We start from the raw sequence: 57,671 nt of genomic DNA on the forward strand, positions 1-57,671 counted from the left end.
TCCCGGAGCAAACGATTATGTCTTAATCCCTGATTTATAGGCATGAAAAGCCTCCCGTTTCTTGGACTTTAGTTTTGTTGTCCAAGAAACGGGAGGCAGTTCAACCGGGGTGAGGGGCTTTAGCTATATCAAAGATATATTCAGCGAAGAATTACTGGTTGTGAACCTCAGCCAGCATGTTCTTCAGGTGACCCAGAATGGTCAGCGAGTCAGAACCGAAACCGTCGTGGTGGTGGGTCTTCGAAGTCCACACGTGGGTGTTGCCGACCCAGCGGGCGGTCTCCATGGAGTGCTCGAAGTCCACGTACACGTCCGGGTTGTAGGCGGCGGCCACAACGGGAACCTCGTTCTTGTGCAGCTGTGCGTGGTCGTACAGGCGACCCCAGTCCTTCTTCTCAGCCAGCAGGTGAGCAACCTCAGCCAGCGGACGCAGCGAGGGGTCCTCCTCGTAGTACCAGGGGAAGATGTGCTCGCCGGTGAAGAGCAGACGGTCCGCATCCGGTGCGAACTCGGGGCGGGAAGCCGCCACGCGAGCAGCAGACCAGTTGGTCGGTGCGGGGGAGGGGGACAGCTCGTAGCCGGGGATGCCGGGCAGAACGCCGTCGGAGGGGCCGTCAGCGTAAATGGTCTCGTGCATCAGGGCGTACAGCGGGTTTGCCTGGAAGGTCACCTCGGCACCCATAGCGGTCAGGAACTGATCGGACAGGTGGTCGTTACCCTCAGCGAATGCGTTCTCCAGGAAGTAGTGCAGACCGCGCTCGCGCCAGCGGCCACCCAGGAAGTGGCCAGCCATCTGGAAGCGGTGATCGGTCAGACGCTCACCGGTGGGCAGGTACTCCTTGTGGGTGCGCAGGTGCTCAGCGATGCGGGTAGCGAGCTCGGCGTCCTCGGGGAACCAGCTGTAGTACTCCTCAACACGTTCCTTCATGCGGTCGAAGGTGTGCTGGTAGACGTTGTCCACGGAGGTACGAATCGGAGCCAGGCCCGCGGTGATGCGGCAGTCACGCAACGACTGAGGCGCGAACGACAGGTAGGACAGAGTCAGGAAGCCACCGAAGGACTGACCAATGGTGGACCAACGCTTGTCGGCACGGTCAGCCAGCAGCACCTCGCGGATAGCCTCCGCGTCAGCGATGATGGAGTCCGCACGGAACAGCTCAGTGTACTCAGCCTGAACCTGCGCGTCACCCACAGCGGTGATGTTGCGGGCAGACAGCGGGGAAGACATGCCGGTACCGCGCTGATCCAGAAGAACCACGCGGTGAGTCTTCGCCAGCTCAGCAATCCAGCCGCCAATGGAGCCGGTCTTCGGCGAACCGAAACCGGGGCCGCCCTGCAGGTACACAATGTAAGGACGCTTATCAGCCGAAACGGTCAGAGTCTCGTTGGTGTTCACAACCTCGCGGGCGAACACGGTGATGGTCTGGTCCGCAAAACGGGAGGAGAGAGCGGCATCCTTGCCCTTGGAGAAAATCAGACCGTGGGTCAGGGGAACCTGGAACCAGTGGTCGGTAATCTCGTAGCCGTCGTGCTTGACGACCGAACCCTTGCGGTACTCAACCTTGGGAAGCGAAGAAACGGTCAACGGTGAACCTTCTTTCATTCAAATAGATAGATACTCTGTATTCTAGCCCACTATGGGCAACATCGTGGCAGAGCCCGAGCGGAGTCTTAGGCGGAGTCTCAATCGGAGTCTTAGAACTCGCCCACGCTCAGAATCTTCAGCACCGGGTAACCCGCCTCATCGGATGCCGCCAGATCAACCTCGGCACGAATACCGAAGTCAAAGTTATCTTCAGGGTCGGCGAAGCTCTGCTGAACCTTCCACACGCCCGGATGCGCGGCGGTGTCCTCGTCCATGCTGACCAGGCGAGGCGAGCGCGCATCGGCGTCCGTGTAGATGTCGTCGTAGGTGTCGAAGTAGTCGTCCATGGCGTCCGCCCAGCGGTCGGCGTCCCAGCCGCACCACTCGTCCAGGGCGCCCAGGGCGCGGTCGCGTTCGTCGGCGAAGAGCTCCACGCGGCGGAAGAGGGCGTTGCGCACCATCACGCGGAAGGCACGCAGGTTCTGCGTCACGGCGGGAGGCTCTTCCTCCTCGATGGAGGCGTGCTCGGCCGCAATGGTCGCGGTGTCTTCGCCGGCAGCCAGCTTCTCCCATTCGTCCACCAGGGAGGAGTCGGTCTGGCGTACCAGCTCGCCGAGCCACTCGATGATGTCGTCGAGCTCGTCGGTCACGGCAGAATCGGGGATGGTGTGGCGCAGCGCCTTGTATGCGTCAGAGAGGTAACGCAGGAGCACGCCCTCGGCACGTTCGAGCGAGTAGTACTGCACGAAGTCGTTGAAGCCCATCGCGCGTTCGTACATGTCACGCACGATTGACTTGGGGCGCGGCTCAAAACGTGCCACCCACGGCGCGGACTGCTTGTAGGTCGTGTACGCCTGATCGATGAGCTCCGCCAGGGGCTGCGGGTAGGTGACCTTGTCCAGCTCGTTCATGCGTTCGGTGTAGTCCACACCGTCCGCCTTCAGCTGTGCCGACAGTTCGTTCTTCGCCTTGCGTTCCTGTGCGTACAGCACCTGGTTCGGCGAATCCAGGGTCGCCTCAATGAGGGAGAGCGCGTCCAGCGCGTAGCTGGGGGACTCGGGGTCGAGCAGTTCCAGCGCGGCGACCGCAAAAGCGGACAGCGGCTGGTTCAGGGCAAAGTTATCCTGCAAATCCTCGGTCAGGCGCAGGTAGGAGCCGTGCTCGTCCGGGGTGTTGGTTCGCTCAATCACGCCGCCGGTCAGTAGCTCCTTGTAGATGCCGATTGCCTTGCGCAGCAGCTCGCGGCGGCGTGCCGGGCTCTCGTGGTTCTCCTGAATGATGCGGTACGCGGCAATGACCGGGTTCTCCGGGCGGTGCATCAGGTTCAGCAACATCGAATGGGTGATGTCGAAGGAGGAGGTCAGCGGCTCCGGGGCTGCCTCTACCAGCTGGTCGAAGGTCTTCTCGGACCAGCCAACGAAGCCTTCCGGGGCCTTCTTGCGCTTGGAGGACAGCGACTGGTTAATGCGCTTGGTGTCGTCACCGAACTTCGCCTGAGCTTTAGCCAGCAGGCGAGCATTCTCAATATCGTGCTCGGGTGCCTGAACCACCACGGTGCCGGCGGTATCAAAACCGGCACGGCCCGCGCGTCCAGCGATCTGGTGGAACTCGCGGGCACGCAGACGGCGGCTACGGGCACCATCGAACTTCGACAGCGCCGTAATCAGCACGGTACGGATGGGCACGTTAATACCCACGCCCAGGGTGTCGGTACCGCAAATCACCTTGAGCAGACCCTCCTGGGCCAGCTGCTCCACGAGGCGGCGGTACTTGGGCAGCATACCCGCGTGGTGAATACCGATGCCGGCGCGCACCAGCTTATTCAGCGCCTTACCGAAGCCCGGACCGAAACGGAACTTAGCAATCAGCTCGGCAATGCGTTCCTTCTCTTCCTTCGAGGCAATCGCCACCGAGAGCAGGGCGTTTGCCTGCTCCAGCGCCGCCTTCTGCGAGAAGTGCACAATGTAGACCGGGGTCTGCTTGGTCTGCACGAGCTCCTGCACCGTCTCCTGAACCGGGGTGGTGGAGTAGTAGAAGTGCAGCGGAATGGGGCGCTCAGAATGAGCCACCAGGTCACTCTCGCGACCGGTCAGCGCCGTCATCTCCTCCTGGAAGCGAGTCGTATCGCCCAGGGTCGCGCTCATCAGCAGGAACTGCGCCTGCGGAAGCTCCAGCAAGGGAAGCTGCCATGCCCAGCCGCGCTGCGGATCGGAGTAGAAGTGGAACTCGTCCATGATGACCTGGCAGAGGTCCGCATCCTTACCCTCGCGCAGGGCAATGTTGGCGAGAATTTCCGCGGTGCAGCAGATAATCGGCGCCTCCGTGTTGATGGCGGAGTCGCCCGTAATCATGCCCACGTTCTCGGCACCAAAAATATTGATCAGGTCAAAGAACTTCTCAGACACCAGCGCCTTAATGGGGGCGGTGTAGTAGGAACGCTGACCGGTCGCCAGGCCCGTAAAATGCGCGGCAACAGCCACGGTGGACTTACCCGAACCGGTCGGGGTAGCCAGCACCACGTTATGTCCGGCGGCAATGCTCAGAACAGCTTCGTCCTGAGCGGGGTACAGGGTCATGCCGCGGGTCGAAATCCACTCGGTGAACGCCTCATAGATTTCTTCGGCGGTGAGGGGGTTGCCCTTAAAATCGCGTCGATTGTAGTCGCCGGGGTTCTCACCCAGCGAGGGAGAAAGAAAATTCAAAATACTCATGAGAATTCCAGTCTATCGGGAATAGCGCGGGCGCGGGGGCGTTATCGTTACGAGGGAACAAACGGGTACTCGCGGAGTGTTTGCGGGGGTGTTCGCTGCATCTTTGCAGGGTGGTTCGCGGTTCCTTCACGGGGCGTTTATAGGGCGTTCGGGAGGCGCGGTGCCGCGCTAACGCGGGAATTCCCCAAATTCGTGTAGTGTAGAACAAAGCACTAAAAGTGCAGTGGTGCAAAAACCTGGTGCTCAGAAGGTCGAAAACGTAGGCCTCCATGCCGCATAGATTACCGCGTAGATGCAGAATCCGCCGATTGATGTCGGTGCATATTGAGCGGCTGATGCACGCCCCAAAATACGTTGCATAAATAACGACACGCCTACCTATGATGTAAATAGTGTTGCGTGCCACATTGATAAAGGAATAGGGTAAGAGAAAGGAGAGACGTTGAATGACTGAATACAACGCTGACAAGGCACAAGAAAACGCCGCGCGTGAAGAAGCTACGCATGAAGAATCCATGCATAACAAAACCACGCAGGAAAAAGCCGCTCAGAAGAAAACTGTGCAGAAAAAAGCTACACAGGAAGTAACCGGCAGCGAACAGCGCAAGGCGGAAGAGGAAGCCCTCAAAAAGCGCCTCGCCCTGCGAGTCACCGCGCCCGGATACAAATACCCCTGGCACCGCTGGGCAATCCCCGTCCTGGGTGAAACCACCGCGGGTACCGGTGCGATTCTTATCCCCGTCATGGTGGGTCAATTCATCAACCAGCACATCGCCGGCAAAGCCCCCGACGCCTGGCCCATGTTCTGGGTGGTCGTCGCAGCCATCACCTTCATCGTGATCAACGAGTTCTTCGGCTGGGGCACCTCCATGACCCTCAGCGCGGAACTTGGCCGCGACTGGCGCATCTACATCAACCGGCTCATGGGGCGCACCCGCGCTGGCGTAGACTCCGGCGAAGCGGTCACCGTCATGAACAAAGACGTACGCCGCATTACGGACGTCTACTTCTCACTGCCGCTATTCGTCAACGCCATGATCATCGCGACCCTCGGTGCCGTGCAGCTCTGGCTCATTAACCCCGTCACCGCGGTCGTCACCCTCATCGGCACGCTCATCGTGGTCGGCGTGATCGCCTGGTACTCGACCTTCCTCGAATCGAAGATTGGCGAATACCGCGAAAAGGACGGTGAAGCCTCCTCACGCGCCTCCGATATCGCCACCGGCCTGCGCACCATCGCCGGCCTCGGCGCCGAAGAACAGATGCGTGAACGCTACCACCGCGGTACCGACGAAGTTTTCGACAGCTACATGCGCTACGAAAAGACGCACCGCTGGATGTTCCTCATCCGCGCGCTGCTCGGCGGCGCCGTGACCCTGCTCGGCATCGGCTTCGCCCTCACCGGCCACGTCGAAAACGGCCGCTGGGTCTCCGACACCCCCGCCGCATCCCTGGTGACCGTCGCCTCCATTATCGCGATGATGGGCGGCCCCATCTGGATTACCCAGAACTTCCTCACCGCATGGCGATACGCCAAGATTGCGCTCGCCAAGGTCGCCCGCCTCGAAGGTCACGCGGGCGTACGCCAGGGCGTGCTGAAGAGCCCGCGCACCGACGAAGAAATGGCGCAGCTGGCACGCGCCGAACAGGCAGTCGAGGCGAGCACCCTCGAGGTGCCCGTACCCGTCGCCCCCGCCGGTGCTAGCAACCCGCGCATCGTGTACGTCAACCCGCGCGACTACAACCTCACCGCGCAAGACTATGCCGAGGCGCTCGCCCGCACCCTACGCCGCGGGGGAGAGGACCTCAAGGATGCAACCGGCCGCCGCGTGCTGCTGAGCGAACCCAACCCCATGATTTTCGCCGGAACCCTGCAGGAGCACCTGCGCCTGGGCACCGTGCCGAACCCCGACGAGGAGCTGGCACAGGCAAAGGATGAGGAGCTGCTGAAGATTACCGACTCCCGCGAAATCGCCTACCGACTGGGCGGACGCAACCCCGAAGACTACTTCGCCGCCCGCATCACCAGTGAAGGTGCGAACCTCTCCGGCGGTCAGCGTCAGCGTCTGGCACTCGCCCGCGCACTCGCACAGGACGCGCAGGTGCTCATCCTGACCGAGCCGCTGAACTCCGTGGACGAACCCAGCCAGCGCTACATCTATGATGCGATGGAAACCCAGATCGGTAGCGACCGACTGCCCGTCGGCTACCCCGGCCTGCTGCAGGATTTGGAGCAGGTCTACGTTGTCTCCACGACCGCGGAGGCGACCCGCCGCATGGAACGCGACGGCTACCCCGTCGCTCAGGCAGAAACCCCCGCAACCACTCAGAATCAGGAGGTGAACTAGCATGGCAAAGCAGCTCCCCATCGAAAGCCCCGCCTACGTGGCACGCCGCATGTGGAACTACCTCGCGGCGCATAAGGGGCGAGCCCTCTACACCTTCGTCATCTACATGGTCAGCACCCTCATGGGTGCGGTGGTGCCCCTGCAGATTGGTGCCACCGTGGACGACGTGGTGGCGGGCAAGTTCTCCAGCTACCCGTGGCAGCCGATTCTGATTATCCTGGCGGCGTTCATCGTGCAGGCGATAACCCTCATGGTCTCCTCGTACAGTGCAGCCCGACTGGGTGCGCTCGTCACCCGTGACGCCAACCAGGACACCCTCGACGGCACCCTCGACCTGGACGCCCGCACCGTGGAAGAAGCCGGCAGCGGCGACCTGCTCACCCGCGTGACCGACGACCTGTCCTCGGCAGCAAACGCTGTCAGCACAGACCTTCTCGGTGCAATCTACGTGGTCCTGTACTTCCTGGTTTCCACGATCTCCCTGGCGTTTGTGAGCCCGGCAATGGGCCTGATCATGCTACCCATGATTGCCGGTCTTGCCCTCATCATGTCGAAGATGCTGCCGCTCATGGCGGCACGCAACCAGACCGCCCAGGAGCGCGTGAGCGACCTCAACAGCGTGCTGACCGAGAACATTCGCGGCACCTCCACGATTCGTGAGCTGGGCGTTCACACCGCCCGCGAAGAAGCCTTCGCCGGTGAGAACAAGCGCCAGTTCGCCGCGCAGCTGGGCATGGTGCGTATCCGCCAGCTGTACTTCACCGTGGACGCTATTAACGCTTGGATCCCCACGATTCTGTGTATGCTCTGGGGCGCCGCCTGCGTGGCTCTCGGCTGGGCAAGCTGGGGCGCCGTAGCGACCGCCTCGGTCATGGTTTTCAGCCTGCGAATCCTCGCCGACATGCTGAACCATCACGTCAGCAGCCTGCGTATCATGCTCGTGAACATGGGCCGCGTGTTCGGTGTGGTCTCCCTGGCAAAGAAGCAGCGTGAGGTGCGTGCACAGCACCGTGCCGAAGCGTTCGCCGCCGTGTCTGATGAAGCCGTGAAGAACCCGGAGTACGCCATTGACTGCACCGACGTCTCCTACGGCTACTCGCCGGACGCCCTGGTGCTTGAAGGCATCAACCTGAAGATTCGCCGCGGTGAGGCGCTCGCCCTGGTGGGCCGTTCCGGTTCGGGTAAAACAACTATGGCGCGTCTGATTGGTGGTTCGCTGACCGCCCTGGAAGGCACCATCACCGTGATGGGTCGCCCGGTCGGTCACGGCGACTTCCCGACCGATGCCGCCGCCGATGGCCGCCCGCGCCTGCTGGTCTGCACCCAGGAAGCGCACGTCTTCTTCGGCACTCTCGCCGATAACTTTACGGTGGTCGTGCCGGATGCAACCGTCGAGCAGATGGGCGAGGCGCTGGACGCTATCGGTGCCCGCTGGTGGCGCGACCTGCCGCAGGGCATGGATACTGTCGTCAGCGGCACGGATTCGCCGCTGACCCGCGACCAGATTCAGCAGCTGGCACTGGCACGTATTGTGCTTGCCGACCCGCACGCCGTGATTCTGGACGAATCCACCACCCAGCTGGAACTCGCGGACGCAACCGAGTCCCTGAGCGCCGTGCTGGCGAACCGTGCGGTGCTGATCATTTCGCACGATGCGCGTATCGCCTCCCTGGCTGACCGCGCGGTCCTGCTGCACGAGGGCAGGATCATTGCGGAGGGTTCACCGGCAGAGATTTTCGCACTGACCTAAACCTGGCTGATAAGCCCGGCTGATAGTGCCCGGCACTGCGTGAAGCGGTGCCGGGCACTACTCGTTTAACGGGTGGTTTCCGAACAAGGGTGCGCTGAAATCGGCGGCGGGAGCTCTCGCAAGAGTGCAAGACTCAAACGAAAATTTCGGAGAGATTCACTTGTCACCCGCAAAACTTTCAGCTACTGAGAATCGTTGTGATAACCTGGCAGAGCGATATGGGGTGCCTTGAGACGCCCGCGACCCGCTAACCCGCCCAACTGACCGCCCAACGAAGGGCTACGGCACAGCGAAGAGCTACAGCACAGCGGACGCACGAAACGGCGTAAGAACACTCAAGGCTGAGAGAATCACCCATTGAACCTGCTCTAGTTCGAACTAGCGAAGGGATTATCGATGATGGCAGAGCAGCCTACCGCGCCCGCGTGCGCACCCACCACCCCCACCAACCCTGTACCCGGCGCGAGCGCCTCCGGAACCTCCCGGGCACCCCAGACAGCTCAGGTACCTCAGGCAGCTCGGGTGCCGAGGGTTCTCTCCATTGCGGGAACTGACCCCTCCGGCGGTGCAGGTATTCAGGCGGACCTCAAGTCCATTGCCGCATCCGGCGGTTACGGCATGTGCGTGACCACCTCATTGGTCGCCCAAAACACGTGCGGGGTTCGTGAAGTATTCACCCCGCCCCTGGAATTTTTGACCGCGCAGCTTGCCGCCGTTTTTGATGATGTCACGGTTGACGCCGTGAAAATCGGCATGCTCGGCGACGCAGACACGATCCGTACCGTCCGCACCTGGCTGAGCGAGCACCCCGTGCCCGTGGTTGTGCTCGACCCGGTCATGATTGCTTCTAGCGGTGACCGCCTGTTGCAGGCGGAAGCGGAGCAGGCGCTGCGCGACCTCGTGCCGCTCGTGAATGTGATCACCCCGAACATTCCGGAGCTCGCCGTGCTCTGCCAGAAGGAGCCCGCCCAGACTTTCGATGAGGCGCACGAGCAGGCGGCGAACCTTGCGGCGGCGACCGGAACTACCGTGATTGTGAAGGGCGGCCACCTGTGCGGTCAGGACGCCGGTAACACCGCGGTCTTCCCGGACGGCACCTGCGCGCACGTGCGCACCCCGCGCCTGGACAGCCGTAATACGCACGGCACCGGATGCTCCCTGTCCTCCTCGCTGGCAACCCGCCTGGGCGTGGAGCTGCTGCAGCACACCGAAGCTGCAGAACACACCGCAGAGCAGAGCGTTCTGACCAGCGAAGACACCCACCGCGCCCTGCAGTGGAGCACCCGCTGGCTCCACGAATCCATTGCCGCAGGTGCCGGTCTGCAGGTCGGCTCCGGTGAAGGCCACGGTCCGGTGGACCACGCCGCCCGTGCCCGCCGCCTGGAGGCTGCCGCCTCCGCGTACCCGTGGCATCACCTGCTCACCACCACCGACTCTGAGGGCAATACTCTGGACGGCACCAGCCCGGAGCGTCTGCTGCCGGTCAGCCCCGTGCCCGCCGGTGAAGCCGTCGTAAAGCCCGCCGGTCCCTGGACCGCCGCCCTCTGGGCGGCCAGTGGCGAAACCTGGCACCAGATTCTGGACCTGCCCTTCGTGCGTGCCCTCGGTGACGGCACCCTCGACGAGGACCTGTTCGCCTTCTACCTGGACCAGGACGCCCTCTACCTGCGTGATTATTCGCGTGCGCTCGCGACTCTCTCGGCGCGTGCTGATACCGCTGAGGCGCAGGTGCACTGGGCCGCCGGTGCGCATGAGGCGATTGCCGCCGAATCGCAGCTGCACGAGGGCTGGCTGGCGAACCGTGCGCGTCTGGGTGGACCCTCGCCGATTACGATGGGATACACGAATTTCCTGCGTGCCTCCGCCGCCGGTGATGATTACGTGGTCGGTGCCGCGGCAATCCTGCCCTGCTATTGGCTGTATGAAGAAGTCGGTGCCGTGCTCTCCTCGCAGAATCACGCGGACCACCCGTACGCGGAGTGGTTGAGCCTGTACGGTGGCGAGGAGTTCGCCGCGGATGTGGCGCGTAGCCTCGCGGAGGTGGAGCGTGCGTTTGAGGCGGCTTCACCGGCTCAGCGTGTGCATGCGGCGCGGGCGTACCTGTCAGCGTGCGTGTATGAGCGTGAGTTCTTTGATCAGGCGCACCGAGCATTGCGTTAGTTTGCCGGGCGCTGCGCTAGATGATAGGCGCCGATTTTTGGGCTGAATACCGCCCCGGCATGGCGTGAGATGGGTGATTGATGCTTCACTCAAGCTACCGCAGGTTCGGGAGCCTTGCCGGTTATGCTTAAGGCGTCGGTGAAAACCGTTAGCGGCAGGATTCCGGCCCTCACCCAACTGGCTGATGTACCTGCCGCGCCCGCACCTCTACGGCGTGTAACCGACCAGTTTGGCCCGTCGCAACCACCTCATCCAACCCCCGCGGCGGGCCAAACGCCTTCCTTCTCGCTTTCGCGAAGAATGTTCGGCATAGAAATATCCCGTGCAGATACTCTCATCTGCACGGGATATTTCTATATGTCTAACCATTGCGAATCAGCCACCGCGGCTAGTGCATCAGGGAAGGGGAGCTGGTCTAGCTTTGAGTTGCCGGGTTTAGTTCTGACCTGCAGAACCTAGTTCTGATTTATTGAGCTGAGCCCTGAGCCGCCGCTTCGTTATCCGCATCTTCATTTTTCTCGGCCCGGAACCCCACCCAGAACGCTCCAGCTGCCAAACACCCGACAAACCACAGAGAGATACTACCTACCAGCTGATCTAGGAGAGCCATCACAAGCACACCGGCGACAAATCCCCAGACCACCAGGGAGTAATCTAAAGCCTTCATCAGAGCACGTCTGCGGCGTCCCTCGTCCTCAGCTAGGACGGGGGAGGGGTCGGTATCCGCTGACGGGTGACGAACCTTAACACGCTTCCCAGCAGCACGCTCCCTCCGGGCGCTGCATGTATTAGCTGCAGCACGGGTATAGAGGGCACCGGCCTCGTACCATGCGCTTAGCATTTTGCGCCAATTTCCGCTGGTCATAAACAGGGAAAACGGGTTCTCACCAATACGCGTATCTGCAAGTGCATGAATGAGCAGGCCAATAGTGAACGCTAACGCCCCCACCTGAACCCCGTGCTCGCTCACCCGGTGAATCAGAGGAGTCACAAAACAGACGAGGAGGAAGGGCACTAGAGTAAAAATACGCCAGTGTTTCAGATGTGCCCTCTGCCCCAAAAGATCATGCAGAAGATGACCGCCCAGGTACCCCAGGCTAAAGAAAATCACTGAGAGCCAACGCAGGTGAATAGCGTGCTGCGAACTGTGACTCATATCAGCAATGAGAAGGATAAAATTACCGGTCTGCGTGGCAACCAAAGCTTTGTAATGAATATGAGAGAAAACATCTACCGCTCCACCCAGGGATGCTAAGAGAAGCGCCATAATCCGCCCGTAGCGGCGCGGAGTTGGAATCCTGGAAAGAAAAAGTGCAAAGCGGGCAGTCATCGTGGTCCTTGGTGGTGAAAAAAGATCCGGGTATGCAAAAACCTCGAGCACCTATGGTACTCGAGGTTTTTGCGATAGGCACGTAGGTGCCTCAGAAGATGCAAGGTCTACAGTCTACTTGCTCTCACCCTTGAGCGCACCCACGAGCGGACCAATCACGTCCATGGGCAGCGGGAAGACCACGGTCGAGTTCTGGTCGGCACCCAGCTCCAGCAGGGTCTGCAGGTAACGCAGCTGCAGGGAGGCGGGGGACTGGCTCAGAATGTCGGACGCTTCCTTCAGCTCGCTGGAGGCCTCCAGCTCACCGCGTGCCGAAATGATCTTTGCGCGGCGCTCACGCTCAGCCTCAGCCTCGCGAGCCATGGCGCGCTGCATAGCCTCGGGAATCTCAACGTCCTTAATTTCGACGAGCTCCACCTGAATACCCCACGGCTCGGTGCGCGAACCGATGATGGAACGCAGGTCCTCGTTCAGGTCCTCGCGGTGTGCAAGCAGGGTGTCCAGGTCAACGCGACCGAGCAGGGAACGCAGGGTGGTCTGCGCAATCTGGCTGGTGGCGATCGGGTAGTTTTCAACCTCAAGCACGGCGTTCTTGGCGTTGGTCACGCGGAAGAGGACCACTGCGTTCACGCGGGCGGGAACGTTGTCCTTGGTGATGACTTCCTGCGGGGGAATGGTCAGGGTGATAACACGCATATCAACGCGCTGCAGGGAATCAACGAGAGGGAAGACGACGTTCAGGCCGGGCTTCAGCTCCGAACGCAGGTGACCGAAGCGGAAGGAGATGCCACGCTCGTATTCGGGGATGACGCGGAACATACGAATCAGAATAAAAAGAACAATGACGGCAACTGGGATGAGGATAGTTGCCAAAGTGACGGGATCCATGGTTTTCCTTCACAAGTATTGGGGGAGGACGGTATGTGTGCCCACCTGCCCGCGCCTCGTACGGTGCAGGTAGTTAGGGGTGTGTAGTAGGGGGTGCCCGGTACCGGGCTGTGTGTGGGAGTTTAGGGAGGGGAATTTTCCGTTCCGGTGGCATGCGGTGGTCGGTGCCCCGGCGGTACCCCGCATGGAAAACTCAAAAGAGAAATCCACACGGGGTAGCCGCCGAAGCTAACAGACGGGACCAGCCAGCCGGTCAGCCGCCGGAACGGAAAAACCTATGCAGCGCTATTTCTTCGCCATTTCCTCCGCGGCCTCAACCTCAGCCAGGTTCTGCTCCTGCAAGACCTCGTTCGTGGTCTTGTGCAGTCGCTTAACCGAGGTGCCGGTACCGCTCCAGGCGGGGCGGTCCGGGTCGAGGACGGAGGTACGAACCGGCAGGGTTGCATCCGCAATCATCTGCTTGCGGGTCTGCTCGGTACGGCGCTTACGCTCATTCGACACGCCACCCCACTTCGCCGCGAAACGGTCCATCTTCACGTTCACCGATTCGTCAGCGGTGGATGCGTGAATATGCTTCGGATCGTTCTCGAAGTTCGCGGGGGAACGCATGAGCTTCACAGCCAGCGGGTAGGTCAGCGACAGGCAGACCACCGCGGTGGCACCCTCCACCAGAAGCTCCAGCGGGGAGTGCCAGACGATGGCGGCACCAATCAGGGTGACCACACCCAGCAGTGACACTGCCACAGCTAGCCCGCGGTGGAAACGACCCGACTCGGAGTAGGGCCATTCGTCCACTTCACGGGTAAGCTCGCGGCCGTTCGCCGAGACGGTGCAGCTGTCCTTAATAGGGCAGGTGTTGCACACGCTCGGCTTGGCGCGGTAACGCATCACTCGGTTATCCGAGTCGAAGGCAGTAGCCCACAGCCACTGGTCTTCGGGACAGAGCCACGCGTCGCTCTCTTCGTGGTAGGTGAACCCGAAGGTTCGCGCCGCCACCATGCGCTGACTGGTGCGCTTAGCGAGAATATCGAAGCCCCAACCCACGGCGACCAGGCCGAGCGCGTACGCGCAGGCCAGCCACACGAGGAAAGAAACTCCAGCAATCTGCTCAGGCATGATTAGCCTCGACGATCGCTACGGTAGGGGCTGGTCTGCTCGGGCAGCTCCTCGGCAGCCTTCGCGCCGGCGAACTCTGCGATGCGAGCGTCCTCAACCACCTCGTACAGCGGCGGCTCGGGCAGCTCAAGGACGGTCTCCTTGCCCTTCTTCGAGAAGATGGCCTGGAGAGCCAGCAGAGCCAGCTTAATCAGCGGGATGATGCCGACCAGGAAGATCACGTCACCGGGCATACGCATCCAACCCATTACGGCGGAAGCACCGTCGTGAATGAACGCGAAGGAACGAGCCTCGTAGTAGCCTTCACCCACGGACTTGTACAGCTGAGCAATACCCAGCGGCAGCAGCGAGATGAAGGACATCCACAGCAGACCAATGTTCAGAGTCCAGAAGGAGAACTTCAGACCCTTCTCAGGCCACTTGTCCTCGGGAATCAGGTAGCGCAGACCAAACACCGCGAACGCGATTGCGAGCATACCGTACACACCCATCATGGAGGCGTGTGCGTGGTTTGCGGTCAGCGCGGTACCAATTTCGAAGTAGGACACGATCGGCAGGTTAATCAGGAAGCCGAACACGCCAGCGCCGAGGAAGTTCCAGAAGCCCACGGCAATCAGGAACATGACAGCCCAACGGTGCGGGAAAGGCTTGGTGCGGTTGGAGTACTGGCGAGCACCCAGCTGCATGAAGCCCCACGCCTCAACGGTCAGGAAGGTCAGCGGAATAACCTCAGCAGCCGAGAAGAACGCACCGAATGCCATCTGCTCGGAGGGGGTACCGACGAAGTAGGTGTGGTGCAGAGTACCGATCACACCACCGACGGAGTAGAGCACGGCGTCCATCATGATGATGGAGATTGCGATGCGCTCGCGAACCACGCCGAGCAGCACGAAGATGTACGCAACCATGACGGTGGTGAACAGTTCGAGGAAGTCCTCCACCCAGAGGTGAACCACCCAGAATCGCCAGAACTCGGCGACGGTCACGTGAGTACGCTGACCTGCGAGCAGGCCGACCGCGTAGAACATGGGGATGGCGAGACCGGAGAAGAGGAACAGCCACGGCAGGGAGGTCTTCTTCGAGCCCTTCAGGCGAGCGGAGAGGGTACGCCAGACGATGACGATCCAGATGAACATACCCGCGGTGAGCAGGATCTGGAAGAATCGCGGCAGGTCCAGGAACTCCCACTGCTGCGAGAAGAAGCCGGTGAGTTCCTTGGGGATGAGGCCCTTCTGAGAGAACCATTCGTTCAGCAGCGAGCCGAGGACCACGAAGACCACAGCGCCGATGAGAACGTAGGTGAGCAGACCCTGCTTCTTGGGTTCGCGGCGGGTAATCAGCGGGGCGATGAAGATACCGCCCGCCAGGAACGCGCCTGCGGTCCAGAAGAGGGAGAGCTGAAGGTGCCAGGTTCGGGATACCGTGTAGGGCAACAGCTGGCCCATATCGATTCCGAAGAAGCCGGTGAGTTCTTCACGGTAGTGCTCGGTGAGTGCACCCACCAGAGCCTGCAGCAGGAACAGCACCAGGATCGTTGCGAAGAGCAGGCAGGCTGCCTTCTGCGAGGGGGTCAGGCGAACTTCGTCGGGCTGACGGAAGTCGAGGACGGGTGCCTCTTCCGCGTGCCAGCCGATAGCGCGGGACCAGCGGCCGTAGATGGCGAACATCAGACCGGTACCACCGATGAGGGCAATCAGGGAGAGTGCCGACCAGACCATGAGGTCTGCGGTGGGCTTGTTGTCCACGTTGGGTTCGGAGGGCCAGTTGTTGGTGTAGGAGTAGGGCTGGTCGGGGCGGTCAGCCGCCGATGCCCATGCGGTCCAGCCGAAGAATGCGACGAGGTCGTGCAGTTCTTCGTCGTTCTTAATGGCGTCGGGGAACAGGCCCTGCGAGGTGTCACCCTTCATCAGGGTGTCGCGGTAGTGCTTGAGCATGAGCTGGTAGCCCTTGGTTTCACCAGCGGACCAGGTGATGGTCTTGGTGTGCTCGTCGTACTTGTTCTCCTTGCGCCACTCGTTCTTGACGAGTTCGCGGGGGTCCTGCTTGCCCTGCTCACGGTACTCCTTGACGGCGGCATCGGTGGTCAGGCGCAGGTATTCTGCAGTGTAGTCGGGGCCGAGGTAGGCGCCGTGGCCGAGCACGGATCCGTACTGCTGCAGGCCGCGTCCCTGGAACAGTTCCTGACCGTGCAGAATTTGTTCTTGGGTCGCGATGACTTTGCCGTCATTGCCGACAATTTTGTCGGGGAGCGGCATGGAGAGTGCGTAGGTGCGCATTGCAAGGACTGCCATGATGGTGAAGCCCAGGAGCATCACAAACGCAACAGCCTGTACCCAGCCTTTTCCGGCATAGGCACCGACCGTGTCTGAGCGGCGGGCAATCTTTGCTGCCTGCGCACGCGAGACGGGTTTTGTAGCCATAGTGTATGTCTCCAGTGTGCGTGGAATTTGTATGTGGAGTGGCTCCGACGCACATCCGCTGGAGGGGCGGCTCACTATGTTCGGGGTGAATCGTCCTTGAGGGAGGTGCGACAGCCCACCCTGCCTTTTATTCTTGCATATTAAATACGCATTTACGAAACTTTGCTGACGTAGCGTCACAATGTGACGCGGCTATTTTGCCGGAATATTTGCAATCACAAGGCGAGAAACCTGAAATATTACGTTGAGGTTGAATCCTTAGCTTCCGCACTGACTCCCTGCGCTTCCTCACCGCCTGTAACGGAGGGGGAGGCGAAGGTTTCGGTGTTCCAGGGTATTCCAGGGTGTTCCGGCGCGGAAGGGATGCAGGCAGGCGCATCCCAGCATGTGGAAGGGGAGCGCGGCATCCCTCACGTTCCTACACCCGGGTGTGGAATAATAAAACCCGGTACTACTAAACACAGTACAAATTTTTTCAGTACAGATTCTGTGCACCCGCACGGCGCACCATCTGAAGGGGTCGCTCACCCCGCATCCACGGCGGACCGCCGCCACAGCCCGCAATCTATCGGCACCTCAGGAGAGTTCACGTGCTTCTCTACAAAACCACCCAGAAAGCAGTCACCGGAATCCTACGCACCGTCTTCCGCGCCCGCGTGACAGGACTCGAAAACTTTCCCGCCACCGGTCCGGTGATTGTCGCCTCCAACCACCTGTCCTTCCTGGACTCCATCATTATTTCCGCCATGATGCCGCGCCGCGTGGCGTTCCTCGCCAAGGCTGAGTACGTGAACACCCCCGGCCCGCGCGGCAAGATGATGAAGGCATTCTTCGAAGCCGTGGACATCATTCCCGTGAACCGCTCCGACCGTTCCGAATCGCTCAAGGCACTCGACATTGCCCTGGAGAAGCTGCAGGAGGGTAAGGTCTTCGGCATTTACCCCGAGGGCACCCGCTCCCGCGACGGCTACCTGTACCGCGGCAAGATTGGTGTGGCGTGGCTGGCGCACATGACCGGCGCGCCCGTGGTTCCGGTCGGTCTGATCGGTACCGACCGCCTGCAGAAGCCCGGTTCGAATATGATTTACCCGCGCCGCTTCACGATCCGTGTGGGTAAGCCGCTCTACTTTGAGAAGACCGGCGAGAAGATGACCGGCAAGCAGCGCCGCGTCACCACCGACGCGATCATGGACGAGATTGCTCAGCTGTCCGGTCAGGCACGAAAGCACGAATACAACGTTTCGCCCTCAGCCGCACGTGACGCAGGCTAGGGCGCGCGCCGCCTATACCGCGTAGACTTAAACCGCGCATTCACGCACCCACCCCGCGCTTCGGGGAGATTGGTGCAGGATGCGCGGTTTGTCGTATGCGCGCGAGCCCGAGAGGCCTCCGGCAGTCCTGCAGAGAATCGCGGCAAAGAACCACCGTAAAGCCCAGTAGAGCGAGGAGAAAGTACCCATGGCAGAGCCTTCCAGCTACCGCCCCGCCCCCGGCGAAATCCCCACCAACCCGGGCGTTTACCGTTTTCGTGATGCCGATGGTCGCGTCATCTACGTGGGCAAGGCGAAGAACCTGCGCAACCGTCTCAACAGCTATTTTGCGTCCCCGCAGACGCTGAGCCCGAAGACCTATGCGATGGTGCATACGGCGGCGAGTGTGGAGTGGACCGTGGTGGCGAGCGAGATGGAATCGCTGCAACTTGAATACACCTGGATTAAGGAGTTTTCGCCGCGGTTCAACATTGCGTTCCGTGACGATAAGTCGTACCCGTACCTGGCGATTACGGTCAATGACGTGTACCCGCGCGCGATGGTGACTCGCGGTGAGCGCCGTAAGGGTGTGCGCTATTTTGGCCCCTATTCGCAGGCGTGGGCGATTCGTGAAACCCTGGATGCGTTGCTGCGCGTGTTCCCGGTGCGCACCTGCACGAACGGCGTGTTTAACCGCGCGAAGAATAGTGGCCGACCGTGCCTGCTCGGCTATATCGATAAGTGTGCGGCGCCGTGCGTGGGCAAGATTAGCGCCGAGGAGCACCGGGAGTTGGCGCGCGGGCTGACCCGGTTCATGGCGGGTGGTGCTGAGAAGCATATCGCCCAGTTGACCGCGGAAATGAAGGCCGCCGCAGCTGATATGGACTTTGAGCGCGCCGCGATTCTTCGTGACGATATTGCCGCGCTGACTAAGGCGTTTGAGCGTAACGCCGTGGTGCTCGGCGCGACCGTGGATGCCGACCTGTTCGCCTACGCCGAGGATGACCTGGAGGCATCCGTGCAGGTGTTCTTTGTGCGCGGCGGCAGGATCCGCGGCCAGCGCGGCTGGATCGTGGAGAAGGTCAACGACAGCACCGACGCGCAGCTCATTGAGCAGCTCATCGCGCAGGTGTACAGCGATATTGCGGCGAGCCTCGCCTCCCAGAAGGATGCCGAGAAGAGTCTGAACAGCTACGATATTCCGCGTTCCGTGCTCGTGCCGGTGGAGCCCGAGAATAAGGAGCAGCTGGCGTCCTGGCTGGCGGAGGTGCGCGGCGGCCCCGTGGAGATTAGCGTCCCGCAGCGCGGCGACAAGGCAGAACTCATGAAGACGGTTGCCGAGAATGCGCGCCAGTCGCTGACCCTGCACAAGAGCCGCCGTGCGGGCGATTTGACCACCCGCAGCGCCTCCCTCGTGGAGCTGCAGGAGGCGCTGGAACTGCCGGACCCGCTGCTGCGCATCGAGTGCTACGACATTTCGCATGTGCAGGGCACGAACGTGGTCGCGTCCATGGTGGTCTTTGAGGACGGCATGCCCGCGAAGAACGCCTACCGCACCTACAGCATTACCGGCGACGCCGCGCGTGACGATACCGCCAGCATGTACGACGTCATTACGCGCCGCTTCAAGAGGCACCTGGCGCAGCAGGCAGAACGCGAAGCCGCGCCCGTGCACTCCGGAGAGATTGACGCCTCCACGCCCGAGCCGGCGAAGTTCGCCTACCCGCCGAACCTCGTGCTCGTGGACGGCGGCCCGCCTCAGGTGGCTGCCGCCTCCGCCGCGCTGAGCGACCTGGGCGTTACGGATGTGTACGTTGCCGGCATCGCTAAACGCCTGGAGGAGCTGTGGCTGCCGGACGACGACTACCCGGTCGTGCTGCCGCGCACCTCGCAGGCGCTGTACCTGGTGCAGCGCATCCGTGACGAGGCGCACCGTTTCGCTATCACCTTCCACCGTTCTAAGCGCGGTAAGGCGATGGTCGCCTCCGCCCTGGATGAGGTGCCCGGTCTGGGTGAGGTGAAGCGTGCCGCGCTGATTAAGCACTTCGGGTCGGTGGCTCAGATAAGGCAGGCGAGCGCCGAGGACCTGACGGCAGTGCCGGGTATTGGTCCGGCGTTGGCTCAGAAGATTCTGGCGGCGCTGACCTAAGCATCTGGTGGCGCCGCGTGAAAGCCCGCCCGGGGTATGAACGCAGCGCCCCGCCTCGTAATAGCGCTTAACAAACGTGTCATAATTGAAGGAAACCGTCATCATTACGAGCGCGCTATCTTCGCGCGCCCTCAACCAGTAGAGTGGAAACCGTGAGTACTAACCATCTGCGCCTATTCACCAGCGAGTCGGTGACTGAAGGCCACCCCGATAAGATTTGTGACCAGATTTCTGACGCCATCCTTGACGGCATCATTGCCCAGGATCCCGCAGCGAACGTTGCTGTGGAGACCATGGTAACCACCGGGCAGGTGCACGTTGCCGGTGAGGTGACCACCTCCAGCTACGTCGAAATCCCCTCCATCGTGCGCGAGACCATTCTGGGTATCGGCTACGATTCCTCTACCCGCGGCTTCGACGGCGAGTTCTGCGGCGTGTCTGTCTCCATTGGCGAGCAGTCCCCGGACATTAACGCCGGCGTGTACGAGTCCCTTGAGGTTCGTCAGGGCATCGCTGCTGACGAGTACGACCGCCAGGGTGCGGGCGACCAGGGCATCATGTTCGGTTACGCATCCAACGAGACAAACGTGCTGATGCCCGCCCCGATTTGGCTGGCGCACCGCCTCTCTGAGCGTCTGACCAAGGTCCGTAAGGACGGCCTGCTGACCGAGCTGCGCCCCGACGGCAAGACTCAGGTGACCCTCGGCTACGATTCGAACAACGTCCCCGTCTCCGTGGACACCGTGGTTGTTTCGAGCCAGCACACCGCAAGCTACGACCTGGCTGACCTGCGTGCAGACATTGAGAAGCACGTGATTGCACCGGTTCTGGGTAGCGTCGATCTGGATTCTTCCAACGCTAAGTTCATTGTGAACCCCGCTGGCCGCTTCGTTCAGGGTGGCCCCGTGGGTGACGCAGGCCTGACCGGCCGCAAGATTATTGTGGACACCTACGGCGGTTCGGCTCGTCACGGTGGTGGCGCGTTCTCCGGTAAGGACCCGTCGAAGGTGGACCGTTCCGCAGCGTACGCAATGCGTTGGGTTGCGAAGAACATTGTGGGTGCCGGTCTTGCTGACCGCGCCGAGGTTCAGGTTGCGTACGCTATCGGCCAGGCAGCGCCGGTCGGTCTGTACGTTGAAACCTTCGGCACCGAGAAGGTCGACCCGATTAAGATTGAGAAGGCTGTGCGTGAGGTCTTCGACCTGCGCCCGCTGGCAATCATTAACGAACTGGATCTGCGCCGCCCGATCTACAAGAAGACCGCAGCTCACGGCCACTTCGGTCGTACCGAGCCGGAATTCACTTGGGAGCGCCTGAACCGCGTGGATGCACTGCGTTCGGCAGTGTCCTCTTCCTAATATCTGTCAGGGTAGAGAAGCACGCTGATTCGGGTGACTCAGAGCAGTTCTGAATCGAACTCTTCGGCACCGTTGGGTGCCCAGCAGGAATCCCTGCAACAGCTTGACCTGTTGCAGGGATTTCCTGCTCTTCGTGATGCCCTGATTCCGGTTGCCCCGGAGCCGGTGAATGTTGCCGCTGAGCTGGAGGCGAGCGGCGTGCCGAACCCTGTGGCGCGTGTGCGCGTGGATAGCACCCTGCCGCAGGTGGACCGCACGTTTGATTACCGCGTGCCCGCCGAGCTGAGTGAGGATGCGGTGCCCGGCGCCCGCGTGCGCGTGCTGTTCAACGGTCACGAGCTGACCGGTTACATTGAGGAGCGCGCCGCCACGACCGATTGGACGCGTACCTCGCTACTGCCGCTTAAGTCGGTGCTGTCGCGTGTACCGGCTGTTGCGCCCGAAATTTTTGCGCTTGCCGAGGCGCTTGCTGACCGTTACGCCTCCACAGTAGCGAACGTGCTGCGTCTGGCGGTGCCGCCGCGCATTGCCGCCCTGGATAAGAAGTACGCGCCTCTTCTGCCGGGTTACGAGTCGGCGTATTTGGGTGATTCTGCCCCGGAATCTGAACATGTGGAATCTGAGCACGCGGCTCTCGGGCATGCGGACCCCGAGCCTTCTGCCGCCTCCGCTGCCTCCACTCATGCCGACCCGTACGCTTGGCTTGCCACCCCCGGCGCGCCCGCGCCCTTTGTGCTGGACCCGCCGGCGCTGAACCTGGACGCCTCTGATGCCGCCTCCGTCTTCTCCGATTACGAGAACGGTGCGGAGTTCATTGAGGATGTTGCCGCTGGTGCCGCAACCCGCGCCGTGATGACGGTTCTTCCCGGCCACCTGGAGCACACCTGGGCGGATGTTCTGGCGACCGCACTCGCCGCCGCCGCAACAAGTGGCCGCGGCGCTATTGCGGTGGTTCCGACCGCTAAGAACCTGGATCTTCTGGAGGCGGCGCTCGCCGAGCGTCTGCCCGCTGACTCGTTTGTGCGTTTGAGTTCTGATTCGACTCCGCATACTCGCTATCACGGTTTTGTGAAGGCGCGTTTGGGTCGGGTGCCGGTGGTGATTGGTACCCGCGCGGCGGCATACGCGCCGGTGGCGAACCTGGGCCTGGTGGTGTGCTGGGATGACGGCGATTCTTCGCTTGTGGAGCAGCGCGCCCCGTATTGTCATGCCCGTGATGTGTTGCTTTTGCGTGCTTCTGCTGAAAATACTGCGGCGCTGTTTGCCGGGTTCAGCATGAGTAGTGAGGCGGCGCGTCTGGTGCGTACCCGCTGGGCGTCTCATGTGCGTGCGCCGCGTGCGCTGGTGCGTGATTATTCGCCGCGTATTTTTTCGACGGGTTCGGAGTTTGAGCTGGCGCGTGACCCGTTGGCGGCGATGGCGCGTATTCCGCATCTGGCGTTTGAGCATGCTCGTCGGGCGTTGGCGCGTGGTCCGGTGTTGGTGCAGGTGGCGCGTAGCGGTTATATTCCGTCGTTTTCGTGTGAGCGTTGCCGCATGCCGGCGCGTTGTGGCGAGTGTAGCGGGCCCCTGTCGGTGGCTTCGGGCTCGTCGGTTCCGTCGTGTTCGTGGTGCGGTCACCTGGCGCAGCAGTGGCGTTGTTCTGAGTGTGGTTTTACGCATTGGCGTTATTCGGCGGCGGGTGTGACTCGTACGGCTGAGGAGCTGGGTCGTGCGTTCCCGAATGTTCCGGTGATTTCTTCGGCGGGTGACCATGTGCGCGCGTCGGTTGGTCCTGAGCCTGCGTTGGTGGTGGCGACTCCGGGTGCTGAGCCGGTGGCTTTTGGTGGCTATGCGGCGGCGCTTCTTCTGGATGCTGATAAGATGCTTCGTTTTGATTCGTTGCGTGCTCCGGAGGCGGCGTTGCGTCGCTGGCTGAACGCGGCGGCGTTGGTGCGTCCGGCGGCTCTTGAGGGTACGGTGGTGACGACTGCTTCGCCGTCGCCGGTGGAGCAGGCGCTGGTGCGTTGGGATCCGGCGTGGTTTGCACGTGAGGAGCTGGAGGAGCGCGCTCAGACGGGTCTGCCTCCGGCGGTTCGTACGGCTGCGGTGACCGGTGCGGAGGCGGATGTTCGCGCCTTCATGGAGGAGTTCTTGGGTTCTTCTGCGCTACCGGAGCGGGTGCGTGAGCAGTTGCGTATTGTGGGTCCGGTTCCTTTGGATCAGGGGTATTTTGCCTGGTCGGAGTCTCTTGTGGAGGATTCTGAGGAGGCGCCGGTTCAGGGCGATTGGCGTACCCTGATGTTCTTCTCGTATGGCATTGCCCAGCAGGTGACCCGCGAGTTGCGTGCGACGCGTGCAACGATTGCGGCGTTGAAGAAGAACGTGGGGGAGCGGCCGGTGCAGATTCGTTGTGACGGCCTGGACGTGCTGTAATTTTCTAGTCGTGCTGTAGTGTTCTGGTGAGGGGGGTACCCCCCCTGAACATGGCGTTGACGGCGTGGGTTGTGCCTGTGAGGTCAGCGCAGAGGCGAGGAGGTGAGAGGCATGTCGAAGGTGCCTCATCTGCTGAAGGGTAGTGCGCTGCCTGACGGTGAGCAGCGGCGGCTGGCTGAGTATGCTTCTGTGCATCCGAAGAGTGCCCTGCACCGCAAGGGTAAGCACCATGATGCGGCGGTGCTGCTGGTTCACGGTATCGGCTACCAGAATCACGGCGTGACGCTCGCGTATTTTGGCAAGCCGGTGGCGAATAGTGTGCAGACTCTGTTGGCGCTGAACACGGGTGCGGATTCTGTGGCTCTCTCCTCTGCCGCCCTCTCCGAAGAGAACCCCGAGGCGGAGGCTTCTGCGCGGGTTCGTGTTGAGGTGATTCCTGACGGCGATACCCTCCCGCCTGCCGCTGAGGTGAACCCGCTGAGCCACCACAGCGAGCTGATATATTCGTTGACGATTGAGCGCACGGAGTACCCCGCCGACCCGGTCGAGGAGCTGCCCGCGCCGGAAGGTGCCGGTTTTAATCTCTCTAGTTTTGAGTTGCCCAAGGTGGAACTGCCAAAGGTAGAACTGCCAAAGGTTGACCTGTCTAAAGTGGAGCTCTCTAAGATTGAGCTGCCGAAAATTGAGCTTCCCAAGGTAGAGATCCCGAACATCGAACTACCGAACATCGAGCTGCCCAATATTGAATTTCCGCGCCTGCCTCAGCCGAAGCCGCACCCGGTGCGCACGGTCACTCGCCGTAGCCTCCTCTTTCAGGAGGGCTTCTGGCGACCCAGGCATTACCGCCCGTTGAAGGAGCATTTGCCCTGGTTGGCATCGGTTTTACCGCTGTTTTTGATGTTCTGCTTCTACTATGAGCGCCCCGGCGTGACCTGGCGTGAACGCGCCGGGCACCTATTGCGTTCTACGGCGCGGTTCATGAACGTGGCGCTGTGGCTGGTGCTGGCGGCGATGACTGTGATGACCTTCCGTGATGCTTTTGTGGCGTCCCTGGGCACTCCGCAGGGTGCGTTTACGGGTCTTGCGGCGGTGCTCGGCCTGGGTATTGTGGGCTGGGTTTTGGCCCGTCGTGCCCGTGAGCTGTGGGTGCTGGTGAAGGCTATTCCGACGCAGCTGATTCAGACGGCGACCAGCCCGGAGTCGCGCGATTTGGAGCGTATTTATGCACGTCTGGATCGTCAGCTGGACGATTTGAGTTCCCGTAGCGATGCGGTGGGTATTATTGCCCATTCGCAGGGCGGATATTTGAGCTATGAGCTTCTGCGTCGCCGTGCGGCGGCGGGTAAGAAGCCGATTCGTTTCTTCTACGGCCTGGGTAGCGGTGTGGTCCCGATTAGCATTATCGCTAGTGACCGCAACGACATTCTGGGGCACCTGGACGCAACCGGTAGTTACCGTAACCGTGCCATGCTGCTGTGGGTGAGCGCGGTCGCGGCGTTCTCCTGGCTGGTGGAGGCGTTCCTGCTGTTTGGCCCGTACCGTTCGCTACTGCATCATGCGATGCTGGTTCCGCTGACGTTGAGCGTGGTGCCGCTGGTAGCGAGCGTACCGGGCGCCTTGAAGGGCCGGGTGCGTATTGTCCGCAAGAAAGTCGCCTCCACAAATACCTCAGAAAACACCCCGGCGGATGTGCGCTTGGTGAACCCGTACGGCACGCGCGCCTACGTGAAGTGGCTGATTCCGCTACTCTTCGTGCACGGCGTTTTCATGATTTTTGCGCTGTTCATGCTGGCGTTGGCGAAGCTGCGTTTCGCCGGTGCTGTGCCTGAGCTGACGCCCGTCTCGGCGGTGGTGTGGTGTGCGCTGATTCTGGTGCTCATGATGTCTGTGCGTAGCGCCTGCCACCTGTATGTGCGCGCCTACGCGCCGATGCTGCAGGGCCTTGACGTGGCTGACCGGTGCGAGATTTCCGCTCGTGGTGACAGTATCGGCAGGTCGAATATTACCCAGCCCGCCGGTGTGGATGTCACTTTTGTGACCCTGCCGGGCCCGTCGGTGAATAGTCACATGCAGTATTTTGATGCGTGCTCGCCGGTGCCGTTGATGCTTTCGCACCGCCTGATTCCGCACATGATGCCGGCTGGGGAGCAGGCGCAGAAAGCGGCGGCTTTCACCGATATTGGTACGGAACTGAACCACGGTTTTGCGCGCGTGAAGAAGTGGATGCGCACCATGCATTACGGGCTGTATGCGGTGCTTCTGCTGATGCTGTCGGTGCTGCTGAATGTGGCGTCGCCGGTGAGCCTGTCCGCGTTGACGGGGCTTGATACGTCGCGTCTGCATTCGGAGGGATTCGACCGTTTGGCGGCGGATGCTCAGCAGCTGCGCGAGCAGGCGGGTTCTTCGGATCTGCTGCTGTGGATTCTGGTCAGCATTTTTGTGGTGGAGGCGCTGCTGATGATGGTGCTTTCGCCGTGGACTCAGCGGCGTTTGCAGCGTGCGTTCATGATGCGCAAGGTGGACCGTACGGGTCAGCTGAGCGAGTTCAATCCTCTACCGATGGTGACGGCCCTTCTGGGTCTTGATGGTGACGAGGATGATGACGAAGATGAAGCCTTGGCGAGCGCAGGGGAGAAGGGCGCGTCTCAAACTTATGCAGTCCAGACCAGTACAGCACAGGCGAACGGGATGTAGATTAGTCTCGCTCGGCGTGGGCACACATCCGCCATTTTATGCACCTTTGTGCATTTAGTGGTTGATAATAGCTCTAGGTGCTCCTAATTAGCGTAGTCTCCGTATCCACGGTAATATATTCAGCACTGCGGATACTATTTCGGCGCTTGTCGAGGTGGTATTGGCAGTATCTATCACTCAACTTCGCGTACGCTTCACAACCGTGCGCACCAACGAAAGATGAATACTGGTGACTCAGACTATGATCGCCCCCGCATACGAACCTGCATGCGGCGGGTCTGCTTCTGTACATAATTACGGCGTCATGCACCCGGACCCCGTGTTGCTTTCCGACATGACCAGCGCAGAACGAGGAGCTGTTTACCGCTACTTGGCGCGCTTCGCTGAGCTGGATGACGCAAAGATTTTCTACGCGTACGGTCACGCTTACGAGCTGGCTCGTAAGGATGCTGAACGCGGTCTCTACGCAACTATGGCGTAGCCTGCACAATTAGTTTTTAGAAATGCTGCTGCACTCTTTGTGGGTGCGGCAGCATTTCTGCTTTTCGGGCTGGCTTTCACATTGGCTTTCGGGTGGGCTTTAGTTCGGTTGGGAACTCGGCGGTCCCATGCCGCTATGATGCCCCTGATTTCTTCCTGACAACCGGGAACGTGTCCACTATGGGGGCGTTCCCTGATGGTTCTTGAACATTGATTAGCTCTTGGGTAGTTTAGAGGTATCACAACCACTACTGCGAAGAGACTTCCGATGATCTCCGTAGGTTCTTTTCGCGGTGTTGCCTCCGGTAGCGTCTGCATTGTTGCGGCGCTACCCTAAGAAACGCCCTAAGGAAAGGTACTCACCGATGAGTTTCACCAATATCACCTCTAATTACGAGCCCGAGTTCGGCAATTCGGCACCGAGCCGCGACAACGGCATTACTCACCCGGACCCTGTACTGCTGTCCTCGATGACGAAGGCTCAGCGTGGCGCGGTGTGTCGCTACCTGGCTCGTTTTGCTGAGCTGGATGACGCGAAGATTTTCTACGCGTACGGTCACGCGGATGAGCTGGCCGCGAAGGAAGCGGCTCGTACCGGTAGCTTTGCTACGGTCTAAGGATTTCTGCTCCGGTGTGATGCGGTGAGATTGCACCTTCCGGATGCGCCCTCAGGGTGCCCGAGCTCTGCGAGGGCGGGTTCCCTGCGTCGGCGCGGAGGAAGTGTGTAGCGAACCGCCGCTGTGAACCTTTGCCGCAAGCCGCATACGCCTACCGGCAACCACAAACCAAATACGAGAATGCCGCCGCACCCTCCCAAGAACCGGGGGAGTGCGGCGGCATTTCTTTGCCCAATGCAGGCTCTAGAGCCCGCGCACAACCTCCAGCAGCTTGAGCGCCGAGTCGCGCCAGGAGTAGCGGCGCACATCCGACAGGCCGTCAATGATGACGCGCTCGCGAACGGCGGTGTCCTCCAGAGAACGGATTGCCTTCACCCAATCGGCGGCGTGCGCCTCCGGGGCACCGTCAACCGGCGCGAACACGGCGTGCGGCGCGATCTCACGGAAAATCGGGATGTCACTAATCACCGCGGGGCAACCGGCAGCCTGAGCCTCGACCACGGGCAGGCCGTAACCCTCCTCGCGGGAGGCAGTCACCAGGGCGTGCGCCTGGCGGAGCAACTGCTGGTACTCCTCATCGCTCACGCCGTTGTGCACCTCCACGTTCTCACCGATGAGGCGTTCGTCGGTGAGCTGCACCAGGCGCTGCGGCGGCATCTTCGACAGCAGGTGCAGGCGGTAATCCGGCAGGGAACGCATCGCCAGCAGCAGGGTTTCTACGTTCTTGTACGGCATGAACGAACCCATGTACACCAGGTGCTTGACGGGCTGCTCTTCGCGGGTGGTGGCGCGTTCCAGCGCGGTCTGGCGGGAGACGACGCTGCCGGGCTGCGGGGCGTTGGGCACCACGAACAGCGGCTTGGTGGTCAGCTCGTGCTCACGAATTAGCGAGGCGGTCGACTCAGAAACAGTCACGACCGCGTCGCCGTGGTTGAGCAGGAAGCGCTGCGGGGTGTAGGTCTTGTGGAAGAGCCTCCAGCCCACGCGCACCGGTGCGGGCAGGAACCCGGGCGGGGTCGGGTGCGAGTAGTAGATCAGGTCGTGCAGGGTGAGAATCAGCTTGAATTTGCGTCCGGTGGAGCCGATGGTCTGCATGGGGGAGAACACCACGTCCGGCGCGTACTTATTCAGCTGCAGGGCTGCGGTCGGTTCGAGCGGGCCGGTGGGCGAGCAGATCTTCACGTGCGGCAAATCCGGCAGCATGTCCAGCTGACGCTCATCGCTGATAATCATGGTCAGGTCAAGGTCAGCGGCGGCTTCGTCACCGGTGTCAATGAGGGTTTTGAGCGCGCCCAGCAGGGACGCGGTGTAGCGGCTGATGCCGTCGTGGAAGCCGATACGGGTGTATCGGGCGTCAACCATGAGTTTCATGTTGGTTCCTTACTTCTCGTTCCCTGAGTGTCCGGCGGCGAAATCGGCGATGAGTTCCGCGGCGCGGCGAGGGGTTTCGTAGTGGATGAGGTGCCCGACTTCGGGGATCATGTCCAGGCGCTCGCGGGCACCGGTCGAAGTAGCGGGCAGGTTGCGGGAGGTCAGCGTCGCGTACATGGCGCGAGCCGTTTCGGGGGTGCCCAGGTCGTCGTCTTCGGCGACGAGCATCTGCACCGGCACCCGGATTGCGGCGGCGTATTCGGCGGCGGTGTGCGTAATGGACGCTTCGTAGGCGCTGAGCACTCCGCGGCGGGAGCCGAAGGAGCCGAAGTAGGCGGCGTGCTGGCCGTTGATGAAGCGGCGCATTGCCTTGTCTTTGGTGCGCATCATGACTTCGCTGGAGGCGCGGGTAATCAGCTGCGAACGCAGCAGCGGGTAGCCGATTTTTTCGGGGAGTGCCGCGCCGGCGCGGTAGTAGAGAGATGCGAGGCGGGAGGCGACGCGCTGGCTACCTTCGAGGGCGGGCTCGCTAATCGGGTTGATGAGCGAGAGGAGCGCGAGCGAGTTCGGGTGTGCGGCGGCGAAGGCGCTGGTGACGATGGAGCCGAAGGAGTGGCCGACCAGGTGCAGCGGTAGGGGCTGTGCATTCTCGCGGGCGGGGTTAGTGTGTTCCACGAAGTCGTTCAGCCACGCCACGTACGCGTTGATGTTGTCTTCGCCCTGACTGTTTTCGTCCCGAGTGTTTTTGCTCTGAGCGCCTTCGGGCAGGTCTGCGGAGCGGCCAAAGCCAGGCAGGTCGGGGCTGATGATGCTGACGTTCGGGATGAGCTTCAGCAGGTAGTTCGCGATGATTTCGAGGCCGTGGTGGTCGCCGCGGAAGCCGTGCACGAGCAGCACGGGGTAGGAGCCTTCGGGGAAGGTTCCGTCGTTCATGCCTTTGCCGTACTGCCAGTAGCGGGTCATGACCGCCTGCGCGCCGTCACCAATGAGGGCGTCGTGGCGGGTACCGGGAATGAGCGGGCCGGGCACACCCTCAAGAACTGAGGTGTTGGGGGAGTCCGGGGTAACGGTGGAGGTCATGGGTACCTTTCGCGGGTTGGGTACTGGGACGGCAAAGTCCCGTTCTTAATTCTAGGGGAGAAGCCTGAAAGGGCTCTGAAACCCGCCTGCCGCATCGGTGGTTGGGCGTGTGATTGTGCAGGTGGTCGGGCGGGTGGTGTCGTCCATTTGGTAGTCGGCTCGGCCTCAACTCTGGCGCGGTGCGGGTTTCGCGTTACACTTGGAGGGTTAAGTTTTTATCAACCTGTCTTTATTTAAGGAATCGCTGTGTCTGCTCAGGTAGAGACCGAACGCAACGAAAATGCGTACGACTTCCGCGCTATGGAAGCCAAGTGGCGCCCCTACTGGGACGAAACGAAGGTTTTCCAGCCCACCGGTGACGCCCCCAAGGGCCGCAAGTATGTGCTGGATATGTTCCCGTACCCCTCCGGTGACCTTCACATGGGTCACGCGGAGGCATTCGCTATTGGTGACATGAACGCCCGCTACTTCAAGCAGTGCGGCTACGATGTTCTGCACCCGATTGGCTGGGACTCCTTCGGCCTGCCCGCTGAGAACGCAGCCATTAAGAACGACACTCACCCCAAGGAGTGGACGTACAAGAACATTGAGACTCAGGCTGAGTCCTTCAAGCGTTACGCTATTGCTGTTGACTGGAGCCGCCGCCTGCACACCTCGGACCCCGAGTACTACAAGTGGACTCAGTGGCTGTTCGAGCAGTTCTACAAGAAGGGCCTGGCGTACCGCAAGGACTCCATGGTCAACTGGTGCCCCAAGGACCAGACCGTGCTCGCGAACGAGCAGGTTGTGAACGGTGCGTGTGAGCGTTGCGGTACTACCGTGACTAAGAAGTCGCTGAACCAGTGGTACTTCAAGATTACTGATTACGCACAGCAGCTGCTGGACGACATGGAGCAGCTGGAGGGCAAGTGGCCCGACCGTGTTCTGCTCATGCAGCGCAACTGGATTGGTCGTTCTGAGGGCGCTGAGGTGCGCTTCGAGATTGAGGCGACCGAGGACCAGGCTGCTGAGTCCTTCACCGTGTTCACCACCCGCCCGGACACCCTGTATGGTGCAACCTTCATCGTGGTTGCTGCGGATGCGGCGTTCGCCGAGCAGATTGTGGCACCCGAGCACAAGGCTGCCCTGGAGCAGTACCGTGAAGACATTAAGGCGCTGAGCGATATTGACCGCCAGTCCTCCGACCGCGAGAAGACCGGCGTGTTCACCGGCCGCTACGCGATTAACCCGCTGACCGGCGCGAAGCTGCCCGTCTGGGCTTCTGACTACGTGCTCGCTGACTACGGTACCGGCGCGATTATGGCTGTGCCCGCGCACGACCAGCGTGACCTTGAGTTCGCCCTGAAGTTCGACCTGCCCATCGTGAAGGTCCTGGACGTTGAGGGTGCTGAGGACCCGGCTACCAGCGGTATTGCCGCAGCTGGTGACGGCGTGCTCATCAACTCCGGTGAGCTGACCGGCCTGCCGAAGGCTGAGGCGCTCGCTAAGGCTATTGAGCTGGTTGAGGCTGCCGGCACCGGTGAGGGTAAGGTCATTTACCGTCTGCGTGACTGGCTGCTGTCCCGCCAGCGTTTCTGGGGTACCCCCATCCCCGTGATTCACTGTGAGGATTGTGGCGAGGTTCTGGTTCCTGAGGATCAGCTGCCGGTGCTGCTGCCCGATAACCTGCGCGGTGAGCAGCTGGCTCCTAAGGGCCAGTCGCCTCTTGCCGCTGCCGATGACTGGGCGACTGTGCCTTGCCCCGAGTGTGGCAAGCAGGCTCGCCGTGACTCGGACACCATGGACACCTTCGTGGATTCCTCCTGGTACTTCCTGCGTTACGTTTCCCCGAACTACGACAAGGCTCCTTTCGACCCGCAGGCTATGAGCGAGTGGGGTGCCGTCGACATGTACGTTGGCGGTGTGGAGCACGCTATTCTGCACCTGCTGTACGCACGCTTCTTCACCAAGGTTGTTCGCGACCTGGGCCTGATTAAGCACGATGAGCCGTTCAAGGCGCTCATGAACCAGGGTCAGGTGCTCAACGGCGGTAAGGCTATGTCCAAGTCGCTGGGTAACGGCGTGAACCTGGGTGAGCAGCTCGACAAGTTCGGTGTGGACGCTATCCGCACCACCATGATTTTCGCGTCCCCGCCCGAGGATGACGTGGACTGGGCGGATGTTTCCCCGTCCGGTTCGCAGAAGTTCCTGGCCCGCGCATGGCGTGTGGCTCAGGACGTCACCAGCGAACCCGGCGTTGACGCAACCACCGGTGACCTGGAGCTGCAGAAGCTGATTGCTCGCACCGTGCACGAGGTTCAGGGCCTGCTGGATAACGGCAAGTTCAACGTGGTTGTTGCTAAGACCATGGAGCTTGTGAACGCTACCCGTAAGGCTATTGACTCCGGTGCTGGTGCGGCTGACCCGGCTGTCCGTAAGGCTGCTGAGACTGTCGCTATTCTGCTGTCTCTGTACGCACCTTACACCGCTGAGGACATGTGGCACGCTCTCGGTCACGACACCCCGGTTCTGACCGCGGGCTTCCCCGAGGTTGACCCGGCTCTGCTGGTGGATGACACCGTCACCGCTATCGTGCAGATTAAGGGCAAGGTCAAGGCTCGTCTGGAGGTTGCGAAGGACATTTCCGAGCAGGAGCTTCAGGAGCTGGCTCTGGCGGATGCCGCTGTTCAGCGTTCGATTGGTGACGCCGAGATCCGCAAGGTGATTGTGCGTGCGCCTAAGCTCGTGAACATCGTGATCTAAGCTTTTTAGATAAAGAAGTTTCTTAGATAAAGTACAAGCCCCGCTGTGGCTTCGGTTCGTTTTGTGGAACGAACCCGGAGGTGCGGCGGGGCTTGCGTCGTTAACGCGGTCTTTAGCGCGTTGAACCTGGACGTTCCGCCCTGTCGGGGCTATGGTGGTAGAAGCCCGCAATGAGACGCCAGACACAATAGTTGTGTCGTGAATATAACCAGCAGGGGAGAGGGACCAATGAGCCAGAAGGATACTCAGCAGGAACATGCTGAGCAGGCGCATCCTGCACACGAGCAGGATAGCCGCATTGCCGTGGTAACCGATAGCGCCGCCGCCCTCGACCCGGAGCTCGTGCAGCGCCTGAGCGCTCGCGGTAATTTTATGCTGGTTCCGATGCCGGTGACCATTCGCACGCCCGGTGAGCCGGATCGTCAGCTGCAGGATTTGACCGCCGCCGAGGTGGATGAGGCGATTATGCTTGCGCACGTGATGGGTCAGACGGTGAGCACTTCCGGGCCCGCACCGGGCGTGTTTGCTGATGTGTATGACGAGCTGGCGTCGCGAGGTTTTACGCATGTGGTGTCTGTGCATCTGTCCGGTGAGCTCTCGGGCACGGTGGAGGCGGCACGCACAGGTGCCCGCCTGAGCCGCCTGGGTTCTAAGGGCGTGAGCGTGGTGGATAGCCGCACGGTCGCCGGTGCCTACGGTCATGCGGTGGTGCGCGCCCTGGAGATGCTGAACTCTGCTTCCTCTGATTTTGTTCCGAGCCCTGACTACCCGAGCCCTGACTATCCGACCCCCGCGCAGCTGGTGGACTACATTCAGTCCGTCTGCGAGCAGTCCACGCTCTACTTCTATATCCCGACCCTGGATGCGTTGCGCCGCGGTGGCCGTGTTTCCCCGGCGTTGGCGATGGTGGGGCAGATGTTCCAGATTAAGCCGATTGGCACGATTACCGAGGGCAAGCTGGCGTATGTGGAGCGTCCCCGCACTGCGGCGCGCGCTCTGGAGCGCCTGGTGGAGGTGACCGTGCAGACCTGCCGTGAGCATCAGCATGCGGCGGCGCTCAGCTCGGCTTCAGTGGGCTCTACCACCGCCGACCCCGCCAGTTCTTCACTTGCCGCATCCCCGCGCGGTGAGGTGGTTGCGGTGCATCATGTGGGCAATGCGGCGCAGGCGCTGCAGCTGTATGAGCAGGTTCAGCAGATGCTGGGGGAGAGCTCCCTAGTCCATGATGCTGCCGCTTCTTCGGCGCCGGAGTTTTTGGTGAGTGCGTTGCCGCCGGTGTTGTCGGCTCATTCGGGGCTGGGTGCTGTGGCGCTGGTCGTTTATTAGGATCGTGTACTAGCTGCCTTTCCGATGTGCCCGTGTTGACCCTGTGCTGTGTGCTCGTGCGGTGTACTTGTGCTGTGTGTCGTCCGCGGGTGTGCTCATGCGGTGTCCCGTATGATGCGCCGCGGGCGACACGAAACACGACACGAAAACTGTGTGCCGGGAGCGTATTTAACCCGTTTTGAGGCTGTGGTGTGTCTTACGTTGGGCTCGTCTGTTTTCGGGTGAGAAATTGCACTGCGTGCGAGCTCATGGGGCGTCATTGAAACCCATTCGCAGGTGAAAGGGTATTTTTTACCCTCAGATTTTGCCTTGATATGGCGCGGTTTTTAGTAAATGTGCGTTTCATGTGTGTTTATGTTGCCGTGACCGTATCGCAACATTTTCTAAGCATGAACACAACGCAAACCAACAGAAAACAACGGGTTTTTGCCGGTTTTTATGGCGCAACTCACAAAAATTTCTCGATATAACACACCAAAACACACACAAACTAGGGTAGGATTATTACCAACAACGGCGGAACGCACCGGGCAACATAGAGCACGGACGAATCCGACTAAACCAGAGCCTGCAAGGCATCGGATTTGTACACCGCCACCAACGCACTGACAAGGAGATACTCCAGTGACTGTACGCGTAGCAATCAACGGCTTCGGCCGCATCGGCCGCACCTTCTTCCGCGCAGCTCAGACCGAGGGCGTCGGCTTCGAGATCGTCGCAATCAACGACCTCACCGATGTTGAGACCCTGGCACACCTGCTCAAGTACGACTCCATCATGGGTCGCTTCGGCGCAGAGGTTGAGGTCAAGGAAGGCGCGCTGGTTGTTGACGGCAAGGAAATCAAGATCCTCGCTGAGCGCGACCCCCAGAACCTCCCCTGGAAGGACCTGGGCGTTGACGTAGTCCTCGAGTCCACCGGTTTCTTCACCGACGGTACCAAGGCAAAGGCCCACATCGAGGCTGGCGCTAAGAAGGTTATCCTCTCCGCTCCCGGTAAGAACATCGACGGCACCTTCGTCATGGGCGTGAACGACGACCAGTACGATGCAGCTAACCACCACATCGTCTCCAACGCATCCTGCACCACCAACTGCCTCGCTCCGATGGCTAAGGTTCTGAACGACGCATTCGGCATCAAGCAGGGTCTGATGACCACCATCCACGCATACACCGCTGACCAGCGTCTGCAGGATGCTCCCCACCGCGACCTGCGCCGTGCACGCGCAGCAGCTGTGAACATGGTCCCCACCTCCACCGGTGCAGCAGCAGCTGTTGGCCTGGTTCTGCCCGAGCTGAAGGGTAAGCTGGACGGCTTCGCAGTCCGCGTTCCCACCATCACCGGCTCCATCACCGACCTGACCTTCACCGCTGAGCGCGAGGTCACCGTTGAGGAAGTCAACGCAGCAGTCAAGGCAGCAGCTGAGGGCCCCCTGAAGGGCATCATCAAGTACAACGAGGATCCCATCGTGTCCAAGGACATCGAGGGTGAGCCCATCTCCACCGTCTTCGACGCACCGCTGACCAAGGTCATCGGCGACCAGGTGAAGGTTATCGCTTGGTACGACAACGAGTACGGCTACGTTGCACGCCTCGTGATGTTCACCAACAAGGTTGTGGCATCCCTCTAAGCCCCAATAGGCTTACGACGCTCACCAAGTGTAAGCGTCACCCCGCGTAACTAACGCATAGTGAACCCCGGCACCACCGCATCAAGCGGGGGAGTCGGGGTTTGCTGTACCAAGACCCTTTATGAGGGCTTTGAATAAAACCCAAAAAACGTATAAACATACTATTTTCCGTCGCCCTTTTGGGTCAAAAATACCGTAAGAAAATAGCTGATAGAGAGTGCGAATATCCGCGATATTCTGCGGAAAAACACCATATAAAAGCTATTTACTAGGCTGTCAATCACCCTAATGTTCGGTATGATGGAAACGGTATATAAACCCACCTATCCAGGAGGAATTCCTATGGCTAAGGCACTGTCCGAACTGCTCGAAGAAGGCGTCGCAGGCCGCCACGTTCTCGTCCGTTCCGACCTGAACGTACCCCTGAAGGACGGCGTTGTCACCGACGACGGCCGCGTCCGCGCATCCCTGCCCGTCATTGAGAAGCTTGCCAAGGCTGGCGCACGCGTTATCGTGACCGCGCACCTGGGCCGCCCCAAGGGCAAGGTTGACCCCCAGTACTCCATCGCACCGGCAGCTGCACGCCTGGCTGAGCTGGCATCCGTGCCCGTGAAGGTTGCAACCGACCTGGTAGGCGAGGACGCAAAGGCTAAGGCAGCAGCCCTGGCTGACGGCGAAGTTCTGGTCGTTGAGAACGTTCGCTACGATGCACGCGAGACCTCCAAGGATGACGCAGAGCGCGGCGAATTCGCCGACGAGCTGGTCGCACTGACCGGCGAGAACGGCGCATACGTGAATGACGCATTCGGTGCGGTTCACCGCAAGCACGCTTCCGTCTACGACGTTGCTAAGCGTCTGCCCGCATACCTGGGTGACCTGGTGAAGAAGGAAGTTGACGTTCTGGCTAAGACCCTGAACGACCCCGAGCGTCCCTTCGTTGTGGTCATGGGTGGCGCTAAGGTTTCCGATAAGCTCGCCGTGATTGACAACCTGATCGGTAAGGCTGACACCATCCTCATTGGTGGCGGTATGGGCTACACCTTCGCATACGCACAGGGCTACGAGGTTGGCCAGTCTCTGCTGGAGAAGGACCAGGTCGAGAACGTTCTGCGTTACCTGAAGGAAGCTCCCGAGAAGGGTACCGAAATCATCACCGCAGTTGACGTTGTTTGGTCTGACGCATTCTCCGCTGACGCTAACACCGAGATCCGCCCCATTGAGGATCTGACCGGTGGCAAGCTCGGCGCAGAGGCTGAGGGTCTGGACATTGGCCCCAAGACCCGCGAAATCTTCGCTGAGAAGATTAAGGCTGCGAAGACCATCTTCTGGAACGGCCCCGTTGGCGTGTTCGAGATTGCTCCCTTCGCTGAGGGTACCCGCGCGGTGGCACAGGCTATCGTCGACTCTGACGCATTCTCCATCATTGGTGGTGGCGACTCTGCTTCTGCAGTCCGTAACCTGGGCTTCAAGGATGAGCAGTTCGGCCACATCTCCACCGGTGGTGGCGCTTCCCTCGAGTACATTGAGGGTAAGACCCTGCCCGGCCTGGAGGCACTGGGCGCCTAATCTGGGTGCACAGATTTAGTACACGGTTTTAGTGTAGGGAACCCCCGCTGGAGCGGTATTTCGGTACCGTTCCGGCGGGGGTTTCTGCATGCCCGCTCATGCTCGGATAATCCTGCGCGGGCAGATGGGCGGGGCTGTTTCCTGGCTATATGCTGTGGATTCCCTAGATGTGCGGCTTGTATCCGGCAGGCTTAGAGGCGGCTTTACTAGACTAGAAATGTAGAGGTTCCCGGCGCTCACCGGGCGGTACCCATACGGTTACTGCGGGGGAGCGAAGCAGGGGGCGCACGCACCTCCACAGGCAAACAAATACAGACAAGCGAATACAGGCGGGCGAAGACGCCCAGGTGCTGAACCCAACCGCCCCGAGCAGCCCAGAACCGCCTCGGCAGCTCGTGAAAACGGCAACTAGTGAACATCGAATCCAAGGAGGGAAAGAATGACCGTCAACGCTCAAGCGCTCTTTGACGAAAAAGACTACACCGGAACATACCCGTACGTTGCCGATGGCGTGATTGGGCCCTACACACCCGCAAACCGGGACCACCCCGCCTACTCGGCACCCGCCCCGGGCGTGAGGTACACGCCGAATGCTTACAAGGTGTCAAACCTGCGCCCCTACCTGGGCTACTACTACGCCTGCCAAAATTACATGATTCTCGCATCGGAACCTGCCGTTCTGAGGATCGACAATATCAGTGAAGAAATGTTCTTCCCCACCATCCAGGACCTCTACGAAGAAGGTAAAGGCTGGGTCATTACCCCTAACCCCCAGATTCTGACCATGAACCTTCTGGAAGGGCAGCCGCGCCTCATCTACGAGACGCTAAAAATTGTGGAATGGAACGTGCGGTTCGATATTCTTCCCGAAGTTCAGGTGTACCGCAAAGACACAAACCAGGTGTACCCCATCACTGATTTTGATACGCGCGGCCTGATCCGTGACGGCGCAATACACGGGACTCTACGCACACAATTCACGAATGAGTGGAGGCCCGTCCAATTCATTTCAGAAAATAGCCTGAGCTAGGGGAGGGGAGAGAAGCATGACGAATAACTTTGGCGGACCTGGATACGGCGGGCCCGGATACAACGAGCAACGAGCGCTCATGAGGTCTGTGATCACTCGCGCCAAGTTTATACGGGCTGGCGTGTTCGCTGGTGCCGCCCTCGTCGCGATAGCTTTTGGCTGGGGCACTAAACTGCTCAACGGGACAGGCTCGGAGTCCCAGGCCGATAAGAAGCGTGACCAGGAATTTGTGCGACTGGAACCCACGGAGAAGTACGATGAACTCCACAGCTTGGGGCCTTCCTCCGGGCCGCTGGTTTATACGGCATTCGAACGTAAGGGGCGCTTCATTCCTGCTACCGAGGCGCAGGCGGCGCAGAACGTGCCGTACCCTATTCAACAGCCCGGAATGGATAACTACGACCGCGCTGGCCTGTACGCGTTCTTGGCGTACTACTTCGCGTCGATGAATTACTTCTACCACACGGGCGATACGGAGCCTCTTTCTAAGGTCACGGACCCGGAAAAGGTGCTGCACCCCGAAATTCTTCGCCTGTACAGGGAGAAGCGCGGATGGGTTATTTCGGCTGACAAGAACGTGCTGAGCGCCAACGTTGTTGATGATCTTATTGCGGGTGAGAAACCTAAAAATACGAGCCGAAATATCCTGGTGAGCACCCTGTACACGAATAAGGCTACGAACCTCGCGTTTTATGTTAAGGAGACGGGCGAGAAGCAGGATATTCACAAATATTTGAGGTACCTGGGGCGTTTCTCGCTGGCTGTGGAGCATCTGCGCGGGCAGTGGGTGATTGTGGCTGACCGCGACGGCTACAGCATCCGCAACACCTACGAGCCGATCTACCCGCAAGGATTCGGGCAGCTGTAGTTTCTCTAGAAACCGAGGAAGTGCATCCGCAGGGGAAGCCACCATGAGGCTTCCCCTGCACCCGTTTAAATGGCTACAGAACCCGCAAAACGGCAAGGGTCGAAAGAAACTGATGAACGCGGGGTGAGAATAGTCAAGGCACAGCATAAAACCGCGCCGAACCAGTGAAAATATGCCGCCAACCCTCTAAAATAGAAAAGGAAAATTCCGAACAACAACCCCGCCCAGCATACCGCGCGGGAAAGCTAAGGAGCGAACTATGTCGCGTAAGCCCCTCATCGCAGGCAACTGGAAGATGAACCTCAACCACGCAGAGGCAGTCACCCTCGTCCAGAAGCTCGCATGGACCCTCGACGACGCAAACTTCAACTTCTCCGCAACCGAAGTAGCCGTCTTCCCGCCCTTCACCGACATCCGCTCCGTGCAGACCCTCGTCGAAGGCGACAAGCTGGACATCCTCTACGGCGGCCAGGACCTCTCCGTCCACGACTCCGGCGCATACACCGGCGAAATCTCCGGCGCATTCCTCTCCAAGCTCGGCGCAACCTTCGTGCTCGTCGGCCACTCCGAGCGCCGCACCTACCACCACGAAAGCGACGAGCTGTGCGCAGCAAAGGTCCAGGCAGCATACAAGCACGGCCTGACCCCCGTCCTCTGCGTCGGTGAGCCCCTCGAAATCCGCGAAGCAGGCACCCACGTCGAGTACACCCTCGAGCAGCTGCGCGGCTCCATCGCAGGTCTGACCGCAGAGCAGGCAGAAACCCTCGTCATCGCATACGAGCCCGTCTGGGCAATCGGCACCGGCAAGGTCGCAACCGCAGACGACGCACAGGAAATGTCCGCAGCAATCCGCGCAGAAATCGCTAAGCTCTACTCCGCAGACGTTGCAGAGAAGGTCCGCGTTCTCTACGGCGGCTCCGTCAAGTCCTCCTCCGCACCCTCCATCATGGGCAAGGAAGATGTGGACGGCGTGCTCGTCGGCGGCGCATCCCTGCAGGCTGACGAGTTCGCAGCAATCGCACGCTTCGACGCATAAAACCCCGACGCACCACAGCGTCTCATAGCGTTACAGCGCCCGGCGGGTACCCACCCGACCGGGCGCTGGACCATTTAACCGCCACCGAGATAGCGGTGGATGTACGAGGCGGGCGTAAGAGCCGGGTGCATGAGTCAGGCGTAAGAGGAGGGTGTATGAGGCGGGGGAGAAGAGCCGGGCGCGTTCGCCCCTAACCGCAAAACCCGCCCAGAATACGCCGACCCCACGGTTCGCCCCGTACACTTAACGGCATGTTCAGCTTTGGTTTTTCCCTGGTCATCGCAGCCCTCGTCGGCATGATCCTCTACAGCTACCTGCGCAACCGCAAAGTGAGTGCCCCGCGCCTACCCGGCAACGAAGGCGGCAACATCGGCTACGCAGGCGGCGCAGAATACCAGGAGCCCTCGCCCGAATACCAGTACTTCGAGAGCCGCCGAGAAGCATTCCTCGACCAGCTCTACAGCCGCACCTCCTCACCGGAAATCCCCGTCACCCTCACCCTGTGCGACTGGGTAGACCAGGGCTTCTACGCTGAAGGAGGCGCCTACTGGGCAGCCGCGCAGCAGTTCACCTACTACCTCATCGACGGCGGATACGTGCGTGCCTACGACACCGAAGGCGACGAACTCACCGCCCAGCGTGTGCTCACCGACCGACCCGCCGCACTGCAGCTGACCCCCAGCGAATACCAGCGCCGCAGCAACCGCGCCGCGTAAAAAGCCGCCTCAACGTGACCGAATGGCGGCTGTAGCGTATAGTTAAACCCGTCTGTCTGCGCCCCGCAGCCCAGGCACCCCACCAGAAGACAACGAAGGAAGGTCCCCATGGACGTCATCATGAACGTACTCATGGTCATCATCGCCATCACCAGCGTGATCGCAGTGATGCTTGTGCTGCTCAACCGCGGTCAGGGCGGCGGCCTCTCCGACATGTTCGGCGGCGGTATGACCAACTCCCTGAACTCCTCCGGTATGGCGTCTAAGAACCTGATCCGCCTAACCGTCACCGTGATCGTCATCTGGGTTATCGCAGTGGTCCTGTACGGCCTGGCAATGCGCTTCAACGGCCAAATCGTCGTCTAGTCAGAGCCTCTCATCAGAGCCCACGCCCACCCCACCGAAGGTGAGCCAATAGAGCTTCTCCCCGGCACTTCTCAACCGAGAATGCCGGGGATTTTTTTATGCACCAAACGGTAATGACGAAAGCGGTAGCGGGGCGCGAATCTTTACGGCATGATAGGACGTATACACCACATACGAAAGGCAAAGAAGCCATGAGCGCCTACACCCTCGACTACACGTACACCGCCCCGTCAGCCCTCATCGACGGCGCCGACTCCCGCGCGCTCAGCCTCGCCACCAGCGGCGGCAGCACCCCCGAAGGTGCCGCCTCCCACCCGTACTTCTTCTCCGGGTTCCTTGAACGAGCAGACGTCTACGCCACCGCACTACTGGTCGTCGCCAGGGTCGCCCGCACCCGCTTCTACGTGCCGCCCAGCTCCCTCGCCGGAGCCCTACGCGCCGCAGACCCCGTCGTCACCAGCACCGCCGAAGGCCTACGCTTCGAATCCTTCAGCGCCTGCTGCGGAGTGTACGCGCGCCTCGACGTTGACTCCAGCGCACTCGACGCCAGCCACAGCGCCGTAGGCGTCACCAACGTAGACGTCAACCCGCCCCTGCGTGCCGCGCTCGCCTCCCTCAGGGCGGGGGAGCCCATCCACCTGAACGTTGGCGACGATGGGCTGCTTACCACCACCCTTGACGGCTCCGTCATGGAAGAAAAAGTGCCGCTGCCCATCCGCTGGCTCAAGGGCTTTGCAGAAACGCAGATGCTCTCATCCCGCATGAGCCCCGTGCACAGCCTGGACGCCGCCGCCGCCCGAACCTTCATCCACTCCCTGCCGCGTAACTCCAGCACCAAGGCGGTCCTGTGGGCGACCCGCGCGGTGCGTTCCCTGCGCCTCGCCACCCGCGCCACCGCCGGATCCGTATGCGTGGCGGGCCCCGAGCGTCTGCGCGTGCTTGAACCGCTCATCCGCCACATTCAGCGCCTGGACGCGTACAGTGAGCCCGTGAGCGCCGGTAACGCGCCCGTGCCCAGCGTGTGGGTGGCGCACCTGCCCGGCGCACGCCTGAGCATTGGTTTGAGCCCCGAAAAGTCACGCGGGTTCTCCGGTGAGGGATCCGTGCTGCAGGCGCTGTCTAACCCGAACACCGCCCAGAACGCTGACATGCTTAGCGTGCTGCTTTCCTTCGAGCCGCGCATTGACGTGCCCGTCATGTCTGCCCGTGCCGGCCTGGATGAGGCGGCAACCCGCGACGCCCTCGCCCTGCTGGCTTCCTCCGGTCAGGTTGGTTTTGACGCGCACGCTGGCGAGTATTTCCACCGCCCGTTGCCCGTGCATCCGGAGGCGCTGACCGCCATGCACCCGCGCCTGGTCGGCGCGAAAAAGCTCGCCGACTCCGGCGCTATTGAGCGGGTCGGGGCGGGGGAGCACGGCACCGGCGAGTACAGTGTGCGCAGCGGCGCAAATACGTACACCGTGATGCTGCCCGCCGACCCGTACGCCGTGGAGGGGTACCTCTGCTCCTGCCCCTGGTGGTTGAAGTACCGCGGTACGCGCGGCCCCTGCAAGCACGCCCTGGCGGTCAGTATTCTTTACCGCGAACACGCCGCCGGCTAGGGTTAACGCCCCGGCGTACTAGTGAACGAACAGCACCGAACAAAACACGCACCGTACGGAACTCTTGCGGCGAAAATCTGAGCCACACAATTTCTGCCGCGAGAGTTCCCCTCAGCTTCCTCCCGAAAGACCACCATGAGCAAACGCCCCGAAACGCATACCTTCCCCGAAGGTGTTATCACCGAGCCGCTCCCCGGCGAAGTCATTTACCCGCTCACCAGGCAGCAGAAAACCTGGAGCGACATCATGCACTTCAACCGCAACCTCGCCAACATCCTGGCGGTCGGCGGTACCTTCGAACAGATTTACCGCCGCTGGCAGTACTTCGACATTGTCACCACCCCATACGGCTCCCAGCTCGGTAAAAACACGCCCGGAACCGTCACGCAGGACCGCGTTAAAGCCTACGCAGAGTTCGGCTGGTTCACCGGAGGTGTTGCTATGCGCCTAGCTGAGCTCTACGGCGGGGCGGTCCTCGAACACAACGAGGAATACTACACCGCCCTCATTAACTGCGACCGCGAACTGATCCTCCCGCTACTGCGCGAGGACGAACAGCTCCGCGAAGAACTCATCTGGGGCATGCTCGCCGTCGAAGGTAACCGGGATGTATCCCTCACCCAGCGCGACTCCTACAAGCCCGGGCAGAAGGTCAACAACCCCGGCTGGTCCTGCGCCCTCATCGAAGCCACCAAAACCGGGCTGATCAGCCGTGACCGCCTCATTGATGCGCTCCTGAGCTCCCTCATGAGCGACTTCCCGGCGTACCGGGTCGGCTGGTTCTCACGCCTGGTCACCGGGCTCAAACTCACCGCCGAAGAAATTGCGGCACGTCAGAGCGAATTTCTGACGCTTTTCTCCTCGCCCATCGGCCCGAGCGTAACCCTTGGTGTGCAGCATATTCACCGCCTCTGGAGCAAAAACCCGCAGGCGCTGGATGCTACCGCCTTCGCCTACGCGGCACCCGCCGTATGCGCCGGAACCAAAGCAAACGCACTTAAAATCCTGACCATGCTCCAGGCTCTTTACCGGGCGGGAACCCTCGACGCTGCCGCCTGCGAAGACGCCGTGGTCATGGCGCTCAGCCACACCCACGCGCAGGTGCAGGCCGCCGCCCTCAAACACCTTGAAGAATGGGTGCAGGCTGGTGCCGCTGAGGACGCGAGCGCCGACGCTGTCGTGTTCGCCGAGCGTGCCCGCGAACTCTACCGCGACTACCGACCCCAGCTCGATCCGCTAGTGCTGGCGCAGATTCAGGAAGAGGGCTCGCCGCTCCTCGAAGATGGGTACAGCCCGGAGAATAGCCAGGGGAGCGGCACGGAAGACGCCGCCCTCACTGAAGCTGCTGACATTGAGGCCGCCGCCGCGGAGGCGCTTGCCGCCTCCCGCGCCGTAATTCACCGGTACTGGGACACCCCCGTGCGCCCCGTTACCGCATCCGACGTGCAAGAACGCGTCCGTGCACTCCTGCACCATCAGGTTGCGCCCTGCGCCACCCCCGATACGCTCAATGAAGCAGACCAGCCCGAAACACACGCCGGATGCGAGCTGGAACTGGAACTGCTCACCGCCTACCTGCTCAGCGCCGACGGCACCGCGCAGAGCCCAAACCTGCTCGAACAGCTTGTTCCCCTCTGCCTGAAAAAGCTGAACCACTGGGGTTTGACATGGTTCGACATGCGCGCGCACATGACGGTTCTTGCCGCCGCCGGGAAGCTGCGTGAGCGCCCGAAGGCGTCGGAGATGACCCCGAAGGAAGACCCCGGTACGGTGCCGAACCTGCACTACATGTACTCCCGCCACGCCGCGTTCTTCAGCACCGGATTCAAGGACGCCCTCGGCGTGCTGCAGAGCAGGCAGAGCTACACGCCGCTCGCCGCCCCTGAGCTGTTCGGCGGGTGGGTGCATCCGGATACCCTGGTGCGCCGGTACGCCAAGAACCTGGCTGATGGAGCCACCATCCTGCGCCAGGATTTCACGGCGGCGCTACTGCGTGTGCGCATGCCGGAGGTACTGCCTCCGTACGCTACCGACGAGCAGCGCCAGGATGCTGAGCACCGCCGCGCTGAGGCGCTGACTCTGCTTGAAAGCCTCGAAGAGCAATACGTGAAGAACGCTCAGGAGGACGCTCCGCGCTCTGCTCCTACCCAGATTCGCGTGCTCCGCTCCGCCCTCGACGGCACCCTCGCCACCGGGCGTATCAACCCCTACCTGGAATCCGTCACGGTATCCCAGAGGGAAACCAGCTGGGGCCTTCAGCTGAACGGGGTGCAGGACGGCGCCTCCACCCCCGAGCTGAACGCTTTCCGGGGCCTCGCCACCGCCCACCACGACGAAGAAGGACAGTACGCCCTGCTCTACCCCTCGCGGGCAGAACCGTTGGCGTACTACTGCGCCGGTAGCAACTGGTACATCTTGGACCACTCCGCCTTCGACCGCGAACTCTACCTGGCTTTGGCGGCGCACCCCGGCGCGTGGGGTCCCGCATGCGCCTTTGTGTTTGCCGCGGGATTCTCGGAGCAGCGCGTCGAGATTCGTTCCCTTGCCGTGGAAATCATGCACCGCGTGCTGGACGACCAGCTCAGCCTTGAGGACGCCACCGCAGGTTTCGTGAACTTTGTGCCGCTGGCGATGCTGAACCGTTGGGCGCTCGCCCTGACCGACTTCGCCCAGTTGGATGCACGCCGGGCGGTGCGCTTCTTCGCGCGCCTCATCCCGCACCTGGATACCGGGGCGAACTCGCTCGGTAAGCTGCTGGGCGCCTTCAGCCAGGCATTGGCGACTCTCGACCCTGCCACCCGTGTGGAGCTCGTGGATGAGCCGCTGCGTGCCTGGTTGGGTACGCTGACCGGTTCTTCGCAGAAGGCGCGGTACGCCCGGAATATCCTCAAGCAGGTGCAAGGCTAACCGCCCCGCCCGCACCCGTTCAACGTTTCCGTTCAACTCTTCACAACCATTCACCATCAACTCCGAAAGCAGGTACCGATGACTGATACCGACCAGCCGCATAACGCAGGGGAGCGCACCCTTGAAGAGCGCCGCGCCGCCCTCAAAGCCCTCATGGCGGCAGAATCAACTGACGTGCAGGAATACCACGCCGTCATCACCGGCGCCACCGAGGAGGAACGCGCCTCCCTCGCCCGAACCCTCACCCCCAAGAGCGTCATCGGTAGCGACCACATTAACCGCACCCCGCTCGCCGCCTACGTTGCCGGGGCGCTCGTGCGCACCCCAGACGGTGACCCGTGGGAATACCACCGTTCCGCCGGCCGCGCCATGCGCACCCTGCTCTGGGACGGTAAACCGGACCAGCAGCTGATTGACGCGTTCCTGCTCGGCGCTACCGAACGCCCCGACGAGTGGATTCTGCGTTTTATTGAGGGCCTCCCGAACTCTTGGGCGCGCTCGAAGAAGATCTGGGAAACCTGCTACACGCTGCTTCGCGCCCGCAAGCTGAGCTGCGATGCCCCCGAATACCTGGTCCTTTTCCTGCACGAAGCCCTGCCCTGCGTGAAGAAGGACAGCGCGAGCAACCACGCCCAGCTCAAAACCTTCTTCACCCGTGACATGACCCTGCTCGACCAGGAGTTCTGGGCGGTCTTCCGCACCGAGGGGGTGCTCTTCAAGGGCTACGGCAACTACATGGGAGAAAGCGCCGAACTGTGCCGCTTGATGGGCGAATACTTCGACATTCGCGACGAGATTCTGGACGCTCTGCTGCGCGGCCTGACCAGCGATTTCAGTGCCTTCAACTCGGCTGCGTTCCACTCCGTCTACACCGATCTGCAACCCACCGACGCAGAAAACCGGGCACGCTTCGGGCAGCTCATGGCTGTCCTCACCGCAGAGCCCAGTGCCTCCGTCGGATTCGCCCAGACCATGCTGCAGAGCGTGCTCAAAGCCTGCGCGCCCGCCGCCCTGCAGAAGAACGAAAACGCAGAGCTGGCACCGCTCGAACAGGTCGAGCTGGAACAGCTCATCGACGCACTCGGCGCGAACCTCTACCGCACCGAAAAGAAGATTCAGCGCGGCGCCCTGCGTCTGCTCAAGCTCATTGCCACCCAGTACGCCGGTGTGAGCAAAGCCAAGCGTAAGAAGGCGCAAACCGCCGAGCAGCTGGCGCTCGCCAACTACGTTGCCGACCGCGTCCTCGAAGCCTACGAGGTGCTGCCCCTGGAACTGCGCGGCGCTGCGGAAGCCTGCCTGCCCGAAGACCGTCTGCCTCAGGCGGAAGAGGCGGAGGCGGCGGGCGCCTCCGTAGAGGTGCCGCCGGTGCTGTTGCCCGGCGTTGAGCACCGAGAACCCGTCGCATCCATCGCAAATTTGGAAGAGTTCTGCACCCTCATTACGGAAGAGTCGAACACCACCTCGGGTCGAATTACCGGGGACGAATCTCCCAGCACCCGAGGAGAGAACCTGGCACGTCTCTACCACTTTGCCGCGACCGACAAGCTGGCACCGGCGGAACAGCAGCAGCTTCGTACCCTGCGCAAAATTGCTGACCATTACAGCTACAACAACGTCGCGTACATGCCTGCGCTCTGCGCCGTGTTGGAAGCTAACGCCGAGGCCGCGGGATACAAGTCTGAGGAAATTTCCGAAATGGCTTCGATCATGCAGCGTTTTGAACGTAGCCAGCTGATATGGCGGCGCTCCAGCGACCATAGCAAGCTCATTTCTACAGAAGAGATGGTGCGCCTGGTCGTCCAGAATAAGCACCACCTCTGGGACCCTGGCTACACGTCGCTAGAAGGCTACCGTGACCTCTACAAGATCTTCCGCGAGCAGATGCGTGCCGTCGCCGCCGGGGGAGAGTACCACACGGAAGGACGCACGGTGCGCTTGCTGAGCGCACCACTACCCGCCCGTCAGCTTACCTACAGCGACTGGACTTATCGCACTGTTTCTGCCCTGGATATCCCCTGGAGCCTCTACTATTCCGGCCTTAATGACAGCAAGGTTGAGGAATACCGTAAAGCTAGCCAAGCGGGAGAACCCACCGGAGAATTTGTTGCCGCCGACTTTGTTCGTCATGAACCGATGTGGCAGGTCGAGAGCGATATCACGGATACCGTGGATGAGGCGCGCGAGGCGCTGAGCCACGCAACCGCTAGCATGAGCCCCGAGGAGACCATCGCCTACGAGGTACTGAACACCGCGTTCATTCCCTTCACCTTTTTGCCGAATGCTTCTGAATCGTACGGCTGGCAGGGCGACTTCATGACGGCGCTTACCGAATGGGCGTCCTGGCTGCTTCAGAACAACCCGGACCTACTCTCGGCATACTTCCTGTTTGCCGCTTCGGAGTGTGTTGAGGAGAAGACCGTCACCCCCGTTCCCGTACTCATGCGCGCGCTGAGGGAATCCACCGTGCAGGTGGGCGCCCCGACCTGCACCCTGCTCGGCTACGTGGCGAGCGCGAAGAATCCTGAGTACCGTCTGGCGGCGGCAGAGGCCATTGCGGCACTCTTTGAGGCGGGCCTGCTGGATACAGGAACCTTCGCGGAGACCCTGAAATGGGCTCTGGAGGACGGGATGGTTCTTCCGAATCGTCTGGTGGCGACCCTGCGTGAGGTGTCGGCTATTAGTCCGCTGGCGGGTTGGCGTGTGCTGCAGGTTCTGCGCCTGCTGTTGCCGATGGTCGGTGAGCTGACGAAGGGCGGCGACTATGTGCGCCTGGCGGTTGAGCTTGCCGAACTGTACGGTGTGGCTGTCGAAATCCCCGCCGAGCTGGAGCCGAAAATGAAGGGCTCCACGGTCATGGCGAAAGCACTGCGCGCCCTAGCCGCCGTACCTGCCCGCAAGACGGAGGAGGCGCTTGCCGCCCGCGAGGCTGCGCTCGCCCTGCTGGGGGAGAGCGATGCCTAATACTGTGCCTGAAGGTGTGCATCCCGCGGTGCCTGCGTGGAGCGCCGAATACCTGCAGGAGTTCCTGTGGCGTATTGTGCCGGGTCGTTCCATGCGCTCTATGGATGATGAGGTGATTGCCGAGTTTTTCAGGGAGCATCCGGAACACTGGGAAAAAGTCTGGGCGCTGTTTACCGTGGAGGGTGCCTTGCCCTCGAATGGTCTCGCGATCTGGTTTATTTATGATGCGCAGCTGACCATCTGCGGTCATGATTTCCTCGTGTATTTGGCGGAGCATTTTCCGCAGTATCGTGCCCGGATTGAGGAGGAGTGCGTTCAGGCGTTGCTGCGTGATTATGCGCCGCAGAACGCCCGCGTTTTCTCGCGTGCCTTTGAGGCTCTGACGGCGGTTCCGAAGGGGCTGCGCGGTGCTGAACGTCAGCAGGCTTTGGCGGCTCAGGCGCAATCCTATGCTCGGCTCGGGGCGCTGATTCCGGCGTTGTTGGCTTCGCCGGTGGCGACCACGGCTGCTGTGGGTGCGCAGATGCTGCAGAGTGTTCTGCAGGTTTGCGCGCCCTCTGGCGGTTCTGCCTCTGCCGGTCAGGTGCCGTTGACTGCTGGTGGGCTTCAAACCCTGGTGGCGGAGGCGCTGCCAGCCGCCGCGCAGTTGCTGTTCCGGCGCGAGAAGAAGCTGATGACTGCCGGTTTGAAGGTGCTTGAGTTGAGTGTTCGGGCGGTGCCGGAACGTGCCGTTGAGGTCTCTGGCTATGTGCAGGATGCTGTGGAGGTTCTTCCTCTGGAGCTCAAGGATCGCGCCCGGAAGCTGTGCCTCGGCACTGCGCTGGCACAGCCTAGTTCGATTCAGTCGAGCTCGACTCAGCCCGCCTCCACCCGGCCCGCCTCAGATCAGGCCGCATCAGATCAGCAACCCCGTAGCGTGCAAATCCCGGATGTCCCTGCCCTTGGGTTCTCGGCCTCTGAGCTGAATGCCGCCCTCAACGCGGCGCCGCAGGCTGGGCGCGCATCCGAGGCTACCCGGGATGCTATTCGCGACGACCGGGACTGCGAAGAGCTGCTGTTCGCCCTCTACCACCTCAACGAGAGGGAGCAGTCTGTCCGCCGCATCCCTGCGCTGCTGGCCTACCTGCACCGGGCGCATCAGGAGGGGCGAATCATTGAGTTCAGCCCCGCTTTTCAGAAGTATCTGCGTCGCTACCTGAGCCGTGCCTGGCACGACGGTCGCGACCAATTGCGGTACCTCGCCTACCGGTTGCTGGTCCAGCATACGCACGCCGCAGACCCTGACCCGCAGGCGGCACTCGCCGAGCACACGGGCCGTTTTCAGGGTGCTGATTTTCATTTCAAGGGGTACCCGCGCAAGGGTAGCGAATATTGGGCGTACCGGTCGCCGACGGCACTATTCCACGAGCAGTTGCGTGTTGCGTTCGGGGATCAGCCCTATAGTAGCGAGGGCGCGGCTGGGCAGGGCTTTGCGCCTCTGCTGGCGGAGCCGTTACCTGCGGTGGAGCGTGTTTTTGAGCGCACGGTGATTCGTTTCAAGTCGTACCGTGAGGCGCTTCCGAAGGTTCTGCACGGCGAGTATGAGGTGAACGATTCCACCTATGAGCTGTGGCAGGTGCCGGGGGAGGAACCTGCCACGGAGCGGAGCACGTTCACGGCGGCGGCATACACGGTGGCTGGTGCCCGTGCGGAGTATCCGGGACGTTCCCTGGAACATACCGAGGTACCGTCTGTTGCCCTGATATGTGGCTGGTACGCCTGGGCGATGCGCCACAACCCGGACCTTCTAGCGGCGCAGTATAAGCCGCTGCTGAGCGTGTATCAGTTCTCTCGTCTTCACGGTTTTGAGGAGGTTCTGCAGGCGCTCGGTGCGGCTGAGCGTGCTCTGGGTGTGCCGTCGTATAACTTCCTGGCTTGGGCTTCTGTAGTGTACGCCCCGGAGCGTCGCGCGTTGACGGCGGAGACGATTGCCTCCCTCATTGATCGCGGCAACTGGGATGCGCACCTTTTCGCCAGTGAGCTCGGGTACCTCCTGGAGCACGGCTGGTTCGGGGTGAATCGCCTGGTGCAGACGTTGAACGATGCCGCTTCGCTGAGCCCCTTGGCGGGGTGGTCCGTCTTCCAGACGGTGCGCCAGATTCTTCCGGTGCTCCCGCAGGTGAAGCAGAGTGCTCCCATCGTGAAGCTTGCCGTGGAGCTTGCCGAACTATACGGCACGCCGGTTGAGATTCCCGCCGTCCTGGAACCGAAAATGAAGAGCTCCACGGTCATGGCGAAGGCACTACGCGCCCTGGCTGCCGTGCCTGCCCGCGAGACCGAAGAGGCGCTTGCCGCCCGCGAAGCTGCGCTCGCCCTGCTGGGCGAATCCTAACCCGAGAGTCCTAGCCCGAAAACCTACCTGCCGGTGAGGCTACTTGCCCCTTAGCTAGAGCCTCACCGGCGGGTAGAAACCCCCTAGTAGAACCCCCCTAGTATGCTTCGGTCGAGCATGCTTCGGTGACGAAACGGCTTGACCCCCCTCGCGGGGCGGGAGTAATCTATAAGTAATGGCGGATCATGAAGAGTCCTACTTTCTGAAATATCTTTTTCTTATATTTGTCGGATTCTTCGCTTCCCGCCATTTTTCTTTTAACCCCCGTTCCCGCGCGGCCGGCAGGATAAGTGACCGACAGATAAGCGGCTGATGGACAAGCACGCGGCGGATAAGCGCCGCCCCGGCTCCGCGATACGTAACGGTCGGTTGCTCCCCGCGAACATTTACCCCGCAGGTCACCGATGACCAAACCCAGCGACAACTCGCGCCCACACCGCTACGATAAGAAAATAGACCACCACCGACGGTGACAGTCGGGTGAGACCAACGGAAAGGACGACCCGTGACCACTCCCTACGACGCATCCCCCTACCTGCAAGAATCACCCTACCTCAACGAATCCGCGTACCTTCACGGCGAAGCGCCCGAGGGCCTCAGCCCCCTCGTGCGCCTCATCCTGATGCGCCGCTACGGCGTGTACGTCTTCACCGACCTGTACGGCCCCTACTACCGCTCGGACTTCTCGCGCATTAACGATCTGCACCACTCCGGCGTATTCGACACCGACCTGGGGCGAGTGTCCTTCCTGAGCGATTGCGGTCTGACCCTCAGCGACGAGTCCCTCGCCCAGGCGCTACGTGCCAGCGCCAACGAGTTTGCCCTGTTCGCGACCATCTGGTCCTACGAATACGGGTACCGCCCCGGCCGCGTGTTCCGCCGCGACTTTGATCTGCGCGCCCTGACGCTCACCGACGAGCAGCGTTACACCGAGCAGATCATGCACTACCTCTCCAACCCGTACTACAACCCGGACGGCACCGAGCGCATCCTTGGTGGTCTGCCCGAGAACTACGTACCCTACGAGTGGCAGCAGCCGATGAGCCGCTCCAACTTCGCGGCCATGGAACGCAACCGCCGACCCTTACAGATGGTCAGCGGCGTGCAGAACGCCCTAATCATGGCGGGCGCCCTCTACCAGCAGCTGCTCGGTCAGCAGCAGGTGTACAACCAGACCGACCAGCGCGACCTTGTGGCGTTGCGCCGTTTCCTCGCCCAGCATGATGCTCTGCCGGGTGCCCGCCCGGAGAACACCAGCCGCGAGAACCGCGTGTTCATCGCCGCCTGCCTGCACCCCGAAGACACTGAGCGTCTGCGCACCATGAAAGAGGCCCTCGCCCTCGCCGCCGCCTACTCGCGTCTGCGTTTCAACGGCACGGTGGGTGATCTGAGTCTGAGCATCGCGCCGCGCCTGAAGCTACGCCGTAGCGAACGCACCCGCATCGCGCACCTGCTCAACCGCATTATTGATGCCGACCCTGTCGGTGCCCGCTACGACAGCGCACCCGGCGCCGAAATGTACAAGCGCCTCGTCAAGGCGGTTCATCCCGGCGACTACCCGTCGCTGACCGCGCTGAGCCGCTGGGCTGACGACCTGTACCGCGGTGAGGTGTACAGCTTCGAGTCGCTGGTAGACCGTGCCTACGCAACTAAGGATGCGCAGAACGTGGCTCGTCTGCTCTCCACACGCCCCGGCGTGTTTGCACGCCAGCTGGTGCGCGCCCTGGATGCTTTCGAGGTGCCCCGCTACGGCATTGATACCGCCCCGAGCCCCGGCCAGCAGGTCATCTTTGACGCATTTGCCGCCGTGGCGCCGCGCGTTTCCGCGCCCATCCTGGTGCAGATCCGCAACCTGGTGGCCCTGCAGCGCAACGCGCTCGCGAACCCGCCGAAGGAGCGCCCCGCCAACCCGGTGGCGGCGCAGGAGGACCGGGAGCTCGCCGACTATGCGCGCCGCAACCCGGAAGGTGTCGCGAGAGTTCAGAACCTCATGCAGAACGCGGGCATTCCGAATCCGCTGGGTTCGTTCTTTGGGGATAATTCCGGCCCAGAGAACCCGCTACCTTCCATTCCGGTCGGTTCCGACCCCTCTACGAGCCAGCGTGAGGAGCGCCGCGCGGTTTCCGCTCAGAAGGCTCAGCCTGCCGCCCCGCAGCGCATGAACCTGTCCAAGACCGGTATCGCCACCATGATTCCGGCGCGCGAGTACAGCCCGGCGGTGCTGGACCTGCTGGAGCGCCTGGTTGAGATTGGCCTGTCTGGTCGTCTTGCCGAGACCAGCATCTACCTGCCCGAGCAGGTGGGCGATACGATCATGCCGCTGAACACCCGCAGTGCCCGCCCCTCCCTGGACGGCATGGGCCGCTACAACACCTCAACGGTGCACCTGCCGCCCACCGGCGTGATCCGCCTCTTCTGCTTCTGGGATGAGGGCGTGGACATTGACCTGTCGCTGATGATGTTCGACGCTGAAGGCAACTACATGGACAAGATCAGCTACTGGTCGCAGACCGTGAAGAACAGCCAGGGCGCCATTTACGCGCACCACTCCGGCGACATTACGGACGGTACCGGCGGCGCCTGGGAGTACATCGACATTGAGGCTCGCAAGGCGCTCAAGGCGGAGGTGTGCTACCTCGTGCCGGTGGTGCAGCTGTACTCCGGTTTCGGGGAGGCACACACCCTGGCCGCGGTGAACGACCTGCAGACGGGCTTCATGGTGGTTCCCGCCGTGGGTGTGGGTGAGGTGCACGAGGTGAGCCAGGTGCACACCAAGTTCACCTTGCGCGCTGAGAGCCGCGGCGTGCTTCCGTTCATCGTGGACCTGCAGAACCGCGACCCGTACGACATCCCGGAGGAGACCGACGCCATCGTGAAGGTGACGGATATCGGTCTTGCCCACGGTATTAACGTGCTGCAGTCTGGCGCGAACATCACCGCCGTGCGTGAGCATTTTGACTGGGCGCAGCCCATGACGGTGCGCGAGTACCTGCAGCTGACCGGCGCGAAGCTCACCTCGACCGCTGAGAAGGCGCAGGAGGTGCTGGAGGCGACGGTTCCGTCGTTGGCGGCACTGTACGTGGGCTTCGAGTCGGATGAATCTTCGGAGGAGCAAGAGCCGCAGAATCATGCCGCCTCTGAGCAGTAAGCGGGCATAGCAAGAGTGGAGCCCCGGATAGTCGAAACTATCCGGGGCTCCACTCTTTTGTTGATGCAGTTCAGAGCCGAACCAGAACCGAACCTTACGGGCGGTTCTCAGGAGCCAGCGACTCCTCGGTTGCAAAAATCAGGGTCTGCTTCTTACCGCGCGCACCCACCGCCGGGGTCTCCAGCAGCAACTCCGCGTTCAGATCCTCAGCATCCAGCTTCGCGCCAGTCAGAAGGCGGCTGGTCGCATCCTGCTTATCCTCACCGGTGATGAGGAAGAACACGTGACGCGAATTATTGATAATCGGCAGGGTCACCGACACACGCTCAGCCGGCGGCTTCGGCGAATCAGAAACCATCACGGTCACAGCCTTACCGCCCTCAACCGGGTCCTCCGGCAAACCGGTACCCAGCAGAACCTGCTTACGGCCCGGGAACAAGGAAGCAATATGACCATCCGGGCCCATGCCCAGCAGGGTGATGTCAAAGACCGGTGCGGGCCACTGGCCGCCACCACCACCACCGCAGCCTCCGCCGCCGCATCCGCAACCACCGGCGGGCTCAGCAGCCTCAGCGTCAAATTCCTCCAGGGTGGTCTCTTCGATGGACTGCTCGGGTGCGGAAGAACCGCAACCGCCGCCACCACAACCACAGCCGCCGGAGCCGCCGTGTTCGTGACCTGCGCCGCCACCGTGACCGCCAGCCAGCGGCAGTTCGGTTGCGCCCTCGGGCATCTGCACGCTCACAGCCGGTGCGGAACCGGCGTAGTCGCGCATCTCAAAGGCGTAGTGCTCAGCTGCAGCTTCCAGGCCGGTGAAAATATCGGACGGACCCATGCGGTGCACATTGCCCACGACCAGGCCGTGCGATAGCAGGGGAGCGAGCAGCACCTCAATAGCCTGACCGTCATTACGTTCGGGGCTACGCTCGGGCACGAAACGCTCATCGGAGAACCAGAAGTGCACGCGGGACCAGTCGATATCCTTCACGCGCTCGTTCTCAGCCCACGCCTTCAAGGTGGCGATACCCATGGTGCCGCCGGTCAGCGAAATGTGGGCGATCGTGCGCTCAGAGAGCACGTGCTCAATGATGTCGAGGATGCGGGTCACCGCGTCCGCTGCGAGAGCGTCGCGGGTCGGGTGCGCCACCAGGGTGGGGGTGGATGCGCCCATGTTCTGAATCTTAGGCATCGAAAACCTCCGGGTATTCTTCGAGGTCCAGCATGTCTTCAGGCTGGCAGGTGTCATCGACGAGGGTGACGGTGCGCAGCGCCTGCTTCAGCACGTCACCGTAGGTGTCGTCCGGGTCGAGGCGGCGCAGCTCCTCAGAGATGCACTCGGCGAGGGTACGCACCGGCAGCGCAATCTGCTGGTCGGGTGCGTACGGGGTGGAGATGGTCGCCACGGAAATGCCGGGGCGGAACATCGTCACGGAACCGTCTTCACGCTCAATGCTGACGCGGTACAGGCCGCGGTTTGCCGCGCCAATGGTGGCGAGGTGTACGGGTGCTTCAAGCTTCCAGCCGAGCCACGTACCGAGCAGTACCACGGACGGGGACTTGCCCGAACCCCACACGACCACGCGGCGTACGGGGGAGGAAGGCATCTGTTCCATGAGCGCTGCCAGCTGGGTGCGCCACAGGGTGAGACGGGTCCACGCCAGGTCGGTGTCGCCTGCACGGAATACGTCGGTGAGCTTACGCAGCGCTTCCTTCGGGTCGTCGGCGCGTGCAGAGTCGGTGATGCGACGCTGCGCGATACGACCGATGGAGTGCTGTGCCGGGTTCTCGGGCACCGAGTGCGGCCACCAGACCACAATCGGGGAGTCCGGCAGCAGCAGACCGGAGATCAGTGCTTCGGTCGGGCGGGATGCGCTACCCCAGCCGCGCAGAACAATCATCTCGGATGCGCCGGTGTCGCCGCCGAGGTGGATTTCTGCATCCAGCTGGTCGGGGTCGAGCGGGTCGTGGGAGATGTGCACAATAATGCGGCTCGGGTGTTCGTGGGAGGCACGAATCGCGGCGCGCATTGCTTCGCGGGAGTGGCCCTTTTCCGCGAGAACAACGAGGGTGAGAACTCGTCCACTGCTGAGGCTACCGTTGGCGGCAGTCAGGTGGCTCAGTTCCTTGTTGATAGCGGAAACGGTGGTGTTATGCAGGTGCGAGATCACGGGCGCCTCCAAGCGCGGTTGTCACGCTCAAGCATCTCGTGTGCTGAACGCGGACCCCACGAACCGGACTCGTAGGGTTCAGGCTTAATGCGGTTTTCTTCCCAGTACTCTTCGAAGGGGTCAAGAATCTTCCAGGAGAGCTCAACTTCTTCGTGGCGGGGGAACAGCGGCGGCTCGCCGAGCAGAACGTCCAGGATGAGGCGTTCGTAGGCTTCGGGGGACTCTTCGGTGAAGGAGTGGCCGTAGCCGAAGTCCATGTTGACGTCGCGGATTTCCATCTGGGTGCCGGGCACCTTCGCGGAGAATCGGATGGTCATGCCTTCGTCGGGCTGCACGCGGATGACGATGGCGTTCTGGCCGACCTGCGGGTTTTCACGTTCGCCGAAGAGACGGTCGGAGGATTTCTTGAAGACCACGGCGATTTCGGTGACGCGGCGGCCCAGGCGCTTGCCGGCGCGCAGGTAGAAGGGGGTGCCTTCCCAGCGGCGGTTTGCGATGGACACCTTCAGCGCTGCGAAGGTTTCGGTGCGGGAGTCTGCGGGGATGTCGTTCTCGTCGAAGAAGCCGTTGACGTGCTCGCCGCCCTGGTAGCCTGCGGCGTACTGGCCGAGTGCGAAGGAGTTCGGCAGGTCGTCGATGCGGACTGCTTCGAGGACCTTCGCCTTCTCGGCGCGCAGGTGCTTCGCGTCGAGGCTGAGGGGCTCTTCCATGGCGGTGAGGGCGAGCAACTGCAACAGGTGGTTCTGGATGACGTCGCGGGCCGCACCCACGCCGTCGTAGTAGCCTGCGCGGGAGCCGATGCCGATGTCTTCAGCCATGGTGATCTGCACGTGATCCACGTAGTGGGAGTTCCAGAGGGGCTCGAACATCTGGTTGGAGAAACGCATCGCCAGGATGTTCTGAACGGTTTCCTTGCCCAGGTAGTGGTCGATGCGGAACACGGCGTCGGGCGGGAAGACCGCCTCCACGATGGAGTTCAGCTCGCGTGCGCTCTCAAGGTTGTGGCCGAAGGGCTTCTCAATGACCACGCGGCGCCAACCGTCGACAGGGTTGACGGTGTCGTTATCGCGCGATGCAAGGTCGTGTTCGGCGAGCTTGGTGAGGACCTGCTCGAATGCCTTCGGGGGGATGGAGAGGTAGAAGGCGTGGTTGCCGTGTGCACCGCGCTCGTCGAGTTCGGCGAGGGTGCTCTTGAGCTTTTCGAAGGCTGCGTCGTCGTTGAAGGCACCTTCAACGAATCGCATGCCCTGCTGGAACTGGTTCCACACGTCCTCGCGGAAGGGGGTGCGGGCGTTTGCCTCAACAGATTCACGCACGTAGGCGCGGAAGTCATCATCGCTCCAGGGGCGGCGGCCGAAGCCGACGAGGCCGAAGCTCGGGGGGAGCAAACCGCGGTTCATGAGGTCATACACTGCCGGAAGCAGCTTCTTGCGGGCCAGGTCACCGGTTACGCCAAAGAAGACGAGCGCGGACGGCCCCGCAATGCGGGTAATGCGGCGGTCGCGAGTGTCCCG

At 61.6% G+C, this 57,671-nt stretch carries 35 protein-coding genes and 1 riboswitch (1 of these 36 running past the window's edge); of the genes, 24 read left to right on the top strand and 11 right to left on the bottom strand.

Features of this window, described 5'->3' with window-relative positions; genetic code table 11:
• Positions 1 to 151 precede the first annotated feature (151 nt).
• Positions 152 to 1,585, bottom strand: coding sequence for an alpha/beta fold hydrolase (locus QZ822_RS00005; RefSeq protein ID WP_294641672.1), 1,434 nt, complete (start codon positions 1,583 to 1,585; stop codon positions 152 to 154).
• Between the two features lie 110 nt (positions 1,586 to 1,695).
• Positions 1,696 to 4,296: an RNA helicase gene (locus tag QZ822_RS00010; RefSeq protein ID WP_294641673.1), complete on the bottom strand. Its 2,601-nt coding sequence runs from the start codon at positions 4,294 to 4,296 to the stop codon at positions 1,696 to 1,698.
• 446 nt (positions 4,297 to 4,742) lie between these two features.
• Between QZ822_RS00010 and QZ822_RS00015 the strand changes: the two genes are divergently transcribed.
• The 3 genes from QZ822_RS00015 to QZ822_RS00025 all read left to right on the top strand — a co-directional run bounded on the left by QZ822_RS00015 (position 4,743) and on the right by QZ822_RS00025 (position 10,554).
• Complete coding sequence (locus tag QZ822_RS00015; protein ID WP_294641674.1) at positions 4,743 to 6,644, top strand: ABC transporter ATP-binding protein; 1,902 nt, start codon at positions 4,743 to 4,745, stop codon at positions 6,642 to 6,644.
• Position 6,645: 1 nt separating this feature from the next.
• Positions 6,646 to 8,394 (top strand): ABC transporter ATP-binding protein, encoded by a 1,749-nt coding sequence (locus tag QZ822_RS00020; RefSeq protein WP_294641675.1) that lies wholly within the window; start codon positions 6,646 to 6,648, stop codon positions 8,392 to 8,394.
• Positions 8,395 to 8,603: 209 nt separating this feature from the next.
• Positions 8,604 to 8,802, top strand: a riboswitch (TPP riboswitch).
• Positions 8,791 to 10,554: a bifunctional hydroxymethylpyrimidine kinase/phosphomethylpyrimidine kinase gene (locus QZ822_RS00025; protein WP_294641677.1), complete on the top strand. Its 1,764-nt coding sequence runs from the start codon at positions 8,791 to 8,793 to the stop codon at positions 10,552 to 10,554. (Overlaps the previous riboswitch by 12 nt.)
• Positions 10,555 to 11,020: 466 nt before the next feature.
• Here the strand turns inward: QZ822_RS00025 and QZ822_RS00030 are convergent, their stop codons facing one another.
• From QZ822_RS00030 to QZ822_RS00045, 4 genes are all read right to left on the bottom strand, one after another.
• Positions 11,021 to 11,884 carry a YoaK family protein gene (locus QZ822_RS00030; protein WP_294641679.1) on the bottom strand — a complete coding sequence of 288 codons (864 nt, stop codon included), beginning with the start codon at positions 11,882 to 11,884 and terminating at the stop codon, positions 11,021 to 11,023.
• A gap of 114 nt (positions 11,885 to 11,998) precedes the next feature.
• Complete coding sequence (locus tag QZ822_RS00035; protein ID WP_005506196.1) at positions 11,999 to 12,772, bottom strand: slipin family protein; 774 nt, start codon at positions 12,770 to 12,772, stop codon at positions 11,999 to 12,001.
• A 285-nt stretch (positions 12,773 to 13,057) separates the two neighbouring features.
• Complete coding sequence (locus QZ822_RS00040; RefSeq protein WP_294641681.1) at positions 13,058 to 13,888, bottom strand: transposase; 831 nt, start codon at positions 13,886 to 13,888, stop codon at positions 13,058 to 13,060.
• Positions 13,889 to 13,890: 2 nt separating this feature from the next.
• Positions 13,891 to 16,308, bottom strand: a complete 2,418-nt coding sequence (locus tag QZ822_RS00045) for a nitric-oxide reductase large subunit (protein ID WP_294641683.1) — start codon at positions 16,306 to 16,308, stop codon at positions 13,891 to 13,893.
• A gap of 590 nt (positions 16,309 to 16,898) precedes the next feature.
• Here QZ822_RS00045 and QZ822_RS00050 point away from each other — a divergent pair.
• From QZ822_RS00050 to QZ822_RS00080, 7 genes are all read left to right on the top strand, one after another.
• Entirely contained in the window at positions 16,899 to 17,579 is a 681-nt protein-coding gene (locus QZ822_RS00050) for a 1-acyl-sn-glycerol-3-phosphate acyltransferase (RefSeq protein WP_294631164.1), read from the top strand.
• Between the two features lie 187 nt (positions 17,580 to 17,766).
• Positions 17,767 to 19,707: an excinuclease ABC subunit UvrC gene (gene uvrC, locus QZ822_RS00055; RefSeq protein ID WP_294641685.1), complete on the top strand. Its 1,941-nt coding sequence runs from the start codon at positions 17,767 to 17,769 to the stop codon at positions 19,705 to 19,707.
• Between the two features lie 152 nt (positions 19,708 to 19,859).
• The gene (gene metK / locus QZ822_RS00060) at positions 19,860 to 21,065 is read left to right on the top strand and encodes a methionine adenosyltransferase (protein WP_294641686.1); all 1,206 of its coding nucleotides are present in this window, start codon (positions 19,860 to 19,862) and stop codon (positions 21,063 to 21,065) included.
• 33 nt (positions 21,066 to 21,098) lie between these two features.
• The gene (locus QZ822_RS00065) at positions 21,099 to 23,480 is read left to right on the top strand and encodes a primosomal protein N' (protein ID WP_294641689.1); all 2,382 of its coding nucleotides are present in this window, start codon (positions 21,099 to 21,101) and stop codon (positions 23,478 to 23,480) included.
• Between the two features lie 111 nt (positions 23,481 to 23,591).
• Positions 23,592 to 26,174 (top strand): aconitase, encoded by a 2,583-nt coding sequence (locus QZ822_RS00070; protein ID WP_294641691.1) that lies wholly within the window; start codon positions 23,592 to 23,594, stop codon positions 26,172 to 26,174.
• Positions 26,175 to 26,403: 229 nt separating this feature from the next.
• Positions 26,404 to 26,655 (top strand): hypothetical protein, encoded by a 252-nt coding sequence (locus QZ822_RS00075; RefSeq protein WP_049327135.1) that lies wholly within the window; start codon positions 26,404 to 26,406, stop codon positions 26,653 to 26,655.
• 364 nt (positions 26,656 to 27,019) lie between these two features.
• The gene (locus QZ822_RS00080) at positions 27,020 to 27,271 is read left to right on the top strand and encodes a hypothetical protein (protein ID WP_049327136.1); all 252 of its coding nucleotides are present in this window, start codon (positions 27,020 to 27,022) and stop codon (positions 27,269 to 27,271) included.
• 243 nt (positions 27,272 to 27,514) lie between these two features.
• On the opposite strand, the gene QZ822_RS00085 is transcribed toward QZ822_RS00080, so the two are convergent.
• On the bottom strand, positions 27,515 to 28,642 hold the full coding sequence (locus tag QZ822_RS00085; RefSeq protein WP_005509133.1) for a glycosyltransferase family 1 protein: 1,128 nt from the start codon (positions 28,640 to 28,642) through the stop codon (positions 27,515 to 27,517).
• A gap of 9 nt (positions 28,643 to 28,651) precedes the next feature.
• Entirely contained in the window at positions 28,652 to 29,722 is a 1,071-nt protein-coding gene (locus QZ822_RS00090; RefSeq protein WP_294641693.1) for an alpha/beta fold hydrolase, read from the bottom strand.
• Between the two features lie 246 nt (positions 29,723 to 29,968).
• Between QZ822_RS00090 and leuS the strand changes: the two genes are divergently transcribed.
• The 14 genes from leuS to QZ822_RS00160 all read left to right on the top strand — a co-directional run bounded on the left by leuS (position 29,969) and on the right by QZ822_RS00160 (position 53,989).
• On the top strand, positions 29,969 to 32,464 hold the full coding sequence (leuS, locus tag QZ822_RS00095) for a leucine--tRNA ligase (protein ID WP_294641695.1): 2,496 nt from the start codon (positions 29,969 to 29,971) through the stop codon (positions 32,462 to 32,464).
• 228 nt (positions 32,465 to 32,692) lie between these two features.
• Positions 32,693 to 33,790, top strand: coding sequence for a DegV family protein (locus tag QZ822_RS00100; RefSeq protein WP_294641697.1), 1,098 nt, complete (start codon positions 32,693 to 32,695; stop codon positions 33,788 to 33,790).
• A gap of 624 nt (positions 33,791 to 34,414) precedes the next feature.
• Positions 34,415 to 35,419 (top strand): type I glyceraldehyde-3-phosphate dehydrogenase, encoded by a 1,005-nt coding sequence (gene gap / locus QZ822_RS00105; RefSeq protein WP_049337668.1) that lies wholly within the window; start codon positions 34,415 to 34,417, stop codon positions 35,417 to 35,419.
• Positions 35,420 to 35,761: 342 nt separating this feature from the next.
• On the top strand, positions 35,762 to 36,985 hold the full coding sequence (pgk, locus tag QZ822_RS00110; RefSeq protein ID WP_005509129.1) for a phosphoglycerate kinase: 1,224 nt from the start codon (positions 35,762 to 35,764) through the stop codon (positions 36,983 to 36,985).
• Between the two features lie 439 nt (positions 36,986 to 37,424).
• A complete protein-coding gene (locus QZ822_RS00115) occupies positions 37,425 to 38,015 on the top strand; it encodes a DUF6318 family protein (protein ID WP_294641699.1) in 591 nt (196 codons plus the stop codon).
• Between the two features lie 79 nt (positions 38,016 to 38,094).
• Positions 38,095 to 38,883, top strand: coding sequence for a DUF6318 family protein (locus QZ822_RS00120; RefSeq protein WP_294641701.1), 789 nt, complete (start codon positions 38,095 to 38,097; stop codon positions 38,881 to 38,883).
• A 259-nt stretch (positions 38,884 to 39,142) separates the two neighbouring features.
• Positions 39,143 to 39,919, top strand: a complete 777-nt coding sequence (tpiA, locus tag QZ822_RS00125; RefSeq protein WP_005509126.1) for a triose-phosphate isomerase — start codon at positions 39,143 to 39,145, stop codon at positions 39,917 to 39,919.
• A 251-nt stretch (positions 39,920 to 40,170) separates the two neighbouring features.
• Positions 40,171 to 40,635, top strand: coding sequence for a hypothetical protein (locus tag QZ822_RS00130; RefSeq protein WP_294641703.1), 465 nt, complete (start codon positions 40,171 to 40,173; stop codon positions 40,633 to 40,635).
• A gap of 108 nt (positions 40,636 to 40,743) precedes the next feature.
• Positions 40,744 to 41,001 carry a preprotein translocase subunit SecG gene (gene secG, locus QZ822_RS00135; RefSeq protein ID WP_005506130.1) on the top strand — a complete coding sequence of 86 codons (258 nt, stop codon included), beginning with the start codon at positions 40,744 to 40,746 and terminating at the stop codon, positions 40,999 to 41,001.
• A 191-nt stretch (positions 41,002 to 41,192) separates the two neighbouring features.
• Entirely contained in the window at positions 41,193 to 42,602 is a 1,410-nt protein-coding gene (locus QZ822_RS00140; protein ID WP_102033804.1) for an SWIM zinc finger family protein, read from the top strand.
• 135 nt (positions 42,603 to 42,737) lie between these two features.
• A complete protein-coding gene (locus QZ822_RS00145) occupies positions 42,738 to 45,509 on the top strand; it encodes a DUF6493 family protein (protein ID WP_294641705.1) in 2,772 nt (923 codons plus the stop codon).
• 78 nt (positions 45,510 to 45,587) lie between these two features.
• Positions 45,588 to 48,470, top strand: a complete 2,883-nt coding sequence (locus QZ822_RS00150; RefSeq protein ID WP_294641708.1) for an endonuclease — start codon at positions 45,588 to 45,590, stop codon at positions 48,468 to 48,470.
• Positions 48,463 to 50,841, top strand: coding sequence for a DUF6493 family protein (locus QZ822_RS00155; protein WP_294641710.1), 2,379 nt, complete (start codon positions 48,463 to 48,465; stop codon positions 50,839 to 50,841). The genes QZ822_RS00150 and QZ822_RS00155 overlap by 8 nt, the downstream gene beginning before the upstream one ends.
• 505 nt (positions 50,842 to 51,346) lie before the next feature.
• A complete protein-coding gene (locus tag QZ822_RS00160; protein ID WP_294641712.1) occupies positions 51,347 to 53,989 on the top strand; it encodes a hypothetical protein in 2,643 nt (880 codons plus the stop codon).
• A 94-nt stretch (positions 53,990 to 54,083) separates the two neighbouring features.
• On the opposite strand, the gene QZ822_RS00165 is transcribed toward QZ822_RS00160, so the two are convergent.
• The 3 genes in view from QZ822_RS00165 to zwf are tightly spaced (each overlapping or abutting the next) and all read right to left on the bottom strand, a layout consistent with a single transcriptional unit that may run on beyond the window.
• The gene (locus QZ822_RS00165; protein WP_294641714.1) at positions 54,084 to 55,178 is read right to left on the bottom strand and encodes a 6-phosphogluconolactonase; all 1,095 of its coding nucleotides are present in this window, start codon (positions 55,176 to 55,178) and stop codon (positions 54,084 to 54,086) included.
• A complete protein-coding gene (locus QZ822_RS00170) occupies positions 55,171 to 56,157 on the bottom strand; it encodes a glucose-6-phosphate dehydrogenase assembly protein OpcA (RefSeq protein WP_294602640.1) in 987 nt (328 codons plus the stop codon). The genes QZ822_RS00165 and QZ822_RS00170 overlap by 8 nt, the downstream gene beginning before the upstream one ends.
• A protein-coding gene (zwf, locus tag QZ822_RS00175) for a glucose-6-phosphate dehydrogenase (RefSeq protein ID WP_070830755.1) crosses the window boundary here: on the bottom strand, positions 56,154 to 57,671 show its 3' portion. 30 nt of this gene lie beyond the right edge of the window; only the last 1,518 of its 1,548 coding nucleotides appear in the window; its start codon lies off the right edge, out of view; the stop codon is at positions 56,154 to 56,156. Before zwf ends, QZ822_RS00170 begins: the two co-directional genes overlap by 4 nt.

This window comes from uncultured Rothia sp. (genome assembly GCF_916715725.1).
Lineage (GTDB): Bacteria > Actinomycetota > Actinomycetes > Actinomycetales > Micrococcaceae > Rothia.

Excerpts from the sequence above, each read along its gene's own strand:
- QZ822_RS00010 (WP_294641673.1), bottom strand. The coding sequence starts at position 4,296 with ATGAGTATTTTGAATTTTCTTTCTCCCTCGCTGGGTGAGAACCCCGGC.
- QZ822_RS00015 (WP_294641674.1), top strand. The coding sequence starts at position 4,743 with ATGACTGAATACAACGCTGACAAGGCACAAGAAAACGCCGCGCGTGAA.
- QZ822_RS00020 (WP_294641675.1), top strand. The coding sequence starts at position 6,646 with ATGGCAAAGCAGCTCCCCATCGAAAGCCCCGCCTACGTGGCACGCCGC.
- QZ822_RS00025 (WP_294641677.1), top strand. The coding sequence starts at position 8,791 with ATGATGGCAGAGCAGCCTACCGCGCCCGCGTGCGCACCCACCACCCCC.
- QZ822_RS00030 (WP_294641679.1), bottom strand. The coding sequence starts at position 11,884 with ATGACTGCCCGCTTTGCACTTTTTCTTTCCAGGATTCCAACTCCGCGC.
- QZ822_RS00035 (WP_005506196.1), bottom strand. The coding sequence starts at position 12,772 with ATGGATCCCGTCACTTTGGCAACTATCCTCATCCCAGTTGCCGTCATT.
- QZ822_RS00040 (WP_294641681.1), bottom strand. The coding sequence starts at position 13,888 with ATGCCTGAGCAGATTGCTGGAGTTTCTTTCCTCGTGTGGCTGGCCTGC.
- QZ822_RS00045 (WP_294641683.1), bottom strand. The coding sequence starts at position 16,308 with ATGGCTACAAAACCCGTCTCGCGTGCGCAGGCAGCAAAGATTGCCCGC.
- uvrC (WP_294641685.1), top strand. The coding sequence starts at position 17,767 with ATGGCAGAGCCTTCCAGCTACCGCCCCGCCCCCGGCGAAATCCCCACC.
- QZ822_RS00070 (WP_294641691.1), top strand. The coding sequence starts at position 23,592 with ATGTCGAAGGTGCCTCATCTGCTGAAGGGTAGTGCGCTGCCTGACGGT.
- QZ822_RS00080 (WP_049327136.1), top strand. The coding sequence starts at position 27,020 with ATGAGTTTCACCAATATCACCTCTAATTACGAGCCCGAGTTCGGCAAT.
- QZ822_RS00085 (WP_005509133.1), bottom strand. The coding sequence starts at position 28,642 with ATGAAACTCATGGTTGACGCCCGATACACCCGTATCGGCTTCCACGAC.
- QZ822_RS00090 (WP_294641693.1), bottom strand. The coding sequence starts at position 29,722 with ATGACCTCCACCGTTACCCCGGACTCCCCCAACACCTCAGTTCTTGAG.
- QZ822_RS00100 (WP_294641697.1), top strand. The coding sequence starts at position 32,693 with ATGAGCCAGAAGGATACTCAGCAGGAACATGCTGAGCAGGCGCATCCT.
- pgk (WP_005509129.1), top strand. The coding sequence starts at position 35,762 with ATGGCTAAGGCACTGTCCGAACTGCTCGAAGAAGGCGTCGCAGGCCGC.
- QZ822_RS00115 (WP_294641699.1), top strand. The coding sequence starts at position 37,425 with ATGACCGTCAACGCTCAAGCGCTCTTTGACGAAAAAGACTACACCGGA.
- QZ822_RS00120 (WP_294641701.1), top strand. The coding sequence starts at position 38,095 with ATGAGGTCTGTGATCACTCGCGCCAAGTTTATACGGGCTGGCGTGTTC.
- tpiA (WP_005509126.1), top strand. The coding sequence starts at position 39,143 with ATGTCGCGTAAGCCCCTCATCGCAGGCAACTGGAAGATGAACCTCAAC.
- QZ822_RS00130 (WP_294641703.1), top strand. The coding sequence starts at position 40,171 with ATGTTCAGCTTTGGTTTTTCCCTGGTCATCGCAGCCCTCGTCGGCATG.
- secG (WP_005506130.1), top strand. The coding sequence starts at position 40,744 with ATGGACGTCATCATGAACGTACTCATGGTCATCATCGCCATCACCAGC.
- QZ822_RS00140 (WP_102033804.1), top strand. The coding sequence starts at position 41,193 with ATGAGCGCCTACACCCTCGACTACACGTACACCGCCCCGTCAGCCCTC.
- QZ822_RS00145 (WP_294641705.1), top strand. The coding sequence starts at position 42,738 with ATGAGCAAACGCCCCGAAACGCATACCTTCCCCGAAGGTGTTATCACC.
- QZ822_RS00150 (WP_294641708.1), top strand. The coding sequence starts at position 45,588 with ATGACTGATACCGACCAGCCGCATAACGCAGGGGAGCGCACCCTTGAA.
- QZ822_RS00155 (WP_294641710.1), top strand. The coding sequence starts at position 48,463 with ATGCCTAATACTGTGCCTGAAGGTGTGCATCCCGCGGTGCCTGCGTGG.
- QZ822_RS00165 (WP_294641714.1), bottom strand. The coding sequence starts at position 55,178 with ATGCCTAAGATTCAGAACATGGGCGCATCCACCCCCACCCTGGTGGCG.